49 protein-coding genes and 2 tRNA genes (2 of these 51 only partly in view) are annotated in these 57,671 nt (G+C 60.2%); 13 read left to right on the forward strand and 38 right to left on the reverse strand.

Features of this window, described 5'->3' with window-relative positions; genetic code table 11:
- A protein-coding gene (locus PWM43_RS05975; RefSeq protein WP_289841635.1) for a SpoVR family protein crosses the window boundary here: on the forward strand, nucleotides 1-780 show its 3' portion. Its footprint begins 723 nt before the window's first position; only the last 780 of its 1,503 coding nucleotides appear in the window; its start codon lies beyond the left edge, outside the window; the stop codon is at nucleotides 778-780.
- 528 nt (nucleotides 781-1,308) lie between these two features.
- Nucleotides 1,309-2,649, forward strand: coding sequence for a POT-type proton-dependent oligopeptide transporter (locus PWM43_RS05980; protein WP_289841636.1), 1,341 nt, complete (start codon nucleotides 1,309-1,311; stop codon nucleotides 2,647-2,649).
- A gap of 33 nt (nucleotides 2,650-2,682) precedes the next feature.
- On the opposite strand, the gene PWM43_RS05985 is transcribed toward PWM43_RS05980, so the two are convergent.
- From PWM43_RS05985 to thiO, 5 genes are all read right to left on the reverse strand, one after another.
- Nucleotides 2,683-5,274: a cation:proton antiporter gene (locus tag PWM43_RS05985; protein ID WP_289841637.1), complete on the reverse strand. Its 2,592-nt coding sequence runs from the start codon at nucleotides 5,272-5,274 to the stop codon at nucleotides 2,683-2,685.
- A 93-nt stretch (nucleotides 5,275-5,367) separates the two neighbouring features.
- Nucleotides 5,368-5,991 (reverse strand): thiamine phosphate synthase, encoded by a 624-nt coding sequence (thiE, locus tag PWM43_RS05990; protein WP_289841638.1) that lies wholly within the window; start codon nucleotides 5,989-5,991, stop codon nucleotides 5,368-5,370.
- Entirely contained in the window at nucleotides 5,988-6,761 is a 774-nt protein-coding gene (locus tag PWM43_RS05995; RefSeq protein WP_289841639.1) for a thiazole synthase, read from the reverse strand. Before PWM43_RS05995 ends, thiE begins: the two co-directional genes overlap by 4 nt.
- Before the next feature lie 3 nt (nucleotides 6,762-6,764).
- Nucleotides 6,765-6,962 carry a sulfur carrier protein ThiS gene (gene thiS, locus PWM43_RS06000; protein WP_289841640.1) on the reverse strand — a complete coding sequence of 66 codons (198 nt, stop codon included), beginning with the start codon at nucleotides 6,960-6,962 and terminating at the stop codon, nucleotides 6,765-6,767.
- Nucleotides 6,963-7,015: 53 nt separating this feature from the next.
- Nucleotides 7,016-7,987 (reverse strand): glycine oxidase ThiO, encoded by a 972-nt coding sequence (gene thiO / locus PWM43_RS06005; protein ID WP_289841641.1) that lies wholly within the window; start codon nucleotides 7,985-7,987, stop codon nucleotides 7,016-7,018.
- Nucleotides 7,988-8,374: 387 nt separating this feature from the next.
- Here thiO and PWM43_RS06010 point away from each other — a divergent pair, with 387 nt between their 5' ends.
- Nucleotides 8,375-8,962, forward strand: a complete 588-nt coding sequence (locus PWM43_RS06010) for a YceI family protein (protein WP_289841642.1) — start codon at nucleotides 8,375-8,377, stop codon at nucleotides 8,960-8,962.
- Between the two features lie 46 nt (nucleotides 8,963-9,008).
- On the opposite strand, the gene glmS is transcribed toward PWM43_RS06010, so the two are convergent.
- Nucleotides 9,009-10,832 carry a glutamine--fructose-6-phosphate transaminase (isomerizing) gene (gene glmS / locus PWM43_RS06015; RefSeq protein WP_289841643.1) on the reverse strand — a complete coding sequence of 608 codons (1,824 nt, stop codon included), beginning with the start codon at nucleotides 10,830-10,832 and terminating at the stop codon, nucleotides 9,009-9,011.
- Nucleotides 10,832-12,199 (reverse strand): bifunctional UDP-N-acetylglucosamine diphosphorylase/glucosamine-1-phosphate N-acetyltransferase GlmU, encoded by a 1,368-nt coding sequence (gene glmU, locus PWM43_RS06020; RefSeq protein ID WP_289841644.1) that lies wholly within the window; start codon nucleotides 12,197-12,199, stop codon nucleotides 10,832-10,834. The genes glmS and glmU overlap by 1 nt, the downstream gene beginning before the upstream one ends.
- Nucleotides 12,200-12,303: 104 nt before the next feature.
- On the opposite strand from glmU, the gene PWM43_RS06025 reads away from it, so the two are divergent.
- Nucleotides 12,304-13,002 (forward strand): HAD hydrolase-like protein, encoded by a 699-nt coding sequence (locus tag PWM43_RS06025; RefSeq protein ID WP_289841645.1) that lies wholly within the window; start codon nucleotides 12,304-12,306, stop codon nucleotides 13,000-13,002.
- A 2-nt stretch (nucleotides 13,003-13,004) separates the two neighbouring features.
- Here the strand turns inward: PWM43_RS06025 and PWM43_RS06030 are convergent, their stop codons facing one another.
- The 7 genes from PWM43_RS06030 to mutM form a co-directional block, all read right to left on the reverse strand.
- Nucleotides 13,005-13,796 (reverse strand): DUF3108 domain-containing protein, encoded by a 792-nt coding sequence (locus PWM43_RS06030; protein WP_289841646.1) that lies wholly within the window; start codon nucleotides 13,794-13,796, stop codon nucleotides 13,005-13,007.
- Nucleotides 13,789-16,239, reverse strand: a complete 2,451-nt coding sequence (gene gyrB / locus PWM43_RS06035) for a DNA topoisomerase (ATP-hydrolyzing) subunit B (protein ID WP_289841647.1) — start codon at nucleotides 16,237-16,239, stop codon at nucleotides 13,789-13,791. Before gyrB ends, PWM43_RS06030 begins: the two co-directional genes overlap by 8 nt.
- 76 nt (nucleotides 16,240-16,315) lie before the next feature.
- The gene (gene recF / locus PWM43_RS06040; RefSeq protein ID WP_289841648.1) at nucleotides 16,316-17,425 is read right to left on the reverse strand and encodes a DNA replication/repair protein RecF; all 1,110 of its coding nucleotides are present in this window, start codon (nucleotides 17,423-17,425) and stop codon (nucleotides 16,316-16,318) included.
- A gap of 13 nt (nucleotides 17,426-17,438) precedes the next feature.
- On the reverse strand, nucleotides 17,439-18,563 hold the full coding sequence (dnaN, locus tag PWM43_RS06045; RefSeq protein WP_289841649.1) for a DNA polymerase III subunit beta: 1,125 nt from the start codon (nucleotides 18,561-18,563) through the stop codon (nucleotides 17,439-17,441).
- A gap of 134 nt (nucleotides 18,564-18,697) precedes the next feature.
- Nucleotides 18,698-20,119, reverse strand: a complete 1,422-nt coding sequence (dnaA, locus tag PWM43_RS06050; protein WP_289841757.1) for a chromosomal replication initiator protein DnaA — start codon at nucleotides 20,117-20,119, stop codon at nucleotides 18,698-18,700.
- A 270-nt stretch (nucleotides 20,120-20,389) separates the two neighbouring features.
- Nucleotides 20,390-20,659: a 30S ribosomal protein S20 gene (rpsT, locus tag PWM43_RS06055; protein ID WP_289841650.1), complete on the reverse strand. Its 270-nt coding sequence runs from the start codon at nucleotides 20,657-20,659 to the stop codon at nucleotides 20,390-20,392.
- Between the two features lie 181 nt (nucleotides 20,660-20,840).
- On the reverse strand, nucleotides 20,841-21,713 hold the full coding sequence (mutM, locus tag PWM43_RS06060) for a bifunctional DNA-formamidopyrimidine glycosylase/DNA-(apurinic or apyrimidinic site) lyase (RefSeq protein ID WP_289841651.1): 873 nt from the start codon (nucleotides 21,711-21,713) through the stop codon (nucleotides 20,841-20,843).
- A gap of 33 nt (nucleotides 21,714-21,746) precedes the next feature.
- On the opposite strand from mutM, the gene PWM43_RS06065 reads away from it, so the two are divergent.
- The 5 genes from PWM43_RS06065 to PWM43_RS06085 are packed head-to-tail and all read left to right on the forward strand — an operon-like array spanning nucleotide 21,747 to nucleotide 27,395.
- Nucleotides 21,747-22,517, forward strand: a complete 771-nt coding sequence (locus PWM43_RS06065; RefSeq protein ID WP_394356048.1) for a class I SAM-dependent methyltransferase — start codon at nucleotides 21,747-21,749, stop codon at nucleotides 22,515-22,517.
- A 10-nt stretch (nucleotides 22,518-22,527) separates the two neighbouring features.
- The gene (gene coaBC / locus PWM43_RS06070) at nucleotides 22,528-23,745 is read left to right on the forward strand and encodes a bifunctional phosphopantothenoylcysteine decarboxylase/phosphopantothenate--cysteine ligase CoaBC (RefSeq protein ID WP_289841653.1); all 1,218 of its coding nucleotides are present in this window, start codon (nucleotides 22,528-22,530) and stop codon (nucleotides 23,743-23,745) included.
- A 57-nt stretch (nucleotides 23,746-23,802) separates the two neighbouring features.
- Complete coding sequence (dut, locus tag PWM43_RS06075; protein ID WP_289841758.1) at nucleotides 23,803-24,294, forward strand: dUTP diphosphatase; 492 nt, start codon at nucleotides 23,803-23,805, stop codon at nucleotides 24,292-24,294.
- A gap of 20 nt (nucleotides 24,295-24,314) precedes the next feature.
- Entirely contained in the window at nucleotides 24,315-26,066 is a 1,752-nt protein-coding gene (locus PWM43_RS06080) for an ABC transporter permease subunit (RefSeq protein ID WP_289841654.1), read from the forward strand.
- A 9-nt stretch (nucleotides 26,067-26,075) separates the two neighbouring features.
- The gene (locus PWM43_RS06085) at nucleotides 26,076-27,395 is read left to right on the forward strand and encodes an ABC transporter ATP-binding protein (RefSeq protein ID WP_289841655.1); all 1,320 of its coding nucleotides are present in this window, start codon (nucleotides 26,076-26,078) and stop codon (nucleotides 27,393-27,395) included.
- Between the two features lie 17 nt (nucleotides 27,396-27,412).
- Here PWM43_RS06085 and PWM43_RS06090 read toward each other — a convergent pair whose 3' ends face one another.
- The 14 genes from PWM43_RS06090 to PWM43_RS06155 form a co-directional block, all read right to left on the reverse strand.
- Entirely contained in the window at nucleotides 27,413-28,099 is a 687-nt protein-coding gene (locus tag PWM43_RS06090; RefSeq protein ID WP_289841656.1) for an ABC transporter ATP-binding protein, read from the reverse strand.
- Nucleotides 28,092-29,339: a lipoprotein-releasing ABC transporter permease subunit gene (locus tag PWM43_RS06095; protein WP_289841657.1), complete on the reverse strand. Its 1,248-nt coding sequence runs from the start codon at nucleotides 29,337-29,339 to the stop codon at nucleotides 28,092-28,094. The genes PWM43_RS06090 and PWM43_RS06095 overlap by 8 nt, the downstream gene beginning before the upstream one ends.
- The gene (proS, locus tag PWM43_RS06100; protein WP_289841658.1) at nucleotides 29,339-30,655 is read right to left on the reverse strand and encodes a proline--tRNA ligase; all 1,317 of its coding nucleotides are present in this window, start codon (nucleotides 30,653-30,655) and stop codon (nucleotides 29,339-29,341) included. Before proS ends, PWM43_RS06095 begins: the two co-directional genes overlap by 1 nt.
- Before the next feature lie 68 nt (nucleotides 30,656-30,723).
- A complete protein-coding gene (locus PWM43_RS06105; RefSeq protein WP_289841659.1) occupies nucleotides 30,724-32,370 on the reverse strand; it encodes a ribonuclease J in 1,647 nt (548 codons plus the stop codon).
- A 17-nt stretch (nucleotides 32,371-32,387) separates the two neighbouring features.
- Nucleotides 32,388-33,215, reverse strand: a complete 828-nt coding sequence (locus PWM43_RS06110) for a type III pantothenate kinase (protein WP_289841660.1) — start codon at nucleotides 33,213-33,215, stop codon at nucleotides 32,388-32,390.
- Between the two features lie 10 nt (nucleotides 33,216-33,225).
- Nucleotides 33,226-33,960, reverse strand: coding sequence for a biotin--[acetyl-CoA-carboxylase] ligase (locus tag PWM43_RS06115; protein ID WP_289841661.1), 735 nt, complete (start codon nucleotides 33,958-33,960; stop codon nucleotides 33,226-33,228).
- 12 nt (nucleotides 33,961-33,972) lie between these two features.
- Nucleotides 33,973-34,047, reverse strand: a tRNA-Val gene (locus PWM43_RS06120).
- A 50-nt stretch (nucleotides 34,048-34,097) separates the two neighbouring features.
- On the reverse strand, nucleotides 34,098-34,382 hold the full coding sequence (locus tag PWM43_RS06125) for an HU family DNA-binding protein (RefSeq protein WP_289841662.1): 285 nt from the start codon (nucleotides 34,380-34,382) through the stop codon (nucleotides 34,098-34,100).
- A gap of 190 nt (nucleotides 34,383-34,572) precedes the next feature.
- Complete coding sequence (gene lon, locus PWM43_RS06130) at nucleotides 34,573-36,966, reverse strand: endopeptidase La (RefSeq protein ID WP_289841759.1); 2,394 nt, start codon at nucleotides 36,964-36,966, stop codon at nucleotides 34,573-34,575.
- A gap of 210 nt (nucleotides 36,967-37,176) precedes the next feature.
- Nucleotides 37,177-38,445, reverse strand: coding sequence for an ATP-dependent Clp protease ATP-binding subunit ClpX (gene clpX / locus PWM43_RS06135; protein WP_289841663.1), 1,269 nt, complete (start codon nucleotides 38,443-38,445; stop codon nucleotides 37,177-37,179).
- A gap of 165 nt (nucleotides 38,446-38,610) precedes the next feature.
- Nucleotides 38,611-39,240, reverse strand: a complete 630-nt coding sequence (locus PWM43_RS06140) for an ATP-dependent Clp protease proteolytic subunit (protein WP_289841664.1) — start codon at nucleotides 39,238-39,240, stop codon at nucleotides 38,611-38,613.
- Nucleotides 39,241-39,397: 157 nt separating this feature from the next.
- Complete coding sequence (gene tig, locus PWM43_RS06145; protein WP_289841665.1) at nucleotides 39,398-40,729, reverse strand: trigger factor; 1,332 nt, start codon at nucleotides 40,727-40,729, stop codon at nucleotides 39,398-39,400.
- Nucleotides 40,730-40,896: 167 nt separating this feature from the next.
- Nucleotides 40,897-40,981, reverse strand: a tRNA-Leu gene (locus PWM43_RS06150).
- Nucleotides 40,982-41,060: 79 nt separating this feature from the next.
- Complete coding sequence (locus PWM43_RS06155; RefSeq protein WP_289841666.1) at nucleotides 41,061-42,485, reverse strand: NAD(P)H-hydrate dehydratase; 1,425 nt, start codon at nucleotides 42,483-42,485, stop codon at nucleotides 41,061-41,063.
- A gap of 131 nt (nucleotides 42,486-42,616) precedes the next feature.
- On the opposite strand from PWM43_RS06155, the gene PWM43_RS06160 reads away from it, so the two are divergent.
- The gene (locus PWM43_RS06160; RefSeq protein WP_289841667.1) at nucleotides 42,617-43,063 is read left to right on the forward strand and encodes a hypothetical protein; all 447 of its coding nucleotides are present in this window, start codon (nucleotides 42,617-42,619) and stop codon (nucleotides 43,061-43,063) included.
- A 137-nt stretch (nucleotides 43,064-43,200) separates the two neighbouring features.
- Here the strand turns inward: PWM43_RS06160 and PWM43_RS06165 are convergent, their stop codons facing one another.
- On the reverse strand, nucleotides 43,201-43,347 hold the full coding sequence (locus PWM43_RS06165) for a hypothetical protein (RefSeq protein ID WP_289841668.1): 147 nt from the start codon (nucleotides 43,345-43,347) through the stop codon (nucleotides 43,201-43,203).
- Nucleotides 43,348-43,678: 331 nt separating this feature from the next.
- Between PWM43_RS06165 and PWM43_RS06170 the strand changes: the two genes are divergently transcribed.
- Nucleotides 43,679-45,637 carry a DEAD/DEAH box helicase gene (locus tag PWM43_RS06170; RefSeq protein WP_289841669.1) on the forward strand — a complete coding sequence of 653 codons (1,959 nt, stop codon included), beginning with the start codon at nucleotides 43,679-43,681 and terminating at the stop codon, nucleotides 45,635-45,637.
- A 21-nt stretch (nucleotides 45,638-45,658) separates the two neighbouring features.
- Nucleotides 45,659-46,948 carry a class I SAM-dependent RNA methyltransferase gene (locus tag PWM43_RS06175; RefSeq protein WP_289841670.1) on the forward strand — a complete coding sequence of 430 codons (1,290 nt, stop codon included), beginning with the start codon at nucleotides 45,659-45,661 and terminating at the stop codon, nucleotides 46,946-46,948.
- Nucleotides 46,949-46,979: 31 nt separating this feature from the next.
- Here PWM43_RS06175 and PWM43_RS06180 read toward each other — a convergent pair whose 3' ends face one another.
- The 8 genes from PWM43_RS06180 to PWM43_RS06215 form a co-directional block, all read right to left on the reverse strand.
- Complete coding sequence (locus PWM43_RS06180; RefSeq protein WP_289841671.1) at nucleotides 46,980-47,357, reverse strand: HesB/IscA family protein; 378 nt, start codon at nucleotides 47,355-47,357, stop codon at nucleotides 46,980-46,982.
- 21 nt (nucleotides 47,358-47,378) lie between these two features.
- On the reverse strand, nucleotides 47,379-47,759 hold the full coding sequence (locus PWM43_RS06185; protein WP_289841672.1) for an SUF system Fe-S cluster assembly protein: 381 nt from the start codon (nucleotides 47,757-47,759) through the stop codon (nucleotides 47,379-47,381).
- Nucleotides 47,760-47,770: 11 nt separating this feature from the next.
- Complete coding sequence (locus PWM43_RS06190) at nucleotides 47,771-49,006, reverse strand: aminotransferase class V-fold PLP-dependent enzyme (RefSeq protein ID WP_289841760.1); 1,236 nt, start codon at nucleotides 49,004-49,006, stop codon at nucleotides 47,771-47,773.
- Nucleotides 49,006-50,235: a Fe-S cluster assembly protein SufD gene (gene sufD / locus PWM43_RS06195; protein ID WP_289841673.1), complete on the reverse strand. Its 1,230-nt coding sequence runs from the start codon at nucleotides 50,233-50,235 to the stop codon at nucleotides 49,006-49,008. The genes PWM43_RS06190 and sufD overlap by 1 nt, the downstream gene beginning before the upstream one ends.
- On the reverse strand, nucleotides 50,232-51,002 hold the full coding sequence (gene sufC / locus PWM43_RS06200) for a Fe-S cluster assembly ATPase SufC (RefSeq protein ID WP_289841674.1): 771 nt from the start codon (nucleotides 51,000-51,002) through the stop codon (nucleotides 50,232-50,234). Before sufC ends, sufD begins: the two co-directional genes overlap by 4 nt.
- A gap of 13 nt (nucleotides 51,003-51,015) precedes the next feature.
- Nucleotides 51,016-52,503 carry a Fe-S cluster assembly protein SufB gene (sufB, locus tag PWM43_RS06205; RefSeq protein WP_289841675.1) on the reverse strand — a complete coding sequence of 496 codons (1,488 nt, stop codon included), beginning with the start codon at nucleotides 52,501-52,503 and terminating at the stop codon, nucleotides 51,016-51,018.
- The gene (locus PWM43_RS06210; protein WP_289841676.1) at nucleotides 52,503-52,973 is read right to left on the reverse strand and encodes an SUF system Fe-S cluster assembly regulator; all 471 of its coding nucleotides are present in this window, start codon (nucleotides 52,971-52,973) and stop codon (nucleotides 52,503-52,505) included. The genes sufB and PWM43_RS06210 overlap by 1 nt, the downstream gene beginning before the upstream one ends.
- 97 nt (nucleotides 52,974-53,070) lie before the next feature.
- The gene (locus PWM43_RS06215; RefSeq protein ID WP_289841677.1) at nucleotides 53,071-54,417 is read right to left on the reverse strand and encodes a DUF445 domain-containing protein; all 1,347 of its coding nucleotides are present in this window, start codon (nucleotides 54,415-54,417) and stop codon (nucleotides 53,071-53,073) included.
- Nucleotides 54,418-54,560: 143 nt separating this feature from the next.
- Between PWM43_RS06215 and PWM43_RS06220 the strand changes: the two genes are divergently transcribed.
- Nucleotides 54,561-57,362 carry a phosphoenolpyruvate carboxylase gene (locus PWM43_RS06220; protein WP_289841678.1) on the forward strand — a complete coding sequence of 934 codons (2,802 nt, stop codon included), beginning with the start codon at nucleotides 54,561-54,563 and terminating at the stop codon, nucleotides 57,360-57,362.
- Nucleotides 57,363-57,456: 94 nt separating this feature from the next.
- Here PWM43_RS06220 and PWM43_RS06225 read toward each other — a convergent pair whose 3' ends face one another.
- On the reverse strand, nucleotides 57,457-57,671 hold the final stretch of the coding sequence (locus PWM43_RS06225) for a pyridoxal phosphate-dependent decarboxylase family protein (protein ID WP_289841679.1). The gene runs 1,210 nt beyond the window's last position; the window shows 215 of its 1,425 coding nt (coding positions 1,211-1,425); its start codon lies off the right edge, out of view; it ends in the stop codon at nucleotides 57,457-57,459.

Here is a 57,671-nt window from a genome sequence, read left to right on the forward strand (position 1 = left end):
AAGCATGCTCCCAGGCTGGAGTCCTGGGAACGCGAGATTATTCGTATCGTCCGTCTGACGGCGCAGTATTTTTACCCGCAGCTACAGGCGAAGGTCATGAACGAGGGCTGCGCCACCTGGGTGCATGATTTCATCATGCGGCGTCTTCATGAAAAGTCGCTCATCGATGATTCGGCGATGCTCGAGACCATTCACTCCACAACGAACGTCATCGCCCAGTTCGGTTTCGATCAGGGTGGGGGGCCGAACTTCAATCCCTATGCGCTGGGCTTCGCCATGATGACGGATATCGCCCGCATCTGCGCTACCCCGACCGAGGAAGATCGGCGCTGGTTTCCGGACATCGCCGGAAACGGCGATCCGATCGGCACGCTGAAGTTCGGTTGGGCGGAGTATCGGGACGAGAGCTTCATCCAGCAGTTTCTATCGCCGAAGGTGATCCGGGATCTGAAGCTCTTCAGGCTGACGGACAACCTCTCCGAGCCCTACCTCCTGGTCGACGCCATCCATAACGAAGACGGCTACCGGGACATCCGGCGCACGGTTGCGGCGTCTTACGATCCGGGCGCGCTGGCTGAGGAAATCGAAATCGTCGGGGCGGACATGCAGGGCGACCGTGTTCTGCGCCTGGAGCATCGCACGCTTGCCGGACGATTGTTGGACCCGACGGATGCACGTCTCACTCTGGCTCATCTTGCCGATTTATGGGGGTATGGTGTGAGCCTGAGAGAGGTTGATCAGCAGACCGGCCGGGAACTGGGTGTTTATCGCGCCGATTAGGCGCTCTTTTCGTGTGTCTGACGTTTCTCAGGAGCCTGACGTAGAGAGCCACGTCCTGCGTCAGGTAGGATTGCCAAGTATATAAGTTGGCATAATATATCTTATCGAACTAACGTACAACTGTCGAACGCAGATAAGTTCGCGCACTCGCCGCCGAATGTTTTGATTTTCGATCTTTGCAGATATTGGCAAAGCGCCATAGGCGGTGAAATTGAAATTCGTGCTCAATCCAATGATCGCGCTCAAAGCTCTACCTATGGCTTTTTGCCATAGGACCAGTGGCAAAAAGCCATAGGTCTCTTCGCTGGCTCGCGACATGGCAAATTGCCACGAGACCTCCCCCATCCACCTCTTATTCTACATGTCCGCTGTTTATGGCATTTCGCCACCTCTCCCCCCTCTGCCATGTTTTTCCTTGTCAGCGTTGGGAAGTTGCCGAACAACGGACGTTTGTCAGGTCGCAATAAAGGAACTTTCCTCTTGCCGGATCCCCTTCCCGACGGAACTGCGCCTTCGGACGCGTTCCCCATGCCTGTCGCGTCCATTCGACACCCGACGGGCCTCTGGGTCCTCGTGACGACCGAAGCGGGACTTGCCTTCTCGCTCTACGGCTTTGAGTCGCTTCTCGTTCTGTATCTCGTAAGCTATCTGCTGCATCCGAATGTCGCGGACCATGTGTGGGGTATGGGTCTATTCCTCCCCCTTATTCGAAGCCTCTATGGCGCTGCGTCACCCAGCGCGATCGCGGCCGCGATTACCGGGCTTTTCCTTAGCCTGATTTACGCCACGCCTTTACTGGGCGGCTTCATGGCGGATTGGCGTCTCGGACGTATCCGAACCGTGATCATTGGCGGCACGCTGCTCGTCGCCGGATTGCTGGGCCTGGCTGTTGACCAGACCTTTCTCCTAGGTCTTCTTCTGCTTCTTGTCGGGCTGGGCTGCACGCGTGGCATCCTTCCGGCACAGGTCGGAGCGCTGTATCCTGGAAACGACCCGCGTCGCGCCGACGCTTATCAGCTGTTTGTCCTTGGCATTCAGGGCGCCGCAATTCTGTCCCCTGCCCTGTGCGGAACGGTGGCGACCCGGTATGGCTGGCATGCCGGTTTTCTGACCTCCGGGATCGGAATGTTCATTGGATTGAACGTCTATCTTTTCGGCTGCCGTTTTCTGCCTCGGGATCAGCCGATGCATCTGCGCCCTGCAAGCGTGCCTTTCACGCCGTCGGACAGGAAAAGCCTTCTGGCATTGGGAGTGCTTTTGCCGGTCCTGGCGATCGCCACATTATCAAACACCGACATCTTCAATGGGTATTTGCTCTGGGGCGATCAGGCCTATCAGCTTGAAATTCTGGGGTTCCGTATGCCGACAAGTTGGTTGGTATCACTTGATGGCTTTGTAAGCACGTTTACGGTGTTGGGTATTATCTGGTTCTGGCGCGCCTGGAACAGGCGTCGACCCGATCCCGGCGAAATGCCAAAGATCCTGATCGGTTCTACTGTCTGTTCGCTCGCGCCACTCCTGCTCGCACTGGGCTCCTGGCTCCAGCCGGGTCTTCACAGCGTAAGTCTTTTGTGGGGAATCGGTTTCCATCTGGTCAACGACGTCGGCTTCGGCCTGTGTTACGCCACAGGAATGGCCTTATTTTCAAGAGTTGCTCCTGCCGCCATCAGCGCGACGGTCGTCGCGAGTTACTCTCTTCATCTGTTTGTCGGAAATCTCGTGGCAGGCAAGGTCGCGGGGCTCGTGACCAAAATGCCATGGACGCGTTTCTGGCTATTGCATGTCGCCCTGGGGATCGCGGGAACAATCGCTCTTTTCGCAATCAGTCGCATTTTCCGCCAGCAGTTCACGCGCGACGAGAGTGCCTGAAGACAAGGTCACGGGGAGTGACGGGCTATCCAGTCAGCTCCCCGTATGCCCGGTGTTTGCTGAAATCATATCGGCAATGATCCGCGTGTCTTTCACGAGCGTTTCCACGCTTTCGCCACTGGGCGTCGTCGGCATCTGACGGCCCTGAACGCGATCTTCGTGTCTGTGATCGATGGTGCGCTGAACAATCGGATAGCGCCTTAGAAGGTCTTCAAACTTGCTGGCGGGAATAGCCAGCAGGTGGCCGAATTGCAGCGAGCGCACCGTGCCTCGGGCTGGAAGACCATGGATCAGGGCGGCCGCGCCGATCATGTCACCAGCTCCGAACTGGATATCCTGTTCCGGGAGATGCAATTCCGCCAGCCCTGCAATCACCGCGTAGATCGTCTTGATTTTGCCGCCACGTCTGAGAAGCACCTCGCCCGGTGACGCAAAATGCAGCGAAATGCTCTTGGTAAGTTCGTGCAACGGAGCGTCCGGCACACCGCGAAATGCAGGAAAAGCGCGTAACCTCTGCTCGATACCGCTTTTGAGATCAAAGCGCGGCGGCATCGAAAGGCGATGGGAACGCTTCTCGATATCGCGCAGTAATTCACGATAAATTTCGTCGGTAATCAGATTGTCGTCATGCAGGGCGTCGTATTCTTCCGCTTCGAGACGGAGCGAAATCTGTTGCAGGATGCGGCTTTCCAGGGCTTCGGAATAGCCGTGGTAGTGCAGGCGCAACGTCTCCAATGCGTCGTCCAGCATACGCCGCTGCCGACCAAGCACCTCGGAGACGATCTCGCTGACTCGGGAGCCCAGGGTGGGTTCGAGACGTTCATGCATGAAACGGAGCAGTGAGAGCGAGACGAGATGCGCGATCATCAGCATCTCGAAGCGCTCCATCATCGAATACATCAGAGGTGTGTCGATATGGAACCGCCGGTGGAGAAACTGAGCAATCCGAAAACGCGCGCCCGGCTGAAGGCGACGACGCAAGGCGCGAACATATCCGAAGCGCCCCTCCAGACGAGCGCCGTCCACCATGGATTCAGCGGTTCGCAGCAAGGTTTCCATGACGCGTCTGGAAAGGCCCTGAATGCGGAAAATATCGAGAAGCAGGGAACGTTCCTGATCCGCGATGGTAATCAGGGCGAGCACCACACGTTGTCGGTCGCTGATCGCCGTGTCGAACGTATTGGCGGCCCGTTCATCTTCGGCGCGATGCTCGATTTCCCGGATCACGTTCTTCTGTGATGTCGCGCTGAACCCAAGCTCTCCCGCCACTTCTCCCGTGCGTTCCGCGACGTGATTGAGACCGATGCCCAGAACCTGATGGCGCAGCGCCTGATCGATCGGCGAAAGCTGGTCGAGTTTCAGGAAGATCACGAGATAACGCAGCGTCGTGCCGTTAAGCAGAAGTGTGACGAGAACGAAGCCCGTTGCGATGATGCCGACGAAATGCGCGACCTGCGTTGAAACGCTTCGATTTTCCGTGACGGCCAACGCAAGCGCCAATGTGATGGCGCCGCGAAGACCGCCCCAGACCATCGTGATCTTGAACGGCGTCGGTACTGGAGGAGAAAGCCGGGCGGCGGCCAGAACCGGAAGCAGACCGAACACGACCGATCCTCGCGCCAGAAGGCCAGCCACGCTCGCAACGAGAATGAGCAGGCAGTCCCAGCGCGTGGTGCCGATCATCAGACGCGGCACGAGGAGCGCCGCCAGCAGGAACAGAAGTGAGCCCGCCCAGAAGACCAGTTGCTCCCACAATTCGGTCAGGAAGCGCCAGACATTGGGGCGGAACGTCGACGGACCGTAGGCGGAAACGGTAAGGCCGGCTGCTGCGACGGCGACGACACCGGAAAACCCGAGAAATTCATCGCATAGAATATAAACGATGTAGGGGAGCGCCAGGGTCAGCGACATCTCCGCGGCGGGCAGACCGCCCAGCGCCGCGCAGCATAGAAGCGTCAGCCGGGCAATGATGACACCCACGACGATCGCACCGCCGAATGACACGCCGAAGTCGATAATGGCGCCGCCGAAATGAATCTCATGATGCGATGTGACGGCAGCCAGCAGGATCGAGAAGATCGCTATGGCTGCGGCGTCATTGAGCAGGGCTTCCCCTTCCACAAGGCGTGTCAGGCGGGTCGCGGCGCCGATATCACGGAAAATACCGGCAACGGCCGAGGGATCGGTAGTGGCCACGATCGAACCAAGGAGCAGGCAGACCACAAGAGATTGCCCGTTCGAAAGCGGATACAGAGCCAGTCCGATCAACGCCGTCGAGACAACGACAGCCACGACAGCAAGCAGCAATACGGTAGCCGCTTCGTGCGCCAGTCGTCGTACGTCGATGGCGATCGCGCCCTGGAAGACCAGGATCGGCAGGAAAATCAGCAGAAACGACTCGCTGTTGACCGGAAAATCAAGCAGTGTTTCCGCCGCGCCATCGAACAGCTCGGTTGTGGAAGACCGCAGCACGAGAGCCGCCATACCACCAAGGAAAATTCCGGCAATCGCGAGAAGAACCGCCTCCGAAATCTCGAACCGTCTGGAGAGCGGCTGGATAAGACTGACCAGAACGAGCAGAAGAGCAAGCGCCAGAAGTACAGCTGCCAGCCCGGTCACACTCATGCGTCAGTCTCTCCTTCGTTCATCACAACAATATCTGACGAGCGCTACGAGGTCGACTCGTCGCGCTCAAAAGAAACAACGCTCAACGGGTTTTTAGTTTTGGGAGCCGCCTGTCTTTTCAGCCGCGACCAGCCAGCGCCCGACCTGCCGCTCGGGATCCGGCACACGAATGAAGTCTGAAACAGCCGCCACGCTGTCCGCACCGGCACGCAGGCAACTGACCATGCGTTCGCAGGTTATGCCGCCAATGGCCACGAGCGGGATATCACCGCATAAAGCGCGCCATTCGGTGATCCGTTCAGTACCCTGAGGGGCCCAGACCATTTTCTTGAGCTTCGTTTCCCAGATGGGGCCAAGCGCGATGTAATCCGGGTTGATGGCGAGCGCGCGATGGAGTTCCTCGTGGGAATGGGTCGAAACACCCAGGCGAATGCCGCTGGCGCGAACCTGCCTGAGATCGGCGGTATCCAGATCTTCCTGGCCGAGATGAATGTAATCGATCCCAAGCTCCACGGCGAGTTCCCAGTAATCATTGAGAACCAGGCAAACATTGTGTCGCGCCGCCGCTTCCTGCGCCTCGATCACCTGCGAGCGGAGCGCTTCAGGAGCAAGCTCCTTCAGGCGCAGCTGGATGAATCGCGCGCCAGCGCCGCCGAGGATATGAACCCACCGTGGATGGTCGACGACAGGATAGATGGGAGAAGGAAGACGTGTCATGCGTCGAGCATGGCCTTTCCAAGAGTGGGCGTTGAAGGAACGGCCATGTCACGTTCGGGCATAGGATCGGCCGCAAAGGCATCGAGGCCGATCTCGCAGGCCAGGCGGAAAGCTCGCGCCATCGTGACCGGATCACCCGCTTTGGCCACGGCGGTGTTGATCAGAATGGCGTCAAAGCCAAGCTCGAAGGCCGCCACAGCGTGGGATGGCCTTCCGATCCCCGCATCGACGACCATCGGAATGCCGGGGAAATGGCCCCGCATGGCGCGTAGGCCGAAGAGGTTGTTCAGTCCCCTGCCCGAACCGATCGGCGCGCCCCACGGCATCAGAACCTCACAGCCTGCCCGGAGAAGACGTTCGGCGACGACGAGATCTTCCGTCGTATAGGGGAAGACCTTGAACCCGTCCTCGGTCAGGATGCGCGCGGCTTCCACCAGGGCAAAAACGTCCGGCTGAAGCAGGTCGCCCTGCCCGATCACTTCGAGCTTCACCCAGTCCGTATCGAAAACTTCCCGCGCCATATGCGCGGTTGTGACCGCTTCTTTCACGGTATGGCAGCCCGCCGTATTGGGCAGCACAGGAATCCCGAAGGCCTTGATCAGTTCCCAGAAGGCCTGTCCGGCCATCGCGCCAGCGGCTTCACGCCGCAGGGATACGGTCACCAGCCCCGGATTACCCTCACGCACGGCATCCGCCAGGATCGACGGACTATCATATTGCGCGGTACCCAGCATGAGGCGCGAACGCAATTCCTCACCATAGAACAACATGGATCATCCTCCCTGCATGGGCGCGACAATTTCGAGACGCGCATGGGGAGGCAGGCGGAAAGCCGCGCGACGCGACGCGGGCACGAACGTGCCGTCAACCGCCGTTGCGATGCGCGCCGCGCCGTAACCCAGCTCATCAAGGATGTCCGCAAGTATTTCGGAATGGACATCATGCATTTCGTCATTGACCTGGATCTGCATGGTTCTCCCCTTCCTTGTGTAACATGGAGGCGATGTGTCTCATTGCCAATGTTTCATCTGTCAAAAATGATGTTTTTCACTTCTTCGGCGCGCGCCGGCGATAACAGGAATCCATGTCGATACATGCCGTTGACGTGGACCGTTCGCCCGTCGCGCACGACGCGCGGAATGTTGTCGGGAAAGGACGGTCTGAGGCCCACGCCCGCTTCGACGATTTCAGCATCGGCAAAGGCAGGATGCAGCGTGTAGACCGCGTTCAGCAGATCCGTCATGGATCGCACGGTGATGGCGCCGGTATCGTCACTTTCCATCATGGTCGCTCCGACCATAAAGATTCCCTCCGCCCTGGGCACGATATAAACCGGAATGCGGGGATGCAGCATCCGGACGGGACGGCGTAACGTCACGTCCCGGCATCGGAGGAGCAGCATCTCGCCACGTACGCCGCGCAGGTTGCCGAGGCTCGACCGCGCGGCAATGCCCGTGCAATCGATGCGCCAGTCGAAGTCTGTCTCACCCCCTTCCCTGGAAGCTGAGAATATAATCTTCCCGCCCAGAGACTGAAGCCGCTCCCGCAGCGCTGGCAGCGCGCGGCGCGGATCGACATGCGCCTCTCCCGCGAAGAAAAGGGCCTTGTCGAAGCGGTCCTCAAGATCCGGTTCGAGCGCTGCGATCTGCTGTCCGCCTATGACCTCGAAATGGCTGGTCTTTCGTCCGAAACGCGAAAGTTCCGGGGTGTCGCGCGGCGGGGCAAGCACGAGCGTTCCGTGACGTGTGACATCGGGCACATGTTGCGCCCACCATCCAACCGACATGATGGAATCCCGCGTGACTTCGGCTGGCGCGGATTCCGCCTCGCACCAGGGCGCCAGCATGCCGCCTGCGAACCACGACGCTCCGCTGCCGACTTTCGGGCCGATTTCACGCAAGGTAATCCTGGCACCGCGTTCCGCCAGTGTGACGGCGGTGACGAGTCCCGACACTCCGGCCCCGAGGACGAGAACCTCCGGCACGGCGTTTGACATGGTGGATCTCCTCGATGCCAGGAGATCAGAGGATCCCCGGGGGAAGGCCACGCCCCCGGGAGGGACCGCGCCGCAACTTGAGGCAGGGTAGTCGATCCTTGCGCGCAGCTTCAATGGGACGTGGCGCCGCGTCGGGTACACAGCATGGAGATCAAATCCATAAGCAGGCTGATGATCCGGCGTGACAGGATGCGGTGGACCCGCTCGAAATTCGTCGGCCACGGGCAGGACAGACTGATATATGGTCTTCGAACCACTCAGTCCCGTCTCGAGGGCGGCCTGCGGTACGGGCACTCATAGCGATTCCGCCGTGGGCGAGGCGTTTTCCGTTTGTCGCCTTGATCAACAGAAAATATTTTTAGTTCAAAGCGCTGAAGGATTATCTTCATGAAAAAAATACCAGCTCTTCTCATCGCGCTGGCTTTGACGGTCACGCCTGTGGCTCAGGCCGCCGAGGTCCGGTCCGGCGTCTATACGGTCGAGCCGGGACATACGCAGGTTGGTTTTTCCCTGCTGCATTTCGGCTTCACCCCCTATAGCGGTCTGTTCTCCGGTGCGACGGGCACGCTTGTTCTCGATCCTGCCAGGCCCGCCGCTTCGAAACTCGATGTTTCCGTGAAGATCGATACGGTTCAGACGACCAGCGACCGTCTGACGGACGAACTCAAGGCCGCCGACTGGTTCGACGCCGCGAAATACCCGGAAGCGCACTTCGTTTCAACGAAAGTGACGGCAACCGGCGCGGAGACGGCGACGATTGACGGACATCTCACCCTTCATGGCATCACGCGTCCCGTAACCCTGAAGGCGCGTTTCATCGGCGCGGGAGTCAATCCGATGGATAAAGCCTATACAGTCGGATTTGAAGCCAGAGGCGTCATTCACCGCAGCGAATTCGGCGTTTCAAAATATGTACCCATGGTCGGTGACAACGTCACACTGACGATCGCAGGTGCTTTTGAAAAGCAGCCCTAACTTCGGAAACGGGCGGTGGGAGAAGGCATTTCTCCCACCGCAAGCCTCATTCGACCGTGACGGACTTGGCGAGATTGCGCGGTTGATCGACGTCTGTCCCGCGCAGGAGGGCGACTTCGTAAGCCAGCATCTGCACAGGAATTGTATAAAGGATCGGCGCCACGAAAGCATCGACGTGAGGCAGGACGATCACGGCTTCAGCAATCTCACGCAGACGCTCAGCGCCGGTCTCGTCAGTGAATGCGAGGATTTTGCCCCCTCTGGCGCGCGCCTCCTGAAGGTTGGAGAGCGTCTTGTCGAACAGAATGGTTGACGGCGCGACGGCGACGATGGGCACCGTATCGTCAATCAGAGAAATCGGCCCGTGCTTCATCTCGCCCGCAGCATAGGCTTCCGCGTGAATATAGGAAATTTCCTTTAATTTCAGTGCTCCCTCGAGCGCGATCGGAAAACATGATCCGCGACCGAGATACAGCACGTCACGGGCCTTCGCGACGATATGCGCCATCGCGCGTATTTGTTCGCCGAGCTGGAAAATACGCTCCGCTTCCGAGGGCAGATCCAGCAGAGCCGCCATAAGGTGCTGCTGACGCGCGGGCGTCATGACGCCCCGCGCCCGCCCCATCGCAATCGTCAGGGCGGCCAGAACCGAAAGTTGGGCGGTGAACGCTTTCGTGCTCGCCACGGAAATCTCCGGACCGGCATCCATGCCCAGCACCACATCGCTTTCGCGCGCCATGGTGCTGGTCTCGACATTCAGCACCGACATGACGTGCTGCCCGCTCGCGCGCAGTCCACGCAGTGCTGCAAGCGTATCGGCGGTTTCGCCCGACTGGGAAATCAGAAGAGCCAGGCCGCCTTCGGTGAGGGGCGGATTTCGGTAACGAAGCTCGGAGGCGACATCGATATCCACCGGCAGACGGGCTTCGGCCTCCAGCCAGTAACGTGCGACATAACCGGCGTAGTATGCCGATCCGCAGGCGGTGATGACAGCACGCGGAATATCGGCGAGCGCGAAAGGCAATTCCGGCAGCACTACCTCCCGCGTGACGGGATCGACGACACGTTGCAAAGTCTGACCGATGACGGATGGATGCTCATGGAGTTCTTTTTCCATGAAGTGCCGATATCCGTCCTTTCCGACAGCCGCGTCGAGCCGCGCCACGGACTGAACGGGCCGCTCGACCACCTGCCCGGTCATATCGTGAAAGATCACTTCGCCCGGACGGATGACGCACCAGTCGCCGTCATCAAGATAGGTGATGCGGATGACCAGAGGGGCGAGCGCCAGACTGTCGGAGCCAAGAAAAGTCTCGCCTTCCCCCCAGCCCACTGCCAGTGGCGCGCCATGGCGCGCGCCGATCATCAGACCCTCATGGCCTTCGAAGATCATCGCCAGAGCATAAGCGCCACGCAGGCGTTTCAGGGTCTCGAAAGCCGCGACCTGTGGTGCGAGACCGCTTTGCAGATAGTGGTCCGCGAGTTGCGCCACGACCTCTGTATCGGTCTGCGTCGTGAACACACGCCCTTCCGCGACCAGTTCGTCGCGCAATGACTCATAATTCTCAATGATGCCGTTGTGCACGACGGCGACGCCGCCGACATGATGCGGATGGGCATTGTTCTGCGTTGGCGCGCCGTGCGTCGCCCAGCGCGTATGTCCGATGCCCGTGGTGCCGTTCAATGGGCTCTCGTCAAGAACGTGTTTGAGATTGTCGAGCTTTCCGGCCGCCCGCCGGCGCGCGATCCGCCCATCCACGAGTGTTGCGATTCCCGCGGAGTCATAACCGCGATATTCGAGGCGACGGAGCGCTCCGAACACGAGAGGGGTTGCGGAACGACGCCCGACCACTCCGCATATTCCGCACATCAGCGCTGTTCCTTACGGGTCTTGAGAGTCTCGCGCAGCACTTTGGCCGCGCCGGGTTTGTCGACCTGTCGCGCTCGGCCAAGCGCAAGGGCGTCAGGGGCGACGTCGTGCGTGATGACGCTTCCGGCTGCGATCAGAGCGCCATCGCCGATCGTTACCGGCGCCACGAGTATGGCGTCCGAGCCGATAAAGGCGTCGGCGCCGATGTCCGTGCGATGTTTGAAATAGCCATCATAATTGCAGGTGATCGTCCCGGCTCCGACGTTCGTGCGAGGACCGATGGAAGCATCGCCAAGATAAGTGAGGTGGTTCGCCTTGGCGCCCTCGCCCAGCCTCACGGCCTTCAGTTCCACAAAATTGCCGACATGCGAATTTTCTTCACAGACCGTGCCCGGACGCAGCCGGGCATAGGGACCGATCAGCGCACCTGCACGAACTTCGCACCCCTCGAGATGGCTGAAAGCCCGCACTTTGGCTCCCGAGCGCACGATAACCCCGGGACCGAACACGACATGGGGTTCAACGACCACATCGGACTCCAGAACCGTGTCCGCACTGAAAAATACGGTTTCCGGCGCCACGAGCGTCACGCCTGCATCCAGAGCGGCATCCCGTAGTCGCGTCTGAAGCGTTCCCTCCGCACGCGCAAGTTCGGCGCGCGAATTGATTCCCGCCAGTTCCGCTTCGGGAGCCTCAACGCATCGAACGGTCCCATTTCGGGCAGCAAGAGCGACCACATCGGTGAGATAATATTCTTTCTGGGCGTTATCGGCGCGGATGTCGGACAGCCATTGGCGAAGATCCTCCGCATCGGCACAAAGCACGCCCGCATTGCATAGTCCGATCCCGCGCTCCTCGTCGGTCGCGTCCTTCCATTCCACGATCCGCAGAACGCGTTCGTCATCCGTCACGACACGCCCATATCGGCCCGGTTCGTGCGGTCGCATGGCGAGAAGTGCCAGGACCGTTCCCGGCGTCCGCCGTGCATCGAGCAGCCGCCGCATCGTGGAAGCCGTGATCAGCGGATTGTCGGCGTAGAGAACGGCGACGTCGCCGCTTCCGAAAAGATCCGCGGCCTGGCGGGCAGCGTGTCCCGTGCCCAGACGGTTTTCCTGTACGACAATCGCATGAGGCGCACAGAGACGCGCCATTTCATCCATGCCCGGTCCGACGACCACGACAATGTGGTCGAAAACCTCCTTGGCCGTCGCGATCAGATGCGCGATCATCGGGCGTCCGCCCAGAAGATGCTGCGCTTTGGGCAGCGACGAGCGCATGCGGGTGCCCAGACCTGCCGCGAGAATCACGGCTGTGGTCGGACGACGCGCGGATTGGGAAATCGGGGGGGAAGAAATGGGACTGGTCATATTGTTCACCGGCGTAGCCAAAGCCCCCGAGCGCTGTCAAACCGGGGCCTCCGTCACTTCAAATTGCTGATTATTTCTACTGGATCGAAGTAAGGTCGTTTCGCATGATATCCGATAACGCTGATACCGTCTCGATCGTCGTCTTCGATCTCGACGGCACACTGATCGACAGTCTGCCGGATCTGGCGGATGTGAGCCGCGAATTGCTGGAGGAATATGGGCTTCGTCCGCCATCGGACTCCGAAGTCCGGGCGATGATCGGAGATGGCGTCCGGGTGCTGGTGGAGCGGCTGCTCGCGGCGTCCGATGCGCCCTCGACGATCGATCATGAAGACGCCACAACCCGATTCATGAAGCTCTACGGACCACGCGCAGCGGAACTCACCCGGCCCTTTCCCGGCACTGTCGAAACACTTGAATGTCTGCGCGAACGCGGGCTTCAATGTGCCGTCTGCACCAACAAACCGTTTAACGCGGCCCAGAAAATTCTTGCGACGCTCGGATTGAAATCGCTCATCGATGCCATCGCCGGAGGAGATACGTTCCCGTATCGCAAGCCGGACCCACGGCACCTGCTCGATACCATCGGCCTTCTGCACGGACGTCGCAGCACCAGCATCATGGTTGGAGACCATCGTAATGACGTGTCCGCCGCGAGTGGCGCCGGGATACGATCTGTGTTCGCCGAATGGGGATACGGAACGCCTGATATGGGCATCGCTGCCACCGATCGTGCCCGGACGATCTCGCAGTTGCCCGTAATTATTCGGTCTATGGACCAAAAAACATCCTTAAAAATTTGATATCAAAATTTTTTGGGTGGCGATTCCAGGATGGCTGTCAATTTGCCAATCTTCGGATGTTCGAACTCGACGCGCACAGCCACTAAACCGATACCGGGAAAATTCTCGAACCAGGCGGCACCGGGATGAACGGCTTTCCATTGATCCAGGTGACGGGAATCCTTCACGAAGCCGGCGATCTGATGCCCACTGAAATCGCAACGCAGAACCGGTCCTTTCATGAACTCGGCCATCCCGTCCGGAAGAGCAGCTGAGAACGGTCCATGGGCTTCCATGGCCGTCAGCCGCAACCCGTCAAACACATTGGCACTTCCGTTACACTTGCCGTCCTTCTGCATGGAGTTGATCAGCAGGGCCGCGGCACTGAGCGTGTCGATGGTGCCGTGACGCAAGTCGTCCCCGACAGGTTCGCGGTCGCTTTCTTCAGGAGAAAGAGCTGTAATCACAGGGGTATGATCGCGATAGCTCATTGCGATATGACGTTGGGTGCCGCGGGAATAGCCCCGACTGTCATACTGGAGCGGCACGATATTTTGCCCCTCGAACTTTCCTGAGGCCGTCGTATTGATATCCATCCGCACGAGCCAACCCAGTAGGCCGCCTGCCGTCAGATGGGTCTGGATGCCATATCCCCACGGCAACAACCGATAGTTGGCTTCCGCGTCGGCGACGTGGAAACCGTGAGTATAGATCCGATAACGCGTCTCGATCTGTCCTGGCGGATCCTCGGCCAAAGCCTGTGAGCAGAAGAGCGAAAGAAGGATTGCGGCGGCAACGAGGCTCTTTCTAGACATCCAGATTGGCGACTTTCTGGGCGTTGCCGACGATGAAGTCGCGACGCGGCTCTACGACGTCGCCCATAAGAGTCGAGAAAACCTGACCAGCCTCCTCAATGTCGCCGACCTTGACCTGCAACAGGATCCGCGTGGCCGGGTCGAGCGTGGTATCCCACAACTGCTCGTTGTTCATCTCACCCAGCCCTTTGAAGCGATTGATTGTCAGACCCCGACGACCCTGGGCCAGCACGCGGTCGAAAAGCGCCGCGGGACCGTTCATCGCATGCGCGTTCCCGTCCATCGTCAAAATCGCCGGAGATGCGAAATCCTGCGCCAACACGTCTTCCTCGGCCGCCAGTCGGCGCGCTTCGACGGAGCGCAGCAATGTCGCATCCAAGGTGTAGACTTCCCCGACACCACGGACGTTGCGCGCAAGACGCAACTCCCCGCTTTCCGTGGGGGCCACCTTCCATCCCCGCTCATTCGGGAGGGAGACCGCGTCCAATCGTGCCTGCAGCACGGGCGCGCGTTCCTGCGCAATGGCGGGATCCTGATGGAGGGCGCGGGCAATGGCCGCCTGTTCCAGAATCCAGACCGGAATTTTGTTCGCGATCTGCTTGACGGTCTGTGTGATGCGGCCCAGGCGCACGATGGTTGCGCGGAGGTCCTCGCCCGTCAGTTCCCGTCCGTCGGCGAGTGTCAGGCTCGCATTGGCCAGGGCCTTGTCGAGCAGGTAAGATTCAAGAGCCGCATCGTCCTTCAGATAGCGCTCGTCATTACCTCTCTTGGCGCGATAGAGCGGTGGCTGGGCGATATAAAGATACCCATTTTCAATCAGTTGAGGCATTTGCCTGAAGAAGAATGTCAGGAGTAGCGTGCGGATATGCGAGCCGTCGACATCGGCATCGGTCATGATGACGATCTTGTGGTAGCGGAGCTTTTCGATCGAGAAGCCGCCCTGATCGACCTCGCCATGTCCGATCCCGGTTCCGAGCGCGGTGATGAGAGTACCGACCTCCGCCGAACCCAGCATACGGTCGAAACGCGCTCGCTCGACATTCAGGATCTTTCCCTTGAGCGGCAGGATGGCCTGGAAGCGCCGATCCCGCCCCTGCTTGGCCGTGCCGCCAGCCGAGTCACCCTCAACGAGGAACAGTTCCGCCTTCGCTGCATCACGCTCCTGGCAATCCGCCAGCTTGCCCGGCAGGGACGATATATCCAGAACGCCCTTGCGTCGTGTCAGTTCACGTGCCCGGCGCGCCGCATCACGCGCCGCGGCCGCTTCGATAACCTTGGCGACAATGGCCTTCGCTTCCTTGGGGTGGGTCTCGAACCAGTGCCCCACGCTGTCGGCCACGGCAGCCTGAACAACCGGCTGCACTTCGGATGAAACAAGCTTGTCTTTCGTCTGCGACGAGAATTTCGGGTCCGGCACCTTCACCGACAGCACGGCGGTCATGCCTTCGCGCATGTCTTCGCCCGTGAGGGAGCCTGCTTCGCGCTTGCTGTGGGCTTCGGCATATTTCCCAACGATGCGCGTCAGGGCCTGGCGGAAACCCGCCAGATGCGAACCGCCGTCACGCTGCGGGATGTTGTTCGTGAAGCACAGCATCGTTTCATGGAAACTGTCATTCCAGGTCAGCGCGAATTCGACCCGGATGCCGCTCTCCGCGTGGTCGACAGAGGCTGTAATTGGTGGCGCTACAACGGGCGTTTTCGAGGAATCGAGCCATTCGGCAAAGGCGCGCAACCCGCCCTCGTAAAAGAAGCGCACTTCTCGCGGTTCGGCATGGCGTTCATCACGCAGGACGATCTCAAGCCCGGAGTTCAGAAACGCCAGCTCACGCATGCGGCGCTCGAGAACAGCGAACTCGAAATCCACCTTCGCGAAAGTATTCTTGCTCGGTTTGAACGTCACCAGCGTCCCGCGCGGCTCGTCGCTGGCGCCGATGACCGAGAGCGGTGCGTCGCGTTCGCCATGCTGGAAACGGATGAAATGCTCCTGCCCCTGCCGCCAGATACGAACTTCCATCCATTCCGACAGCGCGTTGACCACGGCCGCGCCGACACCATGCAGGCCACCCGAAACCTTGTAGGAATTCTGATTGAATTTGCCGCCGGCGTGAAGTTTCGTCAGCACCACTTCCGCGGCACTCACGCCCTCTTCGTCATGCATATCCGTCGGAATGCCGCGCCCGTCATCCCGCACGCTGACCGAACCATCACCGTTCAGCGTCAGGACGACGTGGCTCGCATGGCCCGCCTGCGCCTCGTCGACGGCGTTATCGATGATTTCGAACACCATGTGATGCAGTCCGGAACCGTCATCGGTATCACCGATATACATGCCGGGACGCTTGCGAACGGCATCCAGCCCCCGAAGGACCGAAATCGACGAGGCGCCATAGTCGTTATCCTCGGAACCGGCTTCAGGAGATGTGCTGGGATGATGTTCGGACATGCTGAGAAAAAGCTCCTTCTTTAGGTGTCGATCATAGACGCTTTCGCACGTCCGAACCACAGCGCGGCACTGATTTTCACGAACAATCGCGAAGCAGCTGACCGTCTGAAATGTGGCAGAAATCCGCGTGACCACGAAGTGCGGAAAAGGGTCCGGTTTCGGTTCCGGTGAGGAAGACCGGCCCGTCGATTTCGTTCAGCGCGTATAGCAGGGCACGCCGACGTTCTTCATCGAGATGGATCAGCGGTTCATCGAGGAGAAGCACCGGCGCATCCCCGCGTTGAACCGTCACGAGGCGCGCATGGGACAGAATGACGCCCACCAGCATCGCCTTCTGCTGACCGCTGCTCGAATATTCCGCGGAGCGCTGGCTTTGGCGATCCCGCAACAAGAGGTCCGCGCGTTGCGCGCCCAGAGAGGCTGATCCGCGCGCCCGGTCCGTGCTCCGTGCCGCGGCGAGCGCCGATCGAAGCCGATCCTCGGTATCGAGAGCCGACATTTCTTTCAGGAAATCGCCGATGGCGCATTCAAGCGCAAGATCGCTTCTGGGAAAGCCATGCAGATCAAGAGACAGGTCGTTCATGGCGTCAATGAGCGCCAGCCGCGCCGCTGTAACGGCTACGGCATGGCGTGCGAGAGAATCTTCAATCGCGCTCAGCCACGCGTGCTCATGAGGTCTTTCGGCGAGCAGGCGATTCCTTTGTGAGAGCGCCTGATCATGCGCGGCGACTTCGCGTGCGTGGCCCGGCTCCAGCGCCACGACCAGACGATCCAGAAAACGACGGCGTCCGGACCCGGCTTCCAGAAAAAGCCGGTCCATCTGAGGCGTCAGCCATACGGCGGAGAAAACCTGTGCGACTTCACCCTGCGTCCGAACCGACTGCTCATTGATTTGAAAAAGTCGGCGTGAACTGTTTTCCGGTGCAATTCCGGTGCCCAGATCCAGGACATCGCCTGATTTTTCGATCGTCCCCGCAACGCCCCATCGCGTGGCTCCATGCCGGGCAAGCTGGCGGGGCAACGCGTTCCGAAGGCCCCGACCGGGTGCCAGAAGGGAGACGGCTTCGAGAAGATTGGTCTTCCCGGCACCGTTTTCACCGGTCAGCACGGCGATCGAGCGTTCAGGCGTCCAGTTCAGCCGCGTATAGCTGCGGAAGTCCGTAAGGACGACACGTTTGATCTTCAAAGAAAAATCGCGTTCAGACCCTCATAGGCATCAGGACATAGAGCGCGGACGGCGTATTCGTGTCCCGCACGAGAGTCGGTGCTGCATTGTCGGCGAATGCGAACTCGACCTCGGTTTCGATCTGGTCCGTAATGTCGTTCAGATACCGAGCCTGGAAGCCGATCTCGATTGGTGCTGCATCATAGGCGACGCTGTTCTCATCGAGTTCTTCCTTGGCCATGCCCTGATCCGGACTGACGGCGGATAGGGTCAGCAGGTTCGGCATGACGGAGAGCTTGACCGGGCGGGAACGCTCCTGGCTGATGGCCGCGACCCGACCGACGGCATCGGCGAAATCACGTTTCCCCACACGCAGGATGCGGTCGTTCCCCTTGGGAATGACCCGTTCGTATTCCGGAAAAGTGCCATCGATCAGTTTTGAGGTCAGCAGGATGGGACCACAACGAAATTGAATGCGGGTGTCGGAAACATTCACCTCGATGTCAGTGCTGCCTTCATCGAGGAGCTTGCGCAGTTCGTGAATCGTCTTGCGAGGAATGATGACTCCGGGCATCCCCTCGGCGCCGACGGGCACGTCGGCCTCCACACGTGCCAGTCGATGCCCGTCCGTCGCAACGGCGCGCAGCATCGGCCCCGTTTCGAGGTCGGCGACGTGGAGATAAATTCCGTTGAGATAGTAACGGGTCTCTTCGGTCGAAATCGCGAACCGGGTGCGATCGATCAGGCCGCGCAGCACGGAAGCCGCGATCGTAAAAGCAAAGGGCAGGTCACCGGCGACCATCGAGGGAAAATCGTCCACGGGAAGGACGTTCAGGCTGGTGGCATACTTGCCCGCACGCAGCGTCAGCGGTGCATCCGTCCCGGCATGGTCCAGCTCCACAACCGAACCATCCGGCAGTTTGCGCACGATGTCATAAAGAACGGCGGCTGGCGCGGTCGTCGCTCCGGGACGCGCCGTCTCCGCGGCGATGTTTTCGACCACGGCGATTTCCATGTCCGTTGCGGTCAGACGCAACAGGCCATCCTCTGCGGACAGAAGCACATTGGCGAGGATCGGAATGGTATTGCGCTTTTCAGCGACACTTTGAATATGAGCCAGAGCCCGGAGCAGCGTGGCGCGATCGGCCTTGAATTTCATCTGGTGGTTGATCCTCGACACGGGCGTAAAAAGCACTGGAAGCCAACGGTGCTCCCAGCGTCATGAATGCCTGGATACCTTATCAGAGCAAAGACGCAGCGAAAAGCGCAGAGAACCGCCTGAAACGGGAGATTTCAGCCCTCGAGCATCCTGCGCAGCAGTTCGACGTCCTCGGCGAAGGAAACGTCCTGCTCCATCAGTTCCGTCACGCGTGAAACGGCGTGCATGACCGTCGTGTGGTCCCGGTTCCCGAATTTCCTACCGATTTCCGGTAGCGAACGGCTTGTCAGTTGCTTGGCAAGATACATCGCCACCTGCCGGGGACGCGCCACGGCCCGCGCGCGCCGGGCCGAAGACATGTCCGTCAGGCGAATGTTCCAGTGTTCCGCGACCTTGCGCTGGATTTCTTCGATCGTCACGCGCCGGTCATGCGCCTTGAGAATATCGTGCAGGACTTCCTGGGTGTTCTCCAGGGTGATCGGACGCCCGAACAGATTGGCGTGGGCGATCAGTCGGTTGAGAGCGCCTTCCAGCTCACGCACGTTCGACGTGATCTTATGGGCGAGAAATTCCAGAACCTTGGTGGGGACGCTCACATGCGAAGCATTGGCCTTCGCTTCCAGAATCGAAATGCGCAGTTCGAACGTCGTGGCGTGGATGTCCGCCACCATGCCGCAGCCGAGGCGCGTGCGCAGACGGTCCTCGAGACCGGACAGGTCGGAAGGCGACTTGTCGGCGCTCACCACGATCTGACGCCCCGCATCGACCAGAGCATTGAACGTGTGAAAAAATTCTTCCTGCGTGTTGTCCTTGCCGATCAGGAACTGGAGATCGTCGATCATCAGGACGTCGACGGATCGAAGCTGTTCCTTGAATTCCATCGTGGACTGGGACCGGATGGCCGCGATGAAGCGATACATGAACTTCTCGGCGGACATATAGGCCACCGATACCCGTCCGTCGCGCGTCAACTCCGAACCGATCGCGTGCATGAGATGGGTCTTGCCAAGCCCGACGCCGCCATAAAGGAACAGCGGATTGAACCCGGCGCTGGACGGCTTTTCCGCCACGCGCCGGGCGCAGGCATAGGCGAATTCATTGGGTTTGCCGACGACGAACGTATCGAAAGTGAAGCGCGGATCGAGCGGCACCGCCAGATCGTTACGCACCTCGGGAGTCGCCGGGGTCGCGGGAGGCGCGTCCTCTTCCGGCTGCGCGGCCTCGGGCCCGGATGTGGCCGAAGAAGCAGCCGTCGTTCCGCCGCGCTGGACCTGCAACTCGACCCGACGGACGACAGGGCATTCTGTCTGCCAAAGGTTCTGGAGGCGGTCCCCATACTGGCCCCGCACCCAGTCACGCAGGAATCGACTCGGCAGAAGCAGGGCGATTTCGTCTTCTTCCAGCGGTCCAAGCACGATCTGCTTGAGCCATGTGCTGTATTCGACGTCGCCAACTTCCGCACGCAACCGATCGCGCACACGAACCCAGTGAGCATTCAACTGAACGGTCGATAAAGCAGCGGAGTCTGAAGCATCAGGAGAGCCGATAGGCGTCATTTCGTCTGTCATGTCTCCTCCCACAATGCCGCCGAAGATATGACAGGGACGGCCGCCTCATGGCGTCCGACCGCTTATCCGCCGACGAACAATACGGTAAGGCCCGCCCCCGGTGCAACCGGGAGACCCACCGTTCAGAATATGCCACCAGGATCGGCAGACACAGAAAAGGCATCGCCTCGATATCAAGACGATGCCTTGCCAGTCACAAGAATGCGACATTGCATTGGACTGAGAGGCGGTTTTCGCCTGCCCCTCAGTCCAATGCAATCAGGCGGTTGCGAGCGCCTTGATGCGTGCCGAAAGACGCGAAATCTTGCGGGCAACGGTGTTGCGGGAAATCACACCCTTGCCTGCGGCGCGCTGCATTTCCGGCTGAGCGACGCGCAGGGCCTCGGCGGCGCTGGTCTTGTCGCCAGAGAGAATCGCTGTCTCAATTTTCTTCACGAACGTGCGCATGCGCGAAACGCGGGCCACGTTGCGCTCGCGGCGACGCTCGTTCTGACGGATGCGCTTGCGCGCGGAAGCATTATTAGCCATGTCGTTTCTTTGGACCTGTTCTACGGTTCGGCTGTCGAGGTCGCTTGCGCGACAATGTGTCGTGCCAGGATCGCCGCCCCCCTGAGGGCGCACCGATTGGCGGAGCGCTGCGTGTATGCCAGACGGGCCTTCGCCGTCAAGCACGAACGCATCGCGTTGTCCCCGTTTTCCACATCTTCTTCTAAAGCGGCTGGCGCATCGGACACAGAAACGTCGATCGTCCCGCCTGGACAATGCGCTCGACGCCGCCACAGGTCGGCGGACCGGGACAATCCGCGCAACCCCGCCCTTCCCGACCGTAAACCCTGTGAAAATCCTGAAACCCGCCTTTCTCGCCGCCCGGCTGCGCGTAGTCACGCAGAGACGAGCCGCCGGAATTGACAGCCTCTATAAGCACGTCCTGGATAACGGGCATCAATCGGCGCCATTCCGCCGGGGTCAGGGAGCCAGCCTCGCGCGCGGGATGAATTTCAGCGCGGTGCAGAGCCTCGCATACATATATATTGCCCAGTCCGGCGATGACCTTCTGGTCAAGCAGAAGATTCTTGACCGGCGCACGGCGTCGTTCCGCGAATTTTCCAAGCGGAAACTTCAGAAAAGCCGCGTCGAGAGGCTCGACGCCGAGGGCCGCGATCAGGGGATGAGAGTTTTCCTCGGACGTCGTGAGCAGAAGCACGGCTCCGAAGCGTCTCGGATCGATCATGCCGACGCGGGTATCGTCATCCATGAAAAACGTCACGTGTTCGTGCGCGCGCGCCGTCTCCCGGCGAGAGCCGGACGCCACGCCTTCCCTCGCCTCGGGACGCGCGATGAAGACACGCCCCGACATTCCGAGATGAAGCAGAACCGTCAGATCGTCGCTCAGGCGTATGAGAATATATTTACCGCGCCGCCGGAGATCGAGCACCCTCTTTCCGACGACCCGCGGCGCGAAATCTTCGGGAATAGCCCAGCGCAGGTCGTGGCGGGCAACGATGGCCCGCGTAATCACATGACCTTCGATGGCCGTTCGGAGGCCACGCATGGCGGTTTCGACTTCGGGAAGCTCTGGCATATCGGTCGATGAGCCTATATCGAAGGAGCCATGATGAACAATCCCGCGCCCCACGCCTCCGACGCCTACGACGAAACGACCGATTTCGGCTATCGCACCGTATCCCGGGACGAGAAGAAGCCGCTGGTGAGAGCCGTCTTCGACAGCGTCGCCTCCAAATATGACGTCATGAACGATGTCATGTCTCTCGGAATTCACCGGGTCTGGAAGCGCATCTTCATAACCACGCTCGCCCCGCGTCCGGGTCTGAAGCTTCTGGATCTCGCGGGCGGCACGGGCGATATCAGCTTCGGCTGGCTCAAGGGCGGCGGCGGCGCAACATTACTGACAGACATCAATGCGGCGATGCTCTCGGTCGGACGCGATCGGGCCACGGCGCGCGGCTACCTCCCCGATCTGACGTTCTGCGTGGTCGATGCCGAAGCCATCCCCGTGCCGGATGCCAGTGTTGATCGTGTGGCCATCGCTTTTGGTCTGCGCAACTGCACGGACAAGGACGCGGTCCTGCGGGAGGCGCTGCGCGTGTTGCGGCCCGGTGGTCGTTTCTGTTGCCTCGAGTTCTCGCATGTGCAGGTCGCGGCCCTCGCCCCCGTTTACGACGCATGGTCGTTCGGTGTGCTGCCGCGCATGGGCTCCATGATCGCCAAGGATTCGGAAAGCTATCGCTATCTTGCCGAAAGCATTCGCATGTTTCCCGATCAGGAGATGCTCGCGAGCATGATGCGCGACGCGGGCTTTGCGCATGTGAGCTATCGGAACCTCTCGGGCGGCATCGCGGCCATTCATTCCGGCTGGCGTATCTAGGAGGCCGGAGGTGAGCGCGCGCCGTGTCCTGCTGATCGTCGGAGGGGGCATCGCGGCCTATAAGAGTCTTGAACTCGTCCGATATCTGCGTGTCCGAAACGTCGCCGTCACACCGGTGATGACCAGATCGGCGTGCGAGTTCATCACCCCGCTCTCCTTGCAGACGCTCGCGGGCGAAGCGGTCCATACCGACCTGTTCTCACCCACGCTCGAGAGCGAGATCGGACATATCGCCCTTTCCCGCAGCGCCGATCTTGTCGTCGTCTGCCCTGCCACGGCCAACCTCATGGCTCGCATGCGCATGGGGATCGCGGATGACCTCGCGACGACGTTGCTGCTGGCCACGACGACGCCGGTCCTGATCGCTCCGGCGATGAATGTCCGTATGTGGGAGCACCCGGCCACACGCGATAATCACGCGGTCCTGCTTTCACGCGGCGTAGAGTTCGTCGGGCCGGTCGAAGGCTCCATGGCCTGTGGCGAGCACGGCGTCGGTCGCCTCGAAGACGCGGACGTCATCGCGGAGCGCATCCTGGCGAAACTCGACGACATTGCTGCGGGCGGGTCCGGTCCACTGTCAGGACGAAGGGCTCTGGTGACCGCCGGACCGACTTACGAACCGATCGATCCCGTCCGCTTCATCGGCAATCATTCATCGGGCAAGCAGGGCTTCGCGGTTGCCAGCGCGCTTGCGATGCTGGGCGCCGAGGTCACGCTGGTCAGCGGTCCGGTCTCCCTGCCTACGCCTCCCCATGTACGGCGGATCGATGTCGGCACGGCACAGGAGATGCTTTCGGCCTGTGAGTCGCTCCTGCCTGTCGATATCGCGGTTTGCGTCGCCGCGGTCAGCGACTGGCGGGTCGACCATGTGGCCACGGACAAGCTGAAAAAAACCGCCGGTGTGCTTCCGGCTCTTTCCCTGGTCGAAAATCCCGACATTCTTGCGACACTTTCCGCGACTGGCCCGCGACGGCCCGCGCTCGTCGTCGGCTTTGCCGCTGAAACACACGACATGATCCGGCATGCCGTCGAGAAATTCGCACGCAAGGGCTGTGACTGGCTTCTCGCGAACAGCGTTGGCGGAGGTTCGGGCACATTCGGTGGAGACCGCAATACCGTGACCCTCCTGACGGGTAGTATGACCGAAGCATGGGCCGAAATGTCCAAAATTCAGGTCGCGCAAAATCTTGCATCACGGATCGCCCTGCATTTCAGGGACCGTGCATAGGGACAGGCGTTGCAGGAAAGACTTGCGGATTGCCGCCGCGTTGGGTTCAATCTCCGCATGATCACCACACCCGTCTCCGTTGCCGTCGTGCGGCTGCCGCACGCCGCAGATCTTCCGCTTCCTTCCTATGCGACGTCCGGTGCCGCCGGTTTCGATCTGCTGGCGGCCGTCACCGACACGATGGAGGTGCATCCCGGCAGCCGGGCGCTGGTGCCGACCGGCCTGCGCATGGCGATTCCCGCGGGTTACGAAATTCAGATCCGCCCGCGCTCGGGTCTGGCGCTCAAGCAGGGGATCATCCTTCCGAATGCGCCCGGCACGATCGATGAGGATTATCGCGGCGAAGTCGGCGTCATCATTCTCAACGCCGGACAGGACATCTTTACGGTCACGCGCGGCATGCGCATCGCACAGGCTGTCCTCGCGCCTGTCACGCGTCTCACCTGGCTGGAAGTCCATGACCTCGATGCAACGGAACGGGGCGAAGGCGGCTTCGGCAGCACGGGGCTGGTGGAGGCCTTCATCGAAGCCGAAGAAACCGGAGCCTGAGGCAGGAGATCCATCCCGTCATGGCCGTGGACGAACATCTTTCGTCTGACACATCCTCGGGCGCTTCCCGCCTGCCTCGGTGGGTGGCGTGTGTTGCGGTGACGCTGGTTCTTCTGGCTCTTGCGAACCGTGGCGTGATGCCGTCCGCCACGCGCAGCGTGACGCCGCTCGCATTTCATATCACGTTCGTGGATATCCTCCTCGATGCCGGGATATCCCTGTTGCGCTTCGGATGCGTTATTCTGATCGCGATGCTCGCGGCCCTCGGCTTTGGAACCATGGCGGCGAAATCCTCGGCGCTGAGTGCGGTCCTGCTGCCATTCCTCTGGTGCCTCGGCTGCGTTCCCGCTCTTGGAACAACAGCCGTTCTCTATGTGATGTTGCCAGCGGGCGCTTCTCCGAACGTCGCGGAATGGATGATCGTGGCTTCGGCAGTTCTGTGTTTCGTGCCGCCGGCCTCCAAAGCGCTTCACAATGCGCTGGTGACGACGCCCTCCGATCTTCTGAACGTCGCGCGCTGCCTGGGCCTGCGGCGTTGGGCGCAGTTCTGGCGCGTCGAAATGCCTCACGCATTACCCGCCTTCTCGTCGGCCTTCCTTCGACAGATCCCCGCTGCGCTGACCGTCATGCTGGCGAGTGAAATGCTTGTCAGCCAGGGACCGCCGCATGGAGGGTCATCGCATGGGGTCGCGTCGCATGAGGGGCTGGGCGCCGCCGCGCTCGCGGTCGCGACCGAAGGTTCAGCCGCGTCGAATACGGAAATTTTCGTCGTCGCCCTGATCATGGGTGTCGTGCTAGATCGATTTCTGGCCCAGCCTTTGAAAACATGGACGCAACGCTACGCGGTATCCGGTCAAAGGCGATCCGGCGCCATGCGTCTCATGCTGGTCTCATGGAGCGCATACTGGCCCTTTCCCAATCTCTCCCGGAAACTGATCGACGCATTATACGAATGTCTGAGCTGGCTCGGTACGATGCCTTTGGGCAGACCGCCCCGCGCGGCACCCGCCGATAGTGAAATCAGAAGACCCCCAGCGTGGTGGTCATCGTTTTTCTGGGTGTTTGTCGGTGTCGTTGCCCTTCTCATGTCACAGCGCGACGGCACGCCTCATATGGCCGGTGCCGGGTTTCAAATTCTTGAAGAAACGCTGTTTTCCCTCTTTTTCGTCACGCTCATCGGCGCGCTGTTTGCAGTGCCCGGGATTCTGATCGGCGTCTGGGGAAGGCATGTCCTGGGTCGAAGAGCCGCCACGCTATCGAGCCTGCTTATGACGCTGCCCACCATCGTTCTCTTTCCGCTCCTCGCCCGGTTGGCGGACCCGGGCCGGGCGGCGTCCACGTTCTGGATCGCCGTTCTGCTCATGCCGGGTATTGTCGGACTGGTGGCCACCGAATGTCTCGTCGCCATGCGCAACATGCCGGCGGATCGGTTCCATGCTGCCCGCTATCTGGGGTTGCGGGGCCAGCTTTTATGGGAGCGCCTGTTATGGCCGACACTCTCGCCCTATCTCGTCCGTGGCCTGCGTGAAAGTTTCGAATGGGCGTGGAACATGCTCGTTCTCATAGAGAGTTTTGCATGGGCTGGCGGTCTCGTCGCCATGCCGGGCATCGGCGCGTATGTCGCCGTTCATGCGCTTCGCCAGGATGCGACGGCCACCGTCCTCGGCGTCGCGGCCATGACGATGGTGACCATGGCAATGCGGCAGTATCTCTGGCTTCCCCTGCGTCTTCGTGTCGAACTTCGTTACGCCATACCCGATCAAGGTTCCTGAGAGATCCCGATGTTCCCGCACCTCCTGTCTTTTCGTGGTTGCAGTCAGACGTATCACAAGAGACGTGCGACCGAGCTTCCCGTATTGTCGGACGTCAATTTCTCCGTTTCTTCAGGTGAAATCGTCGGCCTCGTCGGTCGCGCCGGATCGGGGAAATCCACCCTGCTCCGGATCGCTTCAGGGCTGTTGAAGCCGACCGAGGGCGAAGTCGTGTGGAAAGGCAAGCCGCTTGAAGGGCCGACGCCGGAAATCGGAGTCGTCTTCCAGTCTTTCGCTCTTTTTCCCTGGCTGACAGTCGAAGAGAACGTCGCTCTCGGACTGGAAGCGCACGGCGTCAAGCGTGAGGACCGGGCGCAGCGGACGCATCGGATCATCGAGTTGCTCGGCTTCAGCGGCTACGGGAACGCCTATCCCAAGGAACTGTCCGGCGCGATGCAGCAACGGACCGGCATTGCGCGTGCGCTCGTGCTGGAACCCGATCTTCTCATCATGGATGAGCCTTTTGCCGCCCTTGACCATCTGACGGGGGAAAATCTGCGCACCGATCTGATCGACCTCTGGTCGGACGGGAAGCTTCCCGTTCAGGCCATGATGATGGTGACGCATAACGTCGAGGAGGCCGTACTCATGTGCGATCGCCTTTTGATCTTTTCGTCCAACCCCGGTCGGATCATTCATGAGGTGCGCGTTCCGATCCAGCATCCGCGCAATCGCGACGATCCGGCTTTCCGGGCTATCGTCGATCAGGTTTACACGCTCATGACCCGCCGGGCGCCGATCGTCTCCGAAGCCGATATCGACGAAACGGCCTCGGTTCAGCCGCCGGCCCCGCTGGCCATCGTGCTTCCGCCCCTTTCGGTCAACCCCATGGTCGGGCTCATGGAGGTCCTGGCTCAGGCTCCTCTCAACGGGCGCGCCGACCTTCCGATGCTGGCTGAACGCCTGCAAATGGCGCTGGACGATCTCTTTCCGATCGGCGAGTCCCTCCATCTTCTGGGACTGGCCGAACTCGAGGACGGCGACATCATGCTGACGGAAGACGGAATGCGCTTCGCCGATGCCGAGCACGAGCAGCGGCAGGACATCATGCGTTCCGCGATGCTCCACTCAATTCCATTGATCCGGAATATTCGCACGGTGCTCGACGAGAGACCGGCCCATACCGCCGACGCCGAACGCTTTCGCAAGGAACTGGAAGCCTGCATGTCGGCGTCCTACGCCCAGCAGACGCTCCAGACGGCCATCAACTGGGCGCGTTACGCCGAACTGTTCGACTTCGACGAAGAGGACGACCAGTTCCTTCTGGCGGGCACCGCGACCGGCGCCTAGAACCTCGCGTCAGACGTCTATCGTGCGAGCGCGACGACCTGCCCTTCATGCAGCGTGACGGTCCGGTCCATTCGCGCCGCCAGGGCTTCATTATGGGTCGCGATCAGCGCCGCGGCTCCCTCTTCACGCACGATCCGAAGCAGTTCTCCGAAAACCAGATCCGAGGTGTTCGTATCCAGATTGCCTGTCGGCTCGTCCGCCAGCAGGACACGGGGACGGTTCGCCAGGGCCCGCGCGATCGCCGCCCGCTGCTTCTCACCGCCCGACATCTTTCCCGGCATCGAATCCAGTCGATGGCCGAGGCCGAAACGCTTCAGAAGATCATCCGCCCGCGTATGCGCATCCCTGCGTCCAACGCCTGCGATCATCTGCGGAAGCATGACGTTTTCGCGGGCCGTAAATTCCGGCAGGAGATGATGGAACTGATAGACGAAGCCGATCTCATCCCGTCGTAGCGCCGTGCGTCCGTTATCGGAGAGATTGGCGGCCTGTCTGCCACCAATGGCGACCGTTCCGTGTTGCGGCGCTTCCAGAAGACCCGCCAGATGCAGGAGTGTGGACTTCCCGGTGCCGCTGGGGGCGACGAGCGCGACGATTTCACCGGCACTCAGTTCAAATCCCGCATTGGCAAGAATGGTCAGCGTCTCGTCGCCCGAACGGTAGCGACGGGTAATTCCGGCCATGGAGAGAGCGGTTTCACTCATGACGCAGCGCCTCGATCGGGTCCGTTCTGGCAGCGCGCCATGAAGGATAGAGGGTCGCAAGCAGGGACAGGGCCAGAGCCATCACCATCACTTCAATCACCTGAGACCAGACCAGCTTCGCCGGCAATCGCTCGAGATAATAAACCGTGGGATCAAACAGGTTGGTGTGGGTGATGCGTTCCAGAACGTGGCGGATACGCTCGATGTTGATGCAGAAAATCACGCCGAGCGCGGTACCCGTCAGTGTTCCGGTCACACCGACAAAGGCGCCGCACATGAGGAAAATCCGCATCACGGCGCCACGGCTCGCGCCGATGGTGCGCAGGACCGCGATGTCCGCCGTCTTGTCTTTGACCATCATGATCAGAGAGGAAATGACATTGAACGCCGCGACCAGGATGATGAGCGTCAGAATCAGGAACATCACATTCTGCTCGACCGTGATGGCCCCGAGAAACGCGTTGTTCTCCTGCGCCCAGTCCACCACCTGCAACCGGGGATCATCGAGCCTGCGGGCGATCTCGCGGGTCACGGGCTGAACCGTCATGGGGTCGTTCGTCGAAACCTGAATCAGCGAAACCTGATCGGGCATCATGAGAAAATGCTGCGCTGTTTTCAGCGGCATGAGGACGACGGAACCATCATAGTCGTTCACGCCGGCCCGGAAAATTCCGGCGATGCGATAGGCCTTGATGCGCGGCATAGTCCCGAAAGGCGTGGCCTGTCCATCGATCGACATGATGGTGATCCGATCCCCGACCGAAAGACCGGAATGCGAAGCCAGTGACCAGCCGATCGCCACGGCGTCGTCGCCCTGGATATCCTCGGGACGTCCGCTCTCGAAATTGTCGCTGATGGCATGAAGGGCCTTGAGGTCATCCTGCGAAATCCCCCTGACCACGCCACCTGTGCGAAAACGACCCGCACTGAGCAGGACGGTTCCCTGCGCCAGAGCGATTGTGCGGGTCACGCCGGGTACAGCGCGGATGGAGGCGATATCGTCCTGGTAGTTGGAGATGTTCTGTCCCGCACCATAGATCGTCAGATCGCCGTTCAGCCCCAGGATGCGACTCATGAGATCGGCCTTGAAGCCATTCATGACCGCCATGACGATGATGAGCGTCGCCACGCCGAGTGCAATGCCGATCAAGGAGAAGACGGCGATGATCGAGGCGAAGCGCTCGCCGCGCCGGGCGCGCAGATAGCGCCCGGCCACCATGCGTTCGAAGCGGCCGAACATCAGCCCCCCAGCACGCGGGAGAGAGCATCCTCGACCGACAGTTCGAGGCGCTCGCCCGTGGCGCGGCGCTTGAGTTCGACCATGCCTTCTTTCGCGCCGCGCGGCCCGACGATCATCTGCCAGGGATGTCCGAGCAGATCCGCGTCGTTGAATTTCACGCCCGCCCGGTCGGATCGGTCGTCATAAAGAAAAGCATCCGGAGCCGCGGCATACAGGCGCTCGCAGATGGCGTCGCTCGCGGCGTCGCCGACCTTGAGGTTGAGGATGGCCGCCCTGTAGGGCGCGACCTCGTCAGGCCATATAAGCCCCGCCTCGTCATGGCTGGCTTCGATGATCGCACCGACCAGCCGTGAAACGCCGATGCCGTAGGAACCCATCTGCGGGAACAGAGGCGCGCTATCCGAACCGCTGACCGAAATTCCCATCGCTTCGGTATATTTCGTGCCGAAATAGAAGATGTGACCGACCTCGATGCCGCGACCTTCACGACGGCGATCCTCGGGCACTTCAGACCAGGCTTTTTCGTCGTGCATTTCATCGGTTGCGGCGTAAGAGCCCGTCACGCGATTGAAAAACGCTTCGAGGCTAGCCGTGTCGGCGATGTCGACATCCTGAGCCAGCCAGTCCTGCTCCTCCAGAGCGGCATCGTAAAACACGCCGCTCTCGCCCGTCGGCGCCAGCACAAGAAATTCATGGCTGAGATTGCCGCCGATCGGACCGGTATCGGCCACCATCGGCACGGCCCGAACCCCGAGACGCTGGAAGGTGCGCAGATAAGCCAGCATCATCCGGCGATAGGAAGCCACGGCCCCTTCGTAGGTGACATCGAAGGAATAGGCGTCCTTCATGAGGAATTCGCGACCCCGCATCACGCCAAAACGCGGACGCAGCTCGTCACGGAATTTCCACTGGATATGATAAAGAACCTGCGGCAGTTCACGATAGGATTTGATCGCCTGACCAAACAGGTCCGTAATCATTTCCTCGTTGGTCGGCCCGTAGAGCATCTCGCGCTCGTGACGATCCTTGATCCGCAGCATTTCAGGGCCGTAAGCGTCATAACGGCCTGAACGCCGCCACAGATCGGCGGATTGAAGCGTCGGCATCAGCACTTCCTGAGCACCGATGGCGTTTTGCTCCTCGCGCACGATGCGCTCGATATTGCGCAGAACGCGCAGCCCGGCAGGCAGCCAGGCATAGATGCCGGACGATGTCTGGCGGATGAGACCCGCTCTGAGCATCAGCCGGTGGGAGGCGATCTGTGCCTCGGCAGGCACTTCTTTCAACATCGGCTGAAAAGCGCTCGAAAGGCGCATGGAACGTAGCCTTTTATGGGTGTTGAACGTGATCGGCCGCCATGGATGCGGCCGAGACATGAACCCGCTCAGACGCGCAGGAGATGGACGTCGACGAGCGGCCTCTTCTGGAGCTTGCGACCCAGGGCACGACGGAGCGCCGTCTTCGCCGTGTCGCGGAACAATTCGTCTTCACGACGCAGTTCATCCGGGATCGCATCGATCGCATCCGCGAACTCTTCGGTCACGCGCGCGGTTTCCGGATCATCCGCTTCGAGGAGGCCCGGAGCGCTGATCTTCGGCTCCCCGATGACGAAACCTTCGTCATCGACGGCAAAGCTGGCGAGAACGATACCGTTGAACAGCATCTTGCGACGCGCGGCCAGAACGCCGCCCGTCATCGGCAGCAGACGCCCGCCATCCAGTGCGAGGCGCCCGGTGGGCGCCGTATCGACGACCTCAACGGAGCCGGGCGACAGGTTGAGAATATCGCCGTCCTCGAGAAGAACCGCTTCGATCCCGATGTCACGCGCGAGAGCGGCATGGGCTGTCAGATGACGCCATTCGCCATGCGTGGGGATGGCGTATTTCGGACGCACGAGCCCGTAAAGCGTGCGAAGGTCATCGCCCGTCGCATGTCCGGACACATGCACGAGATGGTCACGATCCGTCAGAACCGTCACGCCGCGACGCGTCAGGTTGTCCTGCACAGCCATCACCGCCTGCTCGTTGCCCGGGATCATGCGTGAGCTGTAGATGACCGTGTCGCCCTCGCCCAGCGCGATGTTGGGGTGCGTATCGCTGGCGATGCGGGAAAGCGCCGAGCGGGGCTCTCCCTGGCTGCCGGTGATGATCATCAGCAGCCTGTCGTCCTCCACGGAGTTCGCCTCCTGCTCCGTGAGAAACGGTGGAATATCCTGGAGATAACCGCATTCGCGCGCGGCTGTCTCCAGGTTGCGCAAAGACCGTCCGACGATCATGACCTCGCGTCCGGCAAGACGGGCGGCGCGCGCGATCGAGTCGACACGCGCGACGTTGCTGGCAAAGCAGGTCACGGCAATCCGTCCATGAAGGCTCTGGATCAGCTGCGCCATGCTCTCGCGGACAGAGCCTTCGGTTCCGGATATGCCGCTTTTCAGCACGTTGGTGCTGTCGCAGACCATGGCCAGCACGCCTTCGTCGCCGATCGCGCGAAAAGCCTCGAGGTCGGAGACCGGCCCGACGACCGGATCGGTGTCGAGCTTGAAATCGCCCGTATGCACGACGACGCCCTGAGGCGTGCGAATGATCAGGGACTTCGCTTCCGGAACCGAATGGGTCACGGAAATGAACTGAAGGTCGTAGGGGCCGACGTTGAAATGCTCGTTGCCGCGAATGGTGTGGATTTTGACCTGTCCCACGAGATGAGCTTCGCCCAGCTTGCGTCGCAGCACGGCGGCGGCGAAAGGCGTGGCATAGATCGGGCAGCGCATCTGCGGCCAGAGATGCGCGACGGCGCCCAGATGGTCCTCATGAGCGTGCGTAATCACCAGACCGCAAAGCGCCTTGGCGCGTTCGGCGATGAACGCCGGATCGGGCATCAGCACCTCGGCTTCCGGCGTGTCATTGCCGGAGAACCCGATTCCGCAATCCACGGCGAGCCAAACGCCATCGAGACAATAAAGGTTGAGATTCATGCCGATCTCACCCGTTCCGCCCAAAGGCAGAAAGGACAGACCGTCCCTGTTTTCGTTCATTTCATCTCCCTGGAAATTCAGTTACTCAGTTCAGAGTCGGAAAAGGCGCGGGACTGTCCCGGCGCCGATGTGGGTTTCGGCGAAGAATTGCGCGCCGCCAGCAGGCGCAGTCCCTCAAGCGTCAGTTCAGGAACGACATGATCGAAAAGATCCGTTCCTTCGGAAAACAGGGGCGCGAGGCCGCCCGTGGCGATCACTTTGGGTTGGCCGACCATCTCAAGCGTGATCCGCGAGACAATCCCCTCCACCATTCCCACGTAACCCCAATACAGCCCCGAGCGCATCGCAACCGTCGTGCTTCGCCCGATGGCGGCGGACGGGCGTCCCACGCTGATCCTTGGAAGACGTGCCGCTGCCTGGTGAAGCGCTTCGAGCGACAGATTGACGCCGGGCGCGATGGCGCCCCCACAATACGCGCCATCCCCGTCCACAACGTCAAACGTCGTCGCCGTACCGAAATCGACCACGATCAGCGGGCCGCCAAACATCGTTTGCGCGGCCAATCCATTGAGGCGCCGATCAACGCCGACTTCCTCCGGCGCATCAACCAGCAGCGGATATCCCCACGTCAATTCACGGTTGGCGATAAGCGGCTCGATGGACAGCCAGTCCCGGCAAAAACGCCGCAAATGGTAGAGGGCCGCAGGAACAACCGTGCCGATAATCGCACGCTGGATATTCTTCCCCGTCAGTCCCGCGCGCTCGATGAGGCCGAGCACCCAGACGGCATATTCGTCCGACGTGCGTTGGTCATTCGTCGAGATGCGCCATGAACCGCGCCAGACAGCGCCATCATGAACCGCAAACACAATATTGGTGTTGCCCGCATCGACGACCAGAAGCACTTGGGGCCCTTCAATCTGTCAGTAACACGTCTCCAGCGACAAAAGTCAGGACGCGACCGTGTTCGGTCCACAGAAGAAGGCGTCCTTCTTCATCGAGACCATTGAATAATCCGTAAATATAGCTTTCACCCCGCGAAACCGCAAGCGCTGTCCCCAGAGGGAGCGCACGTCGAAGCCATTCCGCCCGGATATCGGCAAAGCCCGCCTTCTCGAAACGCGATCTCTGATTGTCAAAATTTTCAAGAATTGAATGCGCGATCGCCTCGACAGATGGCAACGAGGCGGCGTTATGTGCTCCGAGACAAGTCACCGCGCGACCTGGAAGGATCGGAGCCGAAGCAACGTTCACCCCAACGCCGACGACAATCCATGGCGTGTCCGAACTGTCCGCTTCAATCAGGATGCCGGCCACCTTCTGACCGTTGATCAGAATATCATTCGGCCACTTGATTTTCATATCCGTCTGAGGCGGCAGAAGATCGCTGAGTGTCGCATGGACGGCAATCGCCACCAGAAACGGGAGCGCGCCCATGAGCGGGGAGAGTGCGGCAGGGCGAAGCAGGAAAGAAAAAGCCAGATTGCCGCCAGGGTCAACCCAATGGCGTCCGCGAGTCCCCCGCCCGGCACTCTGTCGACGGGCCAATATCGCCAGCCCTTGGTCAGCGCCGGACTCAGCCGCCGCGCGACAGTGGTCCGACGTCGAAGAAAGCTCGTCAAATATGTCGAGCCGCCAGTCAGTCATCATGCATGGTTTTCATGGTGGGCGATGACGGGATCGAACCGCCGACCCTCTCGGTGTAAACGAGACGCTCTACCGCTGAGCTAATCGCCCCAAAATCGAGGGTCAGACGAACCGACCCTGCACGCATTGACGCCCTATTTTCAGGAAACGGCGTCCTTAAGGCCCTTGCCCGGCTTGAAGCGGACGGAGGTTGACGCCGGAATGTCGATTTCCTCGCCTGTCCGGGGATTGCGTCCCTTCGCCGCCTTGCGCGAACTGGTGGCGAACGAACCAAACCCGACAAGACGAACTTCCTGCTTTTTCGCAAGTGTCTTTTCAATAGTCAGAAAGACCGCGTCAACTGCTTCTCCGGCCTGTGCCTTCGTAAGTTCGGCAGCTTCGGCAACAGCAGTGATCAGTTCCTGCTTGTTGAGGGGCTTTTCCATCGTACGCCTTCCATGATTTGAAAGAGTGGCGACACCGGAGCGATGTCGACCCGACTCAGGCAGAGTTGAGCGCAACTATGAAGCGGATTTTCCTGCCGTCAACCACCCGACCGCCAGGAATGCCGCTTTGTGTCCTTCCCGCGTCGGGGACGACACATCTCGCGATGCGACGCCCCCGAAAGTTAACCATTTAGTGAGGCAGTTGTGCCGCGGGAGCCGCCGCGGCACGCGCCGCCGCCAACGCCTCGGCTTCTTCATCCCATTCGATGGCTTCGGGCTGGCGTGTCAGCGCGCCGGCAAGGACCTGATCAACATGCGAGACCGGAATGATATGGAGTGCCTTTTTCACATTATCAGGCACCTCCGCAAGATCCTTCTCGTTGTCGCGCGGAATGAAGACCGTTTTGATCCCTGCCCGCGTCGCCGCCAATAACTTCTCTTTGAGACCGCCGATCTCAAGCACGCGGCCCCGCAGCGTGATTTCACCGGTCATGGCTACGTCGCGCCGGATAGGAATTCCGGTCATGACACTGATGATGCTCGTCGCCATCGCCACTCCAGCCGACGGCCCGTCTTTCGGTGTCGCGCCTTCGGGGACGTGCACATGGATATCGCGCTTCTCGAACAGAGATGGCTTGATTCCGAAAGTCGTCGCTCGGGATCGGACGTAGGACAGCGCCGCGGAAACGCTCTCCTTCATCACGTCCCCAAGCTTGCCCGTATTCTTGAAGGCACCTTTGCCGGGAACCATGACGCTTTCGATCGTCAGGATTTCTCCGCCGACTTCCGTCCAGGCCAAGCCGTTCACGACGCCCACCATGTCCTCGGTCTCCGTCTCACCGTGACGGAAGCGGCGAACGCCCGCGTAGACCCCCAGGTTATCCGGCGTGACCGCGACGGTGCCAATTTCGCTCGTCACGATTTGCTTCACGACCTTGCGCGCGATTTTGGCGATTTCGCGCTCGAGGCTGCGAACGCCGGCCTCGCGGGTGTAATAGCGAATGAGATCGCGCAGAGCGTCGTCGCTGATCGACCATTCCTGTGGCTTAAGATTATGGGCTTCCGCCTGTTTGCCGACCAGATGGCGTCGAGCAATCTCGACTTTCTCGTCTTCTGTGTAGCCCGACAGCCGGATGATCTCCATGCGGTCCAGCAAAGGCTGAGGCATATTGAGACTGTTGGCCGTCGTCACGAACATCACATCGGAAAGATCATAGTCGACTTCCAGATAGTGGTCCGCAAACGTCGAATTCTGCTCGGGGTCCAGAACCTCGAGAAGTGCCGAGGCCGGATCGCCGCGCCAGTCGGAGCCCAGCTTGTCGATCTCATCCAGGAGGAACAGGGGGTTGGAGGTCTTCGCCTTCTTCATGCCCTGAATAATCTTGCCTGGCATCGAACCGATATACGTCCGCCGATGACCGCGAATTTCGGACTCGTCATGCACGCCGCCGAGCGACATACGCACATAGTGACGACCTGTGGCACGGGCGATCGAACGCGCCAGGGACGTCTTGCCGACGCCTGGGGGACCGACGAGGCACAGAATAGGCCCCTTGACCTTCTGGGAACGGGTCTGCACCGCCAGATATTCCAGAATACGCTCTTTGACTTTTTCGAGCCCGTAATGCTCGGTCTCAAGAATCTCCTCGGCGGCATTGAAATCGCGAGAAACTTTGGAACGTTTCTTCCAGGGTATGCTTAAAATCCAGTCGAGGTAATTCCGCACGACCGTCGATTCAGCCGACATCGGACTCATGCCTCGAAGTTTCTTCAGCTCCGCGACGGCCTTTTCCTTCGCCTCACGGCTCAGACGCGTCTTCTTGATCTTCTCTTCGATCTCGGCCGTTTCATCACGGCCGTCCTCACCCTCACCGAGTTCCTTCTGGATCGCTTTGAGCTGTTCGTTGAGATAGTATTCGCGTTGTGTCTTTTCCATCTGACGCTTGACGCGATTGCGGATCCGCTTCTCCACCTGCAGGACGCCGATTTCCTGCTCCATATGGGTAAATACCTTCTCAAGGCGTCGGGCTACGGAGACGGCTTCAAGGATCTCCTGTTTCTCCGAAATCTTGAGATTGAGATGGCTCGCAACCGTATCCGCCAGCTTGGAACTGTCCTCAATCTGGTTGAGCGATACCATCACTTCAGGCGCGATCTTCTTGTTGAGCTTGATATAGTGCTCAAACTGCGAAACGGCCGTTCGGCCCAACGCCTCGACTTCGCTGCCCGCAGCGTCTTCATCCTGCACGTCTTCAATCTCGGCTTCGAAATGTCCGTCGACATCCAGAAGGTTTTTGATACGAGCCCGGCGCACTCCTTCAACAAGCACCTTGACCGTGCCGTCAGGAAGCTTCAGCAATTGCAGAATCGTCGAAACAGTGCCGAAACGATATATATCGTCAGGTGCCGGATCATCCTGAGACGCATTCTTCTGCGCGACCAGAAGGATCTGACGATCCTCGCGCGTCACGGCCTCGAGGGCGCGAACCGATTTTTCGCGTCCAACGAAAAGCGGGACGATCATGTGCGGAAATACGACCAGATCACGCAGCGGTAGTACCGCCATGTTGCCATGATCCGTCATCGCTGCTTTGGATACGCCATCAGGCGCCGTATGTTTACTGTCTTCAGTCATGGTCATGATCTCCCCAGGGACGATCCAGGCAGGCGCACCCGTTCATGGCGTGCGCTCCGCCATGGCGACAAACACCATGTGTTCGTGCCGTGTTCAGACTTGTTATGTGTGACGTGAGGCGGCATTCCGCAAGGAGTGCCGCCAGAATGCCGCCCCCGATCAGGCGGACTGCTCCGTCGGCAGAGCCTTCTTTCCCGCTCCGTGAACATAAACCGGCGTCGCCTTGTTTTCCGCGACATCACGGTTGATGACCACTTCCTCGACGGAATCGAGCCCTGGCAGGTCGAACATCGTGCCGAGCAGAATGTTTTCCATGATGGACCGCAAGCCGCGCGCTCCGGTCTTGCGCGCGATGGCTCGCTGGGCGATCTGCTGCAGCGCATCGTCCGTGAAGGTCAGCTGCACGCCTTCCATCTGGAAAAGTCTCTGATACTGCTTCACGAGCGCGTTCTTGGGCTTGCTCAGAATCTCGATCAGAGCCTCTTCGTCGAGGTCTGTCAGCGTTGCGATCACGGGCAGACGACCGATGAACTCGGGGATCAGACCGAACTTCAACAGATCCTCGGGCTCGGCGTTCTGGAGAATATCTCCCAGACGCCGATCTTCCGGATCCCGAACCTCCGCCCCGAAGCCAATGCCCGATCCCTTGCCGCGCGCACTGATAATCTTGTCCAGGCCCGCGAATGCGCCGCCGCAGATGAAGAGCATATTGGTCGTGTCGACCTGCAGAAATTCCTGCTGGGGATGCTTGCGGCCGCCCTGGGGTGGAACGGATGCGACGGTGCCTTCCATGAGCTTCAGGAGCGCCTGCTGGACACCCTCGCCGCTGACGTCGCGCGTGATCGAGGGATTATCCGACTTGCGCGAAATCTTGTCGATTTCATCGATGTACACGATGCCGCGCTGTGCCCGTTCGACGTTGTAATCCGCAGCCTGGAGCAGCTTCAGGATGATGTTCTCAACGTCCTCACCGACATAGCCGGCTTCCGTCAGGGTGGTCGCATCGGCCATCGTAAACGGAACGTCGAGGATGCGCGCCAGCGTCTGCGCCAACAGCGTCTTGCCGGAGCCGGTGGGACCGATCAGCAGGATGTTGGACTTCGCAATTTCGACGTCGTTGTTCTTCTGTGCGTAAGCCAGACGCTTGTAGTGGTTATGCACCGCCACGGAGAGCGCTTTCTTCGCCTGGAACTGCCCAATCACGTAGTCGTCCAGAACTTTACAGATTTCCTTGGGCGTGGGTACGCCGTCCCGCGACTTTACGAGATGGGTTTTGTGCTCCTCGCGGATGATATCCATGCAAAGTTCGACGCACTCGTCGCAGATGAACACGGTGGGACCGGCGATGAGCTTCCGAACCTCGTGCTGCGATTTACCGCAGAACGAGCAGTATAAAGTGTTCTTGGGATCGCCGGACTTACTGTTCATCACCACTCCTCCTCCCCAGCGGTGTCGGCCAGAACCGGCTCCGACAGGGGGAATCAATTCTTAGGCCGAGCACAAAACGCTCGGCAAGACCCCGATATGTCTTTAGGATTACATTTCCAGCATGCGGAGCCGCGTTTGTCGCATGCTCCGGCGATTGTCGAGCGCTCAGCTTGCTGTCTCGGGCCGACGCTCGACAACCTTGTCGATCAAGCCGAATGCAAGCGCCTCTTCAGCCGAAAGGTAACTGTCGCGCTCGAGCTTGCGCTCGATGTCTTCCAGCGTCTGTCCCGTATGCTCACGGTAAATTTCGTTCAGGCGCTGACGGATGATCAGGATTTCACGGGCCTGAATCTCGATATCCGATGCCTGTCCCTGGGCGCCGCCCGAAGGCTGATGTACCATGACACGCGCATTGGGCAGACAGTAGCGGTGTCCTTTTTCGCCGCCTGCAAGAAGCAGGGATCCCATCGACGCCGCCTGGCCGATACACACGGTGCTCACGGGGCTGCGAATATACTGCATCGTATCGTAAATCGCGAGGCCCGCGGAAACGACACCACCGGGACTGTTGATATAGAAGGAGATTTCCTTCGAAGGATTGACGCTCTCGAGATAAAGCAGCTGAGCTGAAATCACCGAGGCAACCTGATCGTACACAGGCCCCGTCAGAAAGATGATGCGCTCCTGAAGCAGGCGCGAATAGATATCGAAAGCGCGCTCGCCCCGGGCAGTCTGCTCGACGACCATCGGCACCAGCGCGTTGTTGAAAACTTCAACGGGATCGCGATCCCACATGGCCACTTCCATTCCCATTCAACCCCGCATCGACATGGATACGTCGCACAGGGGCATTTGCATCATATTGGTATGGCCACCATGTACTCCCAGAAGCGTCTCGTCAAAATTCGCTCCGGGAGTCGCATGAGGTTCGGCAGAGCCGATGACCGGTCGATCAGAACTCGACCGAAGGAATTTCCGCCAGCTCTTCGGGGCTCACTTCTTTCTCCGTGACATCCCCGAGTTCGATCAGATAATCGACAACCTTGTTTTCGAGAATCGGGCCACGGAGGCTATCCATGGCCTGCGGATTTTTGCCGAAAAACTCGAAAACGGCCTGCTCCTGTCCAGGGAAGCGCGTCGCTTCCTGGCGGACGCCCTGAATCAATTCCTCACGGCTTACGGTGATTTCCTTCTCTCGACCGATCTCGGCCAGAAGCAGACCCAGCTTGACGCGGCGTTCCGCAATCTTGCGATAGTCGGCACGGAGCGTCTCGTCGTCCTTGCCTTCGTCTTCTTCATCGATTTCGCCGTTCGAGCGGTCCTGCTCGACGCGAGCCCAGATCTGGTTGAATTCCGCGTCAACCATGCTCTGCGGGGCTTCGAAATCGGTTTTTTCGGCCAGAATGTCCAGAAGCTCACGCTTGATACGCAGACGTGTCAGCTGGGCATATTCGCCCTCCGCCTGCTTAGTGATCAGATCGCGGACCTGCTCGATGCCCTCAAACCCAATCTTTTTGGCAAATTCATCATCCAGCTCCGGATCGACCGGGGTTTTGAGCGCGTTCGCCTTGATGTCGAATGTCGCTTCCTTGCCAGCCAGTTCCTTGGCAGCGTAGTCCGCCGGGAAGGTCACATTGATGACCTTCTCTTCGCCAGACTTCATCTCTTCAAGCTGCTCGGCGAAGCCGGGAATGAAGCCCTCGCCGCCAATCTCGACATTCACGTCCTGGGCCGTACCGCCGTCGAAGGGGGTGCCGTCAAGCTTGCCCACGAAATCGACATTCAGCACATCACCCTGCTTCGCGGGGCGAACTTCTTCAATGATATCGAAGCTGCGCTGACGCTTGGCAAGCTCGGCAAGAGCCTTGTTGACGGTCTCTTCGCTGGGCTTGGCGACGAGACGCGTGAGCTTCAGACCGGAGAGTTCCGGGACCTTGATCTCGGGAAGCACTTCCAGTTCGACCTTGAACTCAAGATCACCCTTGCCGTCCGCGCCGGAGACAAACTCGACACGAGGCTGCGTCGCCGGGCGCAGCTTCTGGTCTTCGAGCAGCTTCGTCGTGGACTCATTGATGGCCTGCTCCATCACCTCACCGTCGATGGAAGCACCAAAGCGCTGCCGGACGACTGAAGCGGGCACCTTCCCCGGGCGAAAGCCAGGCAGATTGATGGTGCGGCCCAGCTCGGCGAGACGAGCGGCACGACGTGCCTCCAGATCTCCAGCTGGCACGGTAACCGTAAAGCCGCGCTTAAGACCTTCGGATTGGGTTTGCGTAACCTGCATCTGCCAGGCAGTCCTCTTTGAACGGGTTGAAATTCCGGATGGTCGACGGTCGCGATATTCGCAGCCCGCGCGCCCCTAAAACAGCCGGACGAAACATTCGACACCCCTATCCGGGCAGGCCAGCGCCACGCCGCGATCAGCGGATATCAGTAAAGCCATGCGACGTTTGGTACGGGCGGAGGGACTTGAACCCCCACGACTTGCGCCACCAGAACCTAAATCTGGCGTGTCTACCAATTCCACCACGCCCGCGCCGTTCGTCACACCCGTAAAACGGGTTTTCAAGGGCGCGGCTTTACATCAACCCGCGCGCGTTGCCAAGCTGTGCTCGTCACTTGCCCAGCTGAATCGCCGCGTCACGTGCCGCGCCGAGATGCTGGTCGAAATTCTCGGCGATAGGCCATGCGCCACTACGCAAACCAGCCTCGCCGTGAATCCAGACGCCCGCGCAGCATCCGTCCCAGGTAGTCATTCCGGCGGCGAGCATCGTTCCGATGACGCCGCTGAGCGTGTCGCCCGAACCGGCGGTGGCCAAAGCCGGACTCGCATGAGCGTTGATAGCGGCCCGCCCGTCGGGCGCAGCGACGATGGTGTCCGGTCCTTTCAGCACGACCACTGTGCCTAATAAATGTGCCGCCTCACGCGCCGCTCCCAGACGATCGCTCCCGGGCTTGCCAAAAAGACGTGTAAATTCGCCAAGATGCGGCGTGATGGCCGCAACGCCTTTCAGCTTTTCCGGCTTTCCGGCGGCCCAACCCAAGGCCCCCGCATCGGCAACAACGGTTCTTGCGGCATCGAGAAGCATCGGGAGAACTTCGCCGACCTCGTCCGTCGTCAGACCCGGGCCGCAGATCCAGACCTTGCGACGTTCATCTTCAAGCAATTCAGAGAGAGGCTCGGCATCCACGATAAGCCCCGGCGGTCCAAGCCGGAAAGCGGCAGCCTGTGCGCCCGCGCTGATGCGGACAAGTCCCGCGCCGCTGGCGCGTGCGCCTGCCGCCGACAAACGCGCCGCGCCGGGCATGGAAGCGCCGGCACACAGACTGACGACACCGCGCGTATATTTATGGCTTTCCGCCGTCATTTCCGGCACGCGCCACAATCCGGGTTCGTTTCTCCATGTAAGGCACGAAATCTCCGCTATCAGCGCCTCAGGCATTCCGATGTCAGCGCAGATAACCTCACCCAGATATTGGCGACCCGGATAGAGAAGATGGCCTGGCTTGAGACGTACGAACGTGACGGTCATTTCCGCCGCGGGCAGGTCGCAAAGAAGCGCACCCGTTGCGCCGTCCACACCGGTCAGCATATCCACGGCGATGATCCGCCGGGCTGCAGCCAGCACGGTCACGATCTGAGCGGAAGGTGGGCGGTTTTGCCCGGCGCCAAAAACAGCATCAATGACGATATCGGCGCGTCCAGCTTCGGATGCTGAGAACGGAACGACCGGTCCGGTCCACTTTTCAGCCGCTTCGGCCGCCGGGCCGCCCGCGCGCGGCGGGGCAAGCGCGGCCACTGTCACGGACCAACCCGCCTGCATGAGATGACGGGCCGCCACATAGCCGTCGCCGCCGTTATTGCCCGGACCGCACAGCACAAGGACGCGGCACGGCGCGGCATGCTGACGCACCGCGCGCGCCACGGCACGACCCGCGTTTTCCATAAGGCGACTGACGGGAACGATGGAGGCCGCCCTTTTATCAAGCTCGCCACATTCGGAAGGGCTGGGAAGCAAAAGTTGGCGCTGATGCATCATGACACTCTTCTTTCCGTCTTTAGTTTCGACTCCGGCGGTCACTCAACCAGAGCGAGTCCCCTTGCGCTATGATACAGAACAAACGAGAACCGCTCCGATCCATCCCGAAAGCCGTCCGGAGTTACCTTTCGATGACTATGATTTTGTGGGGCGCGGTCCTTGCTGCTCACGTTCTCAGCATGGCGTACTGGATTGGCGGCGGACTTTTCGTGACTCTCACGACACGATCCAGCCTGTCCCTCCTCGAAGCGGCGCAGCGACAGAACATATTGCTTCAGCTCTACTCCCGCTACTGCCGCATTCTGATGCATGTGGCACCCGTCTGCCTGATCAGCGGCTGGCTCCTGATCATCCATGTCGGCGGCTTCGCCTCGGTTCCCTGGACGGTCAACGCCATGCAGGCGCTCGGGATCGTCATGATGATCGTGCTGGCAACTATCATTTCCGGCCCCCTGCGCGCGGCACGTCGGGCCATTCGCCCGCAACCCGCACTTTTCGACGCCATTCGCAAGCGCATTCTTCTGATGACCGGCGTCGGCATCCTCACGTCTTTTTTCGCTGCGCTGACGCTCGTCTGAAACGCCCCGAACACGTCTCTCCCTGTTAAAACTTGCGTTATCGCGCGATTCCCGATAACGCACAGGCACCGGCAGCCTCGCATGCCTGCGTGCGATGGCGATTTGATTTGATCGTGAATCAATCTTGCAGACACCAGTCAGACATTCGAGAGCAGTTTGAGCCCCAAGAGCAACGCAGCCGCCACCACCGCCCGCCCTTCCAGAGGACGCAAGGCACCCGCAATTCCGACAGAGGCTTCGGATGCCGTATCCGAAGACGTGCCCGCCCCGCGTACGCGCCGCACTTCACGACGAAACGCCGTCGTAGCTCCCTCGTCTGCCGAATCCGCGACGGCACTTCAGGTTTCCGCGCCCAGGAAGCGCGGACGTCCGCCCAAGGTGCCGGTCGTGCCTTCTGCTCAGCTTTCCGTAGACGCCGCCGTTGAAGCCTCTGCTCCCGAAAATACCGTTCGTCGTGGACGTGGGCGTCCTCGTAAAATTGCTCCAGTTGTCGAGACGCAATCATCCAGCGCGGTGAAGGCTGGCGCATCAAGCCGACGGGGACGTCCGAGCAAGACTTCGGATGTCGCAAATTCGGACGTTGAGAAGGCAGTAGAGACCTCCACCCCGGAAAAGATGACGGTCGCAAAAGAGCCGCGTCGCCGGGGTCGTCCTTCCAAAGCCGTGAGCGCTGAGGCACCTGTCCCGAGCGAAGCACCGGCTACACCCGAATCCGCCGATACAGGCAAGGTTGCCAAAGCGAAAACTGCGTCCGCCTCACGACGGGGTCCGGGCCGGCCGCCGAAAGGCGTCGTCGCAATAAAGGCTCCGGTCGAAGCGACGGCAGAGGAGTCGACGCAGAAAAAACGTGGTCGTCCCCGCAAGGAAGCCGCGATCAAGACAGCCGATGACGCGAAACCTGACGTTGCCTCCGCGACGACGTCCCGCACGCGTCGTGGACGCAAGCCGACAGAAAAATTGACGTCCCCGGCCCTTCCTGTTGAAGCCGATACGAAACCTGACGCTGCTTCTGCCGAAATCGTCACGGTTGTCGATGCCGCCGCAGCAGAATTGCCGGATGAAAATCGCCCGCTTTTCTCGCAGCTTGGTCTTTCCGAACCCATCATGCGCGCCATTGCGGAAATGGGCTACGAGCACCCCACCCCTATTCAGGCCACTGCTATTCCCGTCGTGCTTCAGGGGCGTGACGTTCTTGGCGTCGCACAGACAGGAACCGGCAAGACGGCGTCATTTACGTTGCCGATGCTCGAACGTCTGGCGGGATCGCGGGCCAGAGCCCGCATGCCGCGCTCCCTGATTCTTGAGCCGACGCGTGAACTCGCTCTTCAGGTCGCGGAAAATTTCTCGCTTTATGGCAAGTTTCTGCGCCTTAACCACGCGCTGCTCATTGGCGGCGAGAGCATGGCGGATCAGCGTGCGGTTCTCAATCAGGGTGTTGACGTTCTGATCGCAACACCCGGTCGCCTCATCGATCTTTTCGAGCGCGGTGGCTTATTGTTGAATCAGACGCGCCTTCTGGTCATCGACGAGGCGGACCGTATGCTCGATATGGGATTCATTCCCGATATCGAGCGCATCGTAAGTCTGCTCCCCAAAGAGCGTCAGACGTTGTTCTTCTCCGCGACCATGGCGCCGGAAATTCGCAAGCTCGCGGATGCCTTCCTGAATTTTCCGGAAGAAATCACGGTCGCCCGCCAGTCTTCCGTTGCCAAGACGATCGACGAAGCCCTCGTGGTTGTCGACGAGCATGACAAGCGGCGCACGCTGCGCAAGCTTCTCCGTCATGAGAACGTCCAGAACGCCATCGTCTTCTGCAACCGGAAGCGCGACGTCGATGTGCTCTACAAGTCTCTTCATAAACATCATTTTGCCGTAGGTCATCTTCATGGAGACCTGCCGCAGTCGGTGCGAACGAAGACCCTTGAGCGCTTCAAGGATGGCGAACTGAAGATCCTCGTATGCTCGGATGTCGCCGCGCGCGGGATCGACGTTTCCGGCCTCTCGCATGTTTTCAACTTCGATCTGCCTTTTCATGCCGAGGATTACGTACACCGGATCGGGCGCACCGGACGAGCGGGCAATCAGGGGCATGCTTTCAGTCTGGCGACCCCCTATCAGCACAAGCTGCTCGAGGCGATCGAAGCCTTGACCCAGAAAACCATCGCCCAGCCCGTGATCGAAGGCATCGAAACCCTTCCCTGGGCCGCGGACGACGAACGGCCACCGTCGTCGCGTGACCGTGGGTCGAAGCCAGGCCGTCATGGCGTCAAGCCCGAGAAAAAACCGGACCATCGTGAGTCACGCCCGGAGCGCGAGGAGTCTGTGCCCGTCCGGACCGACGATCGTCCGGCTCATGCGGCGCCTGCCCGCAACGAGCGGCGTCGGGACGACCGTCGTCATGATGGCCGTAAAGGTCATGGGGTTGCTGTCGTCGAGGATTTCGAACTCGACGGCCCTGCGACCGGTTTCGGTTCCGAAACTCCGGCCTTCATGCTCCTGCCGCGCCGCAATACCCCATCCGCGGATGGGGATGCCGGTCGCTCGGGTCCGGTCCAGCACCGTGGTGAGGCCTGAGGCCGTACGGCCGACATCATCATGACCATGTTCCGGGAAGAAACGATCGTCGCCCTGGGTGCCGCGGGCGATGGCATCGTGCATGCGGACGGGCAAACTCTCTTTGTTCCCGGAGCGCTGCCAGGCGAAACCGTGAGGATCCGCGAGGATGGTATTCTGGATACCATCGTCACGCCGTCTCCGGCACGTATCGAGCCCATATGTTCTCTCTTCGGCGTTTGTGGCGGATGTTCACTGCAAATACTGCGGACGGATGCCCTACTCGACTGGAAAATGGGGCGCGTCGAACGTGCTCTCCGGGACGCCGGTTTTTCGGCGCTGCCTTTGCCCCGATCATTCCAGACGGCTGCCAGAACCCGGCGGCGCGTGGACCTGGCGGTACGCCGTGTCGCGGACGGAATCGTCATCGGCCTCCACGGGCGTAATGCAGCGCCTGTGGACATGACGTCGTGTGACGTGATCGATCCGAAGCTCTTTGCGCTTCTAGCGCCACTGCGCGACGTTCTGGCCAGTCTCGGCGCCCTGACCGGCGAAGGCACGCTTCAGATCAACCTTCTGACCAGTGGGCCTGATATTCTGATCTCGACTCTACAGGAATTGTCGTCAAGCGATCGGAACAAACTGGCGAACTTCGCCCGTCTTTACAAAATTCCCCGTATTTCGTGGTCGTTGGATGGAAAAACCGGCACCGACGAAACGGTAGCCCAGATTGCGCCCGTCCAGCAGGTTTTCGGACCGCTCACAATTTCTCCTCCCCCGGCCGTATTCCTGCAAGCGTCCGAATCGGGAGAGCGCGCTATTGTTCAGGCGGTCATGTCGGGAATTCCGCCGCTGAATCGTAAAGATCTTGTGGTCGAGCTTTATGCGGGTTGCGGTACTCTCACCGGCCCTCTTGCCGAAAAGGCCAAGGTTTTGGCTTACGAGGGCTCCGCCGAAGCGGTGAAGGCCCTGCGCAAGGGACGTGTCGGATTGCGTTTCGACGTCGAGACACGCGATCTGGTCCGGCAGCCCGTCCTCGCCAAGGATCTGGGGGCGGCACGCGTGGTCGTCCTCGATCCGCCACACACGGGAGCGCCGCGCCAGATCGAGGAAATCGCCGCCGCCAAGGTAAAGGATGTGGTTTACGTGAGCTGCAATCCGGCGGCACTCACCAAAGACGCTCACAGGCTGGCGGAATCGGGATATCAGGTCGCTGAATGGACCGTCATCGATCAGTTTCTCTGGTCCGCCGAGGTGGAAGCTGTCGTGACATTCACGCGAGATTCAAAGCGTTTGAAAAAACTTGCCAGGAACACGGAAGGTGCGCTCTAGGAACCTTCCGCGCGCACGGGGCCGCTGCTCCTTAGACGTGGAAGCTTTCCCCACAACCGCAACGTCCTTTTTCGTTGGGGTTGGTGAAGGTGAAGCCTGATTCGAGATCTTTGATCTCATAATCCATCACGGTTCCGATCAGGAACAGCGTTGCCTTGCGATCGACGAGCAGCTTCAGGCCGTGATCGACGATCTCTTCGTCCGTGGGAGAGGCGGATTCGACGAAATCCATCTCGTAAGACATTCCGGAACAACCGCGCGATGCGAGAGCGATGCGCAGGATCTGCCCTTTGTTCGCGCCGTCATACAACGTTCGCAGACGGGACGCGGCACGATCCGTCATGGTCATCATGGAAGGCAAAGACCGGCGAACCGGTGTCCCCGATGACGTGGTGGCTGTGTCAGACATGATCCGGCTCCTCGTTTGTTTTCAAAACATGTTCAGGGCGAGACGGGCCTCATCGCTCATGCGGCTCATGTCCCAGGGTGGGTCCCAGACAACTTCAACTTTGGCATCGTTGACGCCGGGGACTTTTGCGATCGCCTCGCGAACCTGCTGCGGCAGTTCCTGCGCGCTTGGGCAGTTCGGGGCCGTAAGCGTCATCTCCACGCCAACACGCCCGTCCTCATGCAGATCGATCGCGTAAATCAGGCCAAGCTCGTAAATATTGACCGGTATTTCCGGATCATACACGGATGCAATGGCCTCGATGACCTGTCCCTCATCCGGCGCACCGGTCGCTTGTTCCGACTGTGGCGTCTCAACCAGCGCCTGAAGAGGAGAAAGAGTCTGGGAAGCAGGTTCGGACATCTTGTCTTTCCTCAAGCCAGAATTGCGTGAGCGCGCTTGAGACCGTGCACCAACGCATCGATTTCTTCGCATGTCGTATAGACAGCAAAGCTTGCGCGCGCGGTGGCCGTTAACCCCAGACGGTGAATCAAAGGCTCCGCGCAGTGTTGTCCAGCTCGGATCGCAATACCCTGCTGATCGAGCAGGGTCGCCAGATCATGCGGATGCGCGCCTTCGCATAGGAACGAGATGACGCCGCCACGATGACGGGGCCGACCGACTATCCGCACAAATTCGAGTTCACGCAGTCTCCCGAGCGCATAGCCCGTAACCGTGGCCTCGTGGTCTCCAATCTCCGTCATGCCGATACGACGCATAAAAGACAAAGCCGCGCCCAGGCCAATGGCCTCAACGATCGCCGGTGTCCCCGCCTCGAACTTGTTGGGCAGGTCCGCCCATGTCGTTCGCTCGAAAGTGACGTTTCGGATCATGTCTCCCCCTCCGAGAAAGGGCGGCATGGCGTCGAGCAGTTCGGCTTTTCCCCATAAAAGGCCGATCCCGGTCGGGCCGTAGAGTTTGTGGCCTGTGCATACGAAGAAATCCGCGTCGAGCGCTACGACATCCGTCGCCGCATGAACGGCGGATTGTGAACCGTCGATCAGCACCCGTGCGCCATATCGATGGGCAATGCCCGCCAATGTCCTGACCGGTGTAATCGTGCCGAGAACGTTCGACATATGGGTGATCGCGACAAGGGCGACCCTGCCATCTTCAAGCAGCCGCTCGTAAGCATCGACGTCGATGTCGCCGTCATCGGTGATAGGCGCGACGCGCAGTTCAATTCCGGCCCGGTCGCGCAGCATCTGCCACGGTACAATGTTGGCGTGATGCTCCAATTCCGAAATCAGGACGGCTTGCCCGGGCTTCATCAGGCTGCCGAAACTATGCGCGACGAGGTTGATGCCTTCCGTGCTGTTGCGCACGAAAATGACTTCGCGGCGGTCCGGGGCTCCCAAGAAGCGCGCGGCTTCGCTGCGCGCGGCTTCATAGGCCTCGGTCGTGCGTTCGCTCATCCAGTGGAGGCCGCGATGAATATTCGCGTATTGATGGCGCATCGTGTCCGCCATAGCCTCGATCACGCAATCAGGCTTCTGCGCCGAAGCCGCGCTGTCGAGAAATACAAGCGGCTTGCCATGCACGGTTTCCTTCAGAATAGGAAATTGCGCACGAACCTGCGTCACATCGAACGACGTCGTCATCACATCCATCAGTTCACCTGTTTCGCCCACCAGGCATCCACCCGCGCGTCCAGCCAGCTCCGCAGCCCCTCATCGACGATGAGATCCAGGGCATCTCCGAGAAAGGCCCGGACCAGAATGGCCTTGGCTTCGATCTCGGGAATGCCGCGAGACCGCAGATAGAAAAGCTGCTCGTCATCCAAAGCGCCGATCGTGGCGCCATGGCTGCATTTCACATCATCCGCGTAAATCTCAAGCTCAGGCTTGCTGTCGATCTGGGCCCTGTCGGATAACAGAAGCGCCTGATTCATCTGGTAGCCGTCCGTCTTCTGCGCAATGCGCTCGACTTCGATTTTACCTTGGAAAACCGCATGCGCCGCGTCCGTGATGACATTTTTGACCGTCTGCCGCGAGTTGCAGTGCGGGGCTGCGTGCGTGATACGTGATGTCAGGTCGGCGTGGCGTTCTCCGTCAAGGATCTGCGCCGCGTTGACGTGTACGTTGCCATGCAGACCACGCATCGCACACCGGACTTCATGACGCGCCAGACGCCCACCGAGCGTCAGCGTGAAGCTGTCATAGGTGCCCTCCTCCGCGACATTGCCCTCGACAAAAGCAAGATGGAAAGACGTATCGCTGTCGGCTTGCAGCTTGACGTGACGAACTGACGCCGCTTTGGACACATCAAATCGCAGGACCGGGTTCGACAGATAAGTGCCCTGACCGGCATGGATTTCGAGCAACGTCAGTCGAGCGCCTGGCGCGAGCGCGATCTCGTGACGCAAATGCGTCGAGATCGGGTGTTCAGCGGATGAGAGGCTGACGATCGCCAGATTGCCGGCATCGACGCCTTCGGGGACATGGAAACGGACGCCGCCGCGGCCCAGAGCCGCATTCAGCACCGTCAGCGGATGTGTTTCCGCCGATACGGCTTCACGCTCCACGACCGTAACGCCAGCGGGAAGGCTGGAAAGAGACGGCATGAAAAAGCCGTTCACAAAAACGACGCGCGGTCCGTCGGTCAGATCGGGAACGAGGTTTCGCAGCAGTTCTTGCGCGTCAACCTCCCCGAGCGGCGTCGCCTCGGCAAAGTCTAGATCCTCGAGAACCCGGAGCGACGTATAATGCCACGCTTCGATGCCGCGATGCGGCAGCCCTTCGCTCTTCAGGACAGGCAGGGCAGCGCTCTTCCCGGCACGCTTCAGAAAGCTCTGAAGGGCGCGTGTTTCGGTTTTTTTCGCGATGGCGCCGCTGCTCATGCCGCCGCCTCGAGATATTTGGCATAGCCCTGCGCCTCAAGCTGGCGCGCAACCTCGGGGCCTCCGCTATGAATGATGCGTCCCTTGGCCATGACATGCACACGGTCTGGCTGGATGTAATCCAGCAGTCGCTGATGGTGGGTAATCACGAGCGCCGAGAAATCCGGTCCGCGCAAGCTGTTGACACCATCGGCAACCACTCGAAGGGCGTCGATATCGAGACCGCTATCCGTCTCGTCGAGGATGGCGAATTTGGGCGCCAGCATACGCATCTGGAGTACTTCATTACGCTTTTTCTCGCCGCCCGAGAAACCGACATTCACGTTGCGCTTGAGCATCTCGTCAGACATGTGCAGCCGCTTCGTTTCGGCTCTCACGGTTTTGAGGAACGCGACGGCATCCAGTTCATCCTCACCGCGAGCGCGCCGCACAGCATTGACGGCCGTGCGCAGAAAATTTGCATTGTTCACGCCCGGGAGTTCCACCGGGCTCTGGAAAGCCAGAAATACGCCTGCCGCCGCACGCTCGTCCGGGCTCATGGCCAGAAGATCCTGCCCGTCAAATGCGACTGACCCATCGGTGACTTCATAGTCGTCGCGCCCCGCCAGAACGTAGGACAGCGTCGATTTTCCAGACCCGTTCGGTCCCATGATCGCATGGACCTGACCTTTGGGTATCTCCAGATCGAGGCCACGAAGAATAGGTTTCGGGAGGCCATTGTCGTCGATCTGCGCGCAAAGGCCGGAAATTTTCATAAAATCATTCATAAACAAAGCCTTATTAACCGACGCTACCTTCGAGGCTTAATTGCAGCAGCTTCTGCGCCTCTACGGCGAATTCCATCGGAAGCTCTTTGAGAACATCCTTGCAGAACCCATTGACAATCAAGCCAACAGCGTCCTCTTCCGACAACCCGCGCGAACGACAGTAAAACAGCTGATCCTCGGAAATCTTCGAGGTCGTCGCTTCATGCTCGACCCGCGCCGTCATATTGCGGCTCTCGATGTACGGAACCGTGTGGGCACCGCACTGATCGCCGATCAGAAGGCTGTCACACTGCGTGAAATTCCGTGCATTGCGCGCTTTGGGCATCATCCGCACCAGCCCGCGATATGTGCTGTCTGAACGTCCCGCGGAAATGGTCTTCGCGATGATCGTGGAGCGCGTGTTCGCCCCCAGATGGATCATCTTCGTTCCCGTATCGGCCTGCTGGCGATTGTTGGTGACCGCAACCGAATAGAACTCCCCGACCGACCCTTCTCCCGCCAGAATACAGGACGGATATTTCCAGGTGATCGCCGAGCCGGTTTCGACCTGGGTCCAGGAAATGCGGGCATTTCTGCCGCGGCATGCGCCCCGCTTCGTCACGAAGTTGTAAATGCCGCCACGACCGTTTTCGTCACCGGGATACCAGTTCTGCACGGTTGAATATTTGATGCTCGCATCATCCATGGCGACCAGTTCGACGACGGCCGCATGGAGCTGGTTCTCGTCACGCATGGGGGCCGTGCAACCTTCGAGATAGGAGACGGACGCCCCATCCTCACAGATGATCAATGTCCGTTCAAACTGCCCCGTATTGCGGGCATTGATACGGAAATATGTGGACAACTCCATGGGGCAGCGAACCCCCTTCGGCACGAAGACGAAGGAGCCATCCGTGAAAACCGCCGAGTTCAGAGCCGCGAAGAAATTGTCGCCCACCGGCACGACACTGCCGAGATATTTCTGAACAAGCTCAGGATGCTCGCGGATGGCATCCGAAATCGGGCAGAAGATGACCCCGGCTTCCTCGAGCGTCTTGCGAAAGGTCGTCACCACGGAAACGCTGTCGAAGACCGCGTCGACGGCCACGGGCATGCGGACGTCTCCCTCCGGCGCCTCGACCCCGGCAAGCATGGCCTGCTCGTGGAGAGGAATGCCGAGCTTCTCATAGGTGCGAAGCAGTTCCGGATCGACTTCCTCAAGGCTTTTCGGTCCCGGCTTCTTCTTGGGCTGGGCGAAATAATGCGCATCCTGATAGTCGATCGGCGGATAATGCGGCTTCTGCCAGCTCGGCTCTTCCATCTTCTGCCAGGCACGGAAGGCCTTGAGCCGCCAGTCGAGCATCCATGCGGGTTCTGCCTTGCGCTCCGAGATCAACCGGACCGTATCTTCGTTCAGCCCCTTTGGCGCGATATCCATCTCGATATCGGTCTCGAAGCCCCATTTGTAAGTCGATGCACCTAGGGTTTCGACGGCATCACGTGTTTCCGTTACGGCTGGCATCAGATCTCCTTCCCCGCGCACAGATTTTGTCCCGCGCAGCCACTCGCAGCACGCCCGGACCGGGAGCGCACCATATCCGCGAGTGAAATTGCCTCGAGTGCTTCCAGGATGGCGTCGTTCACGGGATCCCACTGACCCGATAGTGCACAGAGCCCCTGGGCATCACACCCCTTCATGTCCCCGGCGCGGTTTTCAACGCACGCGGTGATGGCGATCGGCCCATCGACGGACTGGATAACCGCGGCGACCGATATTTCATCCAACGGACGGGCGAGCTGGTATCCGCCGCGCGCACCTCGATGGGACGCGATCAGACGATCGGCTGCCAGCCCCTTGAGGAGCTTGGCCACGGTGGGTTCCGGGACACCGGTCTCGGCCGATAGCAGAGTTGCCGTGGCCAGACCGTCATGCCGGCCCAGTTGCACCAGCAGAACCGTCGCGTAATCAGCAAGTTTTGACAGCCTGAGCATCAAGCGTCCCTTCGAATGCGCATCCAAGACATCAACAAATCCATATCAGACTTGTAAAGTCCTGATTGGCAGGACATGCGCCCTCTCGTTTCTCACGTCAAGGCATGACGCCGAAAAACCCCCGGGAAAGAACTTCCAGGGCGGCACCGGCAAGGAAGCCGACGAGCGTGCCATTGACGCGGATATACTGGAGGTCGGGTCCGACACGCTGCTCCAGTCGCTCCGAAAACTCTCTCTCATCCCAACCGCGTGTCACGGAGGAAATATAGTGAGACAGTTTCTCGCGAGCCATCGGGAGCATTTTCCTGACGCAGACATTGGCGCCGCGCACAATCTTGTGACGTAGTGCCGTGTCATCGGCGATCTCATCGGCAAGACGCGCGATGGAGACTGCGATGACCGTCTCACTCCATCCGTCGCCACGTGCCAGGTCTTTCAGAAGCATGTCACGCAGCCGAGCCCACAATTCGCCGCTCCAGGCCCGCAGACTTTCGTGTTGCAAGACGTTCGTAAAGGCTTCCACCAGATTGCCGCGATGCTCGGGATCACGTTCGACACGGTCGATCGCCTTGCGCGCCCAGCGTGTAAAGCCTTCTCGTACTACCGAATCGGATGGATCGACGCGGGACAATTCCGTGTTGATCGCGTCGAGCACGCGACTGGCAACGGATCCGCCAATCGCCCAACTGACCATCCGCCCCCCCTGTTCACGCACGCGGGCTTCAATGAACTGCCGCAGCGCCGGCTCCTTCTCGTGCAACCCCGACTTCAGGGATTCCAGCAGAACCGTCAGGACTTCCTGATGAAGCTCGGTATCCACAAGCGCGCGCAGGGATCGCGCGACGAGACGCGCCGTGTCTTCTCCCTGAAGCAGCACCGGAAGGGCGCGCTCGATAGCCAGCGATGCCTTTCCGTCCTCGAGAACAGAAATGATCGGAGGCATCATCTGTCGGATCGTGCGCCCAAGCGCGGCGGTATTGGCCGGGTCACGCAATGTCCGCGCCAGCCATTGTGGGAGATCGATCCGGTCGATCGCCCGCTCGATCTCGTGATCGGTGAAGAATTGCGTGGAGATGAAACGCCCAAGAGCGTCACCCAGGCGATCTTTCTGACGCGGCAGGATCGCCGTATGCGGAATGGGCAAGCCAAGCGGATGCCGGAAAAGAGCGGTCACGGCGAACCAGTCCGCCAGCCCGCCGACGACGCCTGCCCGCCCTCCGGCTCTCAGGATCTGCCAAAGGGCATTATCCTCGACAATACGCCAGGCCGGGAGGGCCGTCGCCATCCCCACCAGGCCGACCATGCCCACCAGCAGGCCGTTGGCCAGGCGTCGCGAGGACACATAGGCAGCAGCCCGACGTTCGTCCCGACCCGCCTGTGCCGCCAATGGCTCCGTGGAATTCCCATGTTTGGAGACGGGGGACTGTTCATGCAAAGCAGACATCGCATTGCCGATAGCATCACGTTATCGCGCTGTCGCGCACTCATCGCGCGGAAGCGATTGCGTCCGTGCGCTACTCCATGAAAAATATAGGAGGAGCATTCGATCCTTCCGACCCTGACACCTAACTGACGCGTGAGGCGCCCTTGCCTGATTCTCTTCCCGATCGGCCCGATCTTCAAAGCGAGACTCAGGCGCTTTGCGAGCGCATGCGCGGCTTTGAAGAAGCTGCCGCCGGTCGTCGTGGCCTTTCCGATCCCGTCCAGGCCATGGGCGCCGACATTGCCAACAGCCTTCGGCATGGCCAGATGCCGATTGACGCGCTCGAAGCGACCGTGCGGCATCTTCGAGATGCAGAGCTGCGCACGCGCGCCATGCGTCTTCGCGATTATCTCGGACTGAACACGGCATTGTCCCCGGAGGAACGTCTCGAGGCCGCGGCCGGGCGTCTCGTTGCGGCACACCGCACGCCTCTGGCGCTTGCCGATACGTTGTCACGCCCGGCTTTTTCAGCAGTCTTTACCGCCCATCCGACCTTTGCTCTGTCGGATCGCGTTTATCGCGCGATGGAAGCGATCGCCGACGACCCGACCCATCCGCTTCCGGAATGGCCGACGCATCGCCGCAACCGTCCTCCGACCCTCGATGACGAACTGTCCCTGTCTCTCGCAGCCATCCAGCGGGGTCGAGACGCGCTCGACCTTTATAATACGGCCATTTTTCGCGAGGCCGGACGACGCTGGCCAGGTACAATTCTCGCGCCTTCTCCCATCACGATGGCAACCTGGGTCGGGTTCGACACTGATGGTCGCAGTGACATCATGTGGTGGGATACCCTCCGGATCCGCCTGACACTGAAGCGACTGCACCTTGAGCGCTTGCAGCAGCAGATTCAGCCTCTCCTGAGCAGCGAGAGTCCACTTGCGGTTCAAGTTGCAGCGGCCATCGACGCCGTCAGGGTTCAGGAAGACGCCGCGCCGCATCACGACAAGACGGATCCGCAAAATATCGCTGCCTTTGCGTCGACCCTGGTGTCACGCCGTGATGACGCTTTGACGGATGCAGCGATGCTGCTTCCGGCGTTTGAAACGGCCATTGCGACCGTGGACCATGCGGCGCGTACTCCGCTTCTGGCCGCGCGCGCGGCATTCCTGGCTCATGGGCTGGGGCTCGCACATATCCATACGCGCCTGAACGCGACCCAGATCTATAACGCCGCGCGCCAGCGGCTGGGGATCGAGGATGATCCGGCGATTCCGGCCCATCGTCGCGTGGTGCTTTCGCAGATCAACGACGCGCTTGACGAAGGTGTCACGCTGGATGTCGATTTCGGCGCCATGCTGATCGAACAGTCGTCTGCCGCGCGTCTGATGATGACGATGGCGCAGATCCTCAAGCATATCGACGCCTCGACACCGATCCGCTTTCTGGTCGCCGAAACGGAAAGCGGCTTCACGCTGCTGGCAACGCTATGGCTCGCGCGACTTTTCGGCATCCGCGATCAGCAGATTGAAATCTCCCCGCTTTTCGAAACACAATCGGCTCTCGAGCACGGAGAAACCATTCTCGAGGAAGCGTTCCGCTCGTCTCACTGGCGGGATTATCTACGCGCCAATGGAAAGCTATGTCTTCAGTTCGGGTATTCGGATTCAGGCCGTTACATCGGGCAATTGGCGGCCACCAACCTCGTCGAACGACTGCGTCTCAAGGCTCTGGCGCTTCTCAGAAAACATCGGATGGAAGAGCTGGAAGTCGTCTTTTTTGACACGCATGGCGAAAGCATAGGTCGAGGAAGCCATCCGTTCTCGCTCGCCGCGCGACTGGAATATTTCTCCCCGCCCCAGACGGCCGCCCAATTCCTCGACGCGGGCGTGCGAGTGCGCGAAGAAAGCGCTTTTCAGGGCGCGGATGGATACGCGCTTTTCGGCACGCGTCGTCTTGCCGAAGCCACGATCGCCACGATCGCCGAGCACACATTGCGGGATCTTTCGAAGCTTTCCGCAGATCCGATTTACGATGATCCGGATTTCTCGGCGGACTTCTTCTCGACGATCGCTCTCTCGATGTCATCGCTCGTCGCGGATCCAGGTTACGCGGCCCTTCTCGGTGCGTTCGGACCAGCCCTGATCGACAAGTCCGGATCCCGTCCCTCCGCCCGTCAGACGGAAGGCGCTCTCGTGGCACGCATCACGCATCCGGGTCAGCTACGCGCCATACCGAACAACGCGATCCTGCAGCAGCTCGGTTACTGGGCCAATGTCCTGCATGGGCTGGGAGAGGCCGCGTCGCGCCATACGGATGGCTTCGAGATCAATCTGGCTTCCAGCCGCCGCTTCAATCTCGCACTGGACTTCGCGCGGCAGGCTCTCGCGCATTCCGACCTCGACGCTTTGCGCGCCACCGTTCAGCTTCTCGATCCAGGCACATGGCTCGATCGCGCCGCGAACGCGACGACTGACGAAGCCCGGCGTCGCTTCATGCAGCTTTCGAAGTCTCTGGAAGGACTGGCATTCTGGACGCGACTGCCCGCCATGTCCCGCCGTCTTCAGGCCGATCATCTTCGCCTCAGAATGGTATGGCCAGAAGCGCCGCACATGCGCGCCGAAGAACGTGTGCTGCATGCCATCCGTACGGCACTCATCGAGCGCATATGGCTGCTTGCGATGCGCGTGCCCTATTTCAGTCCTCGCGATAATATCTCCCGCGAGACGATGACCGCCATGATCCTTCGTCTCGATGTCGAGGTCGCGATCGAACACCTGAAGCGAATTTTCCCGTTATCGGGGGCGGATATCGCGGAGGTGGACTTCCACGAACCCGTTGGTCAACGCGATAATCAGGGATTTCGCCGCGAACATGACGAGATTTTCGAGCCCATGCTCCGACTGTTCGCCCTGCTTCGCGAGGTAGGTATCGCGATCACGCATGCTAATGGCTCGTTTGGCTGACGTTGAAACCATGTGTCGGGTCTGGAGCGGCCCGGCATGAAAGCTTCCGGGCAAAACAGACATATCTCTCGCCCAGCGACGCGCTGGAGCCGCGTCAGGTGGTTCTTGCGGAAATGCGTTTTCGAGCGAGATGGACGATCTCGCTCAGCATTCCGTCGATATGATCCCGAGTCGTCCGGTGATTGACGATCGCGGCGCGAATAGCGAGTCGTCCCTGAATACGTGTCGTGGAAGGCGCGGCGACGCCGCTTTCCTGAAGGTCCTTCACCAGTTCCGCGACTTCGGAATCCTGTATATCCCTCAACGTGA

It is taken from the genome of Brytella acorum, from assembly GCF_029309905.1.
Taxonomy (GTDB): Bacteria; Pseudomonadota; Alphaproteobacteria; order Acetobacterales; family Acetobacteraceae; genus Brytella; species Brytella acorum.

Coding starts and splice junctions, on each gene's coding strand:
- PWM43_RS05980 (WP_289841636.1), top strand. CDS start 1,309: ATGCCTGTCGCGTCCATTCGACACCCGACGGGCCTCTGGGTCCTCGTG.
- PWM43_RS05985 (WP_289841637.1), bottom strand. CDS start 5,274: ATGAGTGTGACCGGGCTGGCAGCTGTACTTCTGGCGCTTGCTCTTCTG.
- thiE (WP_289841638.1), bottom strand. CDS start 5,991: ATGACACGTCTTCCTTCTCCCATCTATCCTGTCGTCGACCATCCACGG.
- PWM43_RS05995 (WP_289841639.1), bottom strand. CDS start 6,761: ATGTTGTTCTATGGTGAGGAATTGCGTTCGCGCCTCATGCTGGGTACC.
- thiS (WP_289841640.1), bottom strand. CDS start 6,962: ATGCAGATCCAGGTCAATGACGAAATGCATGATGTCCATTCCGAAATA.
- thiO (WP_289841641.1), bottom strand. CDS start 7,987: ATGTCAAACGCCGTGCCGGAGGTTCTCGTCCTCGGGGCCGGAGTGTCG.
- PWM43_RS06010 (WP_289841642.1), top strand. CDS start 8,375: ATGAAAAAAATACCAGCTCTTCTCATCGCGCTGGCTTTGACGGTCACG.
- glmS (WP_289841643.1), bottom strand. CDS start 10,832: ATGTGCGGAATATGCGGAGTGGTCGGGCGTCGTTCCGCAACCCCTCTC.
- glmU (WP_289841644.1), bottom strand. CDS start 12,199: ATGACCAGTCCCATTTCTTCCCCCCCGATTTCCCAATCCGCGCGTCGT.
- PWM43_RS06025 (WP_289841645.1), top strand. CDS start 12,304: ATGATATCCGATAACGCTGATACCGTCTCGATCGTCGTCTTCGATCTC.
- PWM43_RS06030 (WP_289841646.1), bottom strand. CDS start 13,796: ATGTCTAGAAAGAGCCTCGTTGCCGCCGCAATCCTTCTTTCGCTCTTC.
- gyrB (WP_289841647.1), bottom strand. CDS start 16,239: ATGTCCGAACATCATCCCAGCACATCTCCTGAAGCCGGTTCCGAGGAT.
- dnaN (WP_289841649.1), bottom strand. CDS start 18,563: ATGAAATTCAAGGCCGATCGCGCCACGCTGCTCCGGGCTCTGGCTCAT.
- dnaA (WP_289841757.1), bottom strand. CDS start 20,119: ATGACGCCTATCGGCTCTCCTGATGCTTCAGACTCCGCTGCTTTATCG.
- rpsT (WP_289841650.1), bottom strand. CDS start 20,659: ATGGCTAATAATGCTTCCGCGCGCAAGCGCATCCGTCAGAACGAGCGT.
- mutM (WP_289841651.1), bottom strand. CDS start 21,713: ATGCCAGAGCTTCCCGAAGTCGAAACCGCCATGCGTGGCCTCCGAACG.
- PWM43_RS06065 (WP_394356048.1), top strand. CDS start 21,747: ATGAACAATCCCGCGCCCCACGCCTCCGACGCCTACGACGAAACGACC.
- dut (WP_289841758.1), top strand. CDS start 23,803: ATGATCACCACACCCGTCTCCGTTGCCGTCGTGCGGCTGCCGCACGCC.
- PWM43_RS06080 (WP_289841654.1), top strand. CDS start 24,315: ATGGCCGTGGACGAACATCTTTCGTCTGACACATCCTCGGGCGCTTCC.
- PWM43_RS06085 (WP_289841655.1), top strand. CDS start 26,076: ATGTTCCCGCACCTCCTGTCTTTTCGTGGTTGCAGTCAGACGTATCAC.
- PWM43_RS06090 (WP_289841656.1), bottom strand. CDS start 28,099: ATGAGTGAAACCGCTCTCTCCATGGCCGGAATTACCCGTCGCTACCGT.
- PWM43_RS06095 (WP_289841657.1), bottom strand. CDS start 29,339: ATGTTCGGCCGCTTCGAACGCATGGTGGCCGGGCGCTATCTGCGCGCC.
- proS (WP_289841658.1), bottom strand. CDS start 30,655: ATGCGCCTTTCGAGCGCTTTTCAGCCGATGTTGAAAGAAGTGCCTGCC.
- PWM43_RS06105 (WP_289841659.1), bottom strand. CDS start 32,370: ATGAACGAAAACAGGGACGGTCTGTCCTTTCTGCCTTTGGGCGGAACG.
- PWM43_RS06115 (WP_289841661.1), bottom strand. CDS start 33,960: ATGATGACTGACTGGCGGCTCGACATATTTGACGAGCTTTCTTCGACG.
- PWM43_RS06125 (WP_289841662.1), bottom strand. CDS start 34,382: ATGGAAAAGCCCCTCAACAAGCAGGAACTGATCACTGCTGTTGCCGAA.
- lon (WP_289841759.1), bottom strand. CDS start 36,966: ATGACGGATCATGGCAACATGGCGGTACTACCGCTGCGTGATCTGGTC.
- clpX (WP_289841663.1), bottom strand. CDS start 38,445: ATGAACAGTAAGTCCGGCGATCCCAAGAACACTTTATACTGCTCGTTC.
- PWM43_RS06140 (WP_289841664.1), bottom strand. CDS start 39,240: ATGTGGGATCGCGATCCCGTTGAAGTTTTCAACAACGCGCTGGTGCCG.
- tig (WP_289841665.1), bottom strand. CDS start 40,729: ATGCAGGTTACGCAAACCCAATCCGAAGGTCTTAAGCGCGGCTTTACG.
- PWM43_RS06155 (WP_289841666.1), bottom strand. CDS start 42,485: ATGATGCATCAGCGCCAACTTTTGCTTCCCAGCCCTTCCGAATGTGGC.
- PWM43_RS06160 (WP_289841667.1), top strand. CDS start 42,617: ATGACTATGATTTTGTGGGGCGCGGTCCTTGCTGCTCACGTTCTCAGC.
- PWM43_RS06170 (WP_289841669.1), top strand. CDS start 43,679: ATGACGGTCGCAAAAGAGCCGCGTCGCCGGGGTCGTCCTTCCAAAGCC.
- PWM43_RS06175 (WP_289841670.1), top strand. CDS start 45,659: ATGACCATGTTCCGGGAAGAAACGATCGTCGCCCTGGGTGCCGCGGGC.
- PWM43_RS06180 (WP_289841671.1), bottom strand. CDS start 47,357: ATGTCTGACACAGCCACCACGTCATCGGGGACACCGGTTCGCCGGTCT.
- PWM43_RS06185 (WP_289841672.1), bottom strand. CDS start 47,759: ATGTCCGAACCTGCTTCCCAGACTCTTTCTCCTCTTCAGGCGCTGGTT.
- PWM43_RS06190 (WP_289841760.1), bottom strand. CDS start 49,006: ATGGATGTGATGACGACGTCGTTCGATGTGACGCAGGTTCGTGCGCAA.
- sufD (WP_289841673.1), bottom strand. CDS start 50,235: ATGAGCAGCGGCGCCATCGCGAAAAAAACCGAAACACGCGCCCTTCAG.
- sufC (WP_289841674.1), bottom strand. CDS start 51,002: ATGAATGATTTTATGAAAATTTCCGGCCTTTGCGCGCAGATCGACGAC.
- sufB (WP_289841675.1), bottom strand. CDS start 52,503: ATGCCAGCCGTAACGGAAACACGTGATGCCGTCGAAACCCTAGGTGCA.
- PWM43_RS06210 (WP_289841676.1), bottom strand. CDS start 52,973: ATGCTCAGGCTGTCAAAACTTGCTGATTACGCGACGGTTCTGCTGGTG.
- PWM43_RS06215 (WP_289841677.1), bottom strand. CDS start 54,417: ATGTCTGCTTTGCATGAACAGTCCCCCGTCTCCAAACATGGGAATTCC.